We start from the raw sequence: 57,671 nt of genomic DNA on the forward strand, positions 1-57,671 counted from the left end.
AGCCACTTGGAACCCCTCCAGGGCCGTCGGGGTTGGCGACGACCGGACAAAACGTGACCGTACGCCAACGCGGCCGACCTCGTAGAACTCTCTCACAAACTACGCTGGAGGAATGTCGGATGCTCAACAGGGTCTGCGGAGTGGCCAGGCCCCCCTCGCCGTACGAATGCGCCCGAAAACCCTGGACGAGGTGGCCGGCCAGCGTCATCTGCTCACCCCGGGGTCGCCCCTGGTCAGTCTGGCCAGCGACAAGACCGGGGAGCGCGGCAGCGTATCGGTCATTCTCTGGGGACCGCCCGGAACCGGCAAGACCACGCTCGCGCAGGCGATCGCGCACAGTTCCGGACGTCGTTTCGTCGAACTCTCTGCCGTGACGGCCGGCGTGCGCGACGTGCGGCAGGTGATGGAAGACGCCCGAACCAACCGCGACCTCTACGGTCTCGCGACGGTGCTGTTTCTCGATGAGATCCACCGATTCTCCAAGGCCCAGCAAGACACGCTACTGCCAGGGGTCGAGAACGGCGTCGTCATCCTGGTCGCCGCGACGACCGAAAATCCGTCGTTCTCGATCATTTCGCCCCTGCTGTCTCGTTCTCTGCTGCTCACCCTCGAAGTTCTCAGCGACGACGACCTTGGCATCGTCGTCGATCGTGCCGTCACGGATGCGCGCGGGTTGGCCGACCGGTTCGAACTCGAGTCAGAGGCCCGCGGCGCGATCATTCGCCTGGCCTCCGGGGATGCGCGGCGGGCCCTGACGGCGCTGGAAGCGGCATCCGTTTCGGCGGAATCGACGCTCGAACCCGGCGCAACCGGCAAGCCCGTCATCACGACCGACATCGTCTCGCTCGCCGTTGATCGTGCGCTGCTGCGCTATGACCGCAATGGCGACGAGCACTACGACGTGATCAGCGCGTTCATCAAATCGGTGCGCGGCAGTGACGTCGACGCCGCGCTGCACTATCTGGCGCGCATGATCGAGGCCGGCGAAGACCCGCGCTACATCTGTCGCCGCATCATCGTCCTCGCCTCCGAAGACATCGGCATGGCCGACCCGCAATCGCTCCTCATCGCTGTCGCCGCCGCCGATGCCGTCGCGCTGATCGGCATGCCTGAGGGGCGGATCCCGCTCGCCCAGGCCGTTGTGCACCTCGCGACCGCCCCCAAGTCGAACGCGGCCTACATGGCGCTCGATGCTGCCATAGCGGATGTCCGCGCCGGCAAGATGGGCCGCGTGCCCAAGGGCATGCGCGACGCGCACTACCCGGGCGCCAAACGACTCGGCCACGGCAAGGGCTACGTCTACCCGCACAATGACCCGCTCGGAGTGGTCACTCAGCAATACCCCCCAACGGAGCTGAAATCCACCCGCTATTACGAGCCGACCGAGCACGGCCACGAGCGCGATATCTCCGCCCGCCTCCTAAAAATCCGCCGCATAGTCCGCAACGAATAGATTCGTGACTCAGCTCTGAACTTGCGGCGGCGGGGGGATTCTCCGCGGGGTTGCGAGTTTCGCGGAGTGTCCTGCGCACCCGCGATGTTTGAGCGAGGAGCGGATGATCCCTCGACGACGCCCGCCTCGGGAACGCGAGGCGAAGCATCCGCTCTGTGCTAACCTTGACTCTGCCTACAACTGCTTTCGGCATGCGGCTGCGTCCGTTTCCAGTTTGGAGGGGTTTCGTTCTGTAGCCGAACGTCCCATGGCACCCAATCCTCTGATCTCCCATGACGTTTGTGCTGTAGAAACACGCACTCGCCCTGGTATCCCTGTTATTGAGTCCGATTGAAAGGAAACCGTGTCTACCAAGTCACGTACCCGCAGTAAAACTCGCCTCTCGCGCGCCCTGGGCATTGCCCTCACGCCGAAGGCAGCCCGCTTCCTTGAGAAGCGCCCCTATGCACCCGGTGAGCACGGCCGCACCAAGCGCAAGACCGATTCGGACTATGCCGTTCGTCTGCGCGAAAAGCAGCGCTTACGCGCCCAGTACGGCATCCGCGAAGCCCAGCTCAAGATTGCCTTCGAGCAGGCTCGTCGTCGTCAGGGACTGACCGGTGAGAACCTCGTAGAGATCCTCGAGACGCGTCTCGACGCCCTCCTCGTGCGTTCGGCCATCGCCCGCACCACCGCTCAGGCTCGCCAGATGATCGTGCACCGTCACATCCTCGTCGACGGAGAGCTCGTCGACCGGCCCTCCTTCCGCGTGAAGCCGGGCCAGCTCATGCACGTCAAGGCTCGCAGCGAGGGCATGGAGCCCTTCCAGGTTGCAGCAGCCGGCGGCCACGTCGACCTGCTTCCCAAGCTCCCGCCGTACCTCGAGGTAGAGCTCGACAAGCTCCAGGCCCGCCTCGTGCGCGCCCCGAAGCGCATCGAGATCCCCGTGACCTGTGAAGTTCAGCTCGTCGTGGAGTACTACGCAGCTCGCTAGTCCAACCGGTACGCTGAAGGGCGGATCACCTCAGGGTGATCCGCCCTTTTTTGTATACCCGGGCTCCGCAGGGGCCCCTCGAACTGAGTGGAGTCACCGTGTCAGGTGGAGATATTGCCGGCCTCATCGCCGCCGGCGTGTTCGCGATTCTGGTCGCTGTCATCGCTATTCCCTTGGTCAAACTGGGCCGCGTGTTCGATGAGACCACGGCCGCCATCCATGAACTCAGCGAGGGAATCACCCCGATGCTGACCGAGACGACCGAGACCATCCGTTCTACCAACCAGCAACTGGCCAGGGTCGACACCATCACGAGCAACGTAGCGGATGTCACCGGCAACGTCTCGGCGCTGGTCGCGTTGTTCGCGGCCACGGTCGGCGGGCCGCTGATCAAGCTCGCCGGTTTCTCAGCCGGCGTCCGGGCGGCCTTTCGCGCCGGGCGGCCGCGGCCTCGGCGTAATCGGGGTTGACCGGCTACTCTGGAGACGGCGCTGATATTCTCGCGCCCGACTTATCGATAGCTACGGCTAGACCAGATTCAGGGAGAAGTGCCATGAAGAACGTCATCTGGTTGGTCATCGGCGTGGCCGCGGGCTTCGTGGTGGCCCACGAGGTCAACAAGACCCAGCAGGGCAAGCAGTTCTTCACGGAACTTGACACCAAGGCCCGCGAGTTCGGCGAGGCCATCTCGGAGGGCTACCGCCAGCGCGAGGCCGAGCTGCACGCCGCGCTCGGCGACGTCGCCGCTGATGCCGCGGGTGACGCGCCGGCGGCCAGCGCGCCGTAGGCATCCGCTCGACTCAGGCATACCGTTTCACCGCACCACCACATTCATGCACGACAAAAGCTACGGACACCATGCAGACTGCTGACATTCGCGGGCGCTGGCTCGACTTCTTCGCCGATCGTGGACACACCGTTGTGCCGTCCGCGTCACTGGTGAGCGACGACCCCACCCTTCTCTTCACCGTGGCCGGCATGGTGCCGTTCGTGCCGTACCTCACCGGGCTCGTTCCGGCGCCGTACCCGCGCGCCACGAGTGTGCAAAAATGTATCCGTACCAACGACATCGAAGAGGTCGGAAAGACCCCGCGGCACGGCACTTTCTTTCAGATGAACGGCAACTTCAGCTTTGGCGATTACTTCAAGGAAGAAGCCATCGGCTTCGCCTGGGAGCTGCTGACCACGCCGGAGAACCAGGGCGGTTACGGCTTTCGCGAAAGCGACCTGTGGGTCACCATCTACCTCGACGACGACGAGGCCTACCGCTACTGGCGGGCCATTGGCGTGCCGGACAATCGCATCCAGCGCCTCGGTATGGAATCCAACTACTGGTCCACGGGCCAGCCAGGCCCGGCCGGCCCCTGTTCGGAGATCTTCTTCGATCGCGGCCCCGCCTACGGCGCCGACGGCGGCCCGGCCACTGACGACGACCGGTACGTCGAAATCTGGAACCTCGTCTTTATGCAGTACCTGCGCGGCGAAAGCACCGGCAAGAGCGATTTCAAGATTCTCGGCGACCTGCCGAGGAAGAACATCGACACCGGCATGGGCTTGGAACGCGTTGCGTTCCTCAAACAGGGCGTCGAGAACATGTATGAGATCGACCAGGTTCGCCCGGTGCTCGATCGTGCCGCGGCCCTGTCTGGCCGCCGTTACGGCGCCGACCACGACGACGACGTGCGCATGCGCATCGTCGCCGACCACGTACGCTCCTCCCTCATGCTGATGAGCGACGGCGTCATGCCGTCCAACGAGGGCCGCGGCTATATCCTCCGCCGCCTGCTGCGTCGCAGCGTGCGCGCCATGCGCCTGCTCGGCGTCGACACGGTGAGCCTGCCCGAACTGCTGCCTGCCTCCCGCGACGCGATGAGCGCAGCCTACCCCGAGGTCAAGAGCGACTTCGGGCGCATCAGCCAGGCCGCGTTTGCCGAGGAAGAAACCTTCTTGCGCACCCTCGCGAGCGGTAGCGCCGTGCTCGACCTGGCCGTGGCGAAGACTAAGAAGGCCAACAAGACTGAGCTCGCCGGCCCGACTGCGTTCCTGCTGCACGACACCTACGGGTTCCCGATCGAGATCACCCTCGAGATCGCCGAAGAAGCCGGCCTCAACGTCAATCGGGACGCCTTCGACGTGCTCATGACCAAGCAGCGCACCATGGCCAAGGCCGACGCGAAGTCCAAGAAGACAACTCTGGCCGACCTCGGTGTTTACAGCGCCTTCCGCGCCCTCGGTGAGACGGTTTTCACCGGGTATGACGACCTGCAGAATGAGTCGAGCGTGCTCGGCCTCATCGTGGACGGTGAGTCCGTCACGAGCGCGGTTGCCGGTGAAACCGCCGAAGTCATCCTCGCCGAGACGGCCCTCTGGGCCGAATCCGGCGGGCAGGAAGCGGATGCCGGCCTCATCGTTGGTCCCGGCTACGAGCTCAAGGTGCTCGACGTGCAAAAGCCGGTCAAGGGTCTGATCAGCCACAAGGTGCTCGTGCAGTCCGGCGAGGTCGGTGTCGGCGACAGCGCCACAAGCGTGGTCGACGAGAGTTGGCGTCGCGGCGCCCGCCAGGCGCACTCCGGTACCCACGTTCTGCATGCCGCCCTGCGCCAGGTTCTCGGCCCGAACGCGCACCAGTCCGGCTCGTACAACAAAGCCGGGTTCTTTCGCCTCGACTTCTCCTGGAACCAGGCGTTGTCACTGGCGACCCGAACCGAGATCGAAGAAATCTCCAACAACGCCATCCGCGACAACCTGCCGGTGACCACGCGAGAATTGCCCCTCGCCGAGGCGAAGGCGCTCGGTGCCATGGCACTGTTCGGCGAAAAGTACGGCGATGTCGTGCGCGTCGTCGACATCGGCGGCCCCTGGTCGCGCGAACTCTGCGCCGGCACCCACGTCTCCAGCAGTGCCGAGATCGGCATGATCAACCTGATCAGCGAGGCCTCGGTCGGTTCGGCGAACCGCCGCGTCGAATCCCTCGTCGGACTGGAAGCGTTCCGTGATCTCGCCGCCGAACGCACCCTCGTGTCGCAGCTCACTTCGAGCCTGAAGATGCCGCGCGACCAGCTGCCCGAGCGCATCAGCGACCTCGTGACGAGCCTCAGGGCGGCCGAGAAGAAGATCGCCGCCTTCGAAGCCCGCGCGCTGACCGACCGAGTGCCCGCACTGTTGGCAACGGCTCGCCGGGTCGGCGCAGTGACCGTTGTTGCCGAAGACCTCGGTGTGCTCGGTTCTCCCGACGACGTTCGGATGCTGGCCCTGGCCACGCGGGAACGTCTCGGTACCGACGCGGTCGTCGTGGCGCTCTCGGCGATCGCCGCCGACAAGCCTGTCGTGATCGTCGCCACCAACCAGGCCGCTCGCGATGCTGGGCACAAGGCCGGTGCCCTCGCCAAGACTGTTGCCGGAATTCTCGGCGGCGGTGGTGGTGGCAAGGACGACCTGGCCCAGGGCGGCGGCCCCAACGGCGACGCCATCCCGGCTGCGCTGCAGGCCGTCGTCGCCGCGATCAGCCGCTAACGATGCGCTCCGGAGTTCGGGTCGGCGTCGACGTCGGGAAGGTGCGCATCGGGCTGGCCCGCAGTGATAACCACGGCATGCTCGCCACACCGGTCGAAACCGTCGCCCGCGACCAGGCCGGTCTGACCGATCTCGCGCGCATTCGCGCCGTAGTGCAGGAGTTTGACGCCGTCGAGGTCATCGTGGGCCTGCCGCTGGCCCTGTCGGGAAACGTGACCGCTTCAACCGACGACGCGATCGATTTCGCCGACCGGCTCGCCCGAACCTTCAAGGTGCCGGTGCGCCTGGTCGACGAGCGACTCTCTACCGTGTCAGCACAGTCGGCGCTGCGGGCATCCGGTCGCTCAGCCAAAACGCAAAGGCCAGTGATTGATCAGGTGGCCGCGACTATCATTCTGCAACACGCGCTCGACAGTGAGCGTGCCTCGGGGCGGCCGCCAGGGTCGCCCGTCGAACCGACCGAGAGGCCGTAACCGTGCCGAGTTCCACCCCGGAAGAGCCGCTACCGAGCCGCCGTCAGTTGCGCGCGCAACAGGCCGCGGCGGAGCAGGCAGCCGCGCAGCAGCCAGCAACCGAACAGGTGGTCGCTGGCGAGATTCAGGCCGTACCGCCCGGTGCCGCCGTCGCCCCGGAGGCACCGCTACTCTGGCGACTTTCCCGCGAAGCAGTCGTGCCCGCGGGCGCCGCCACCGACTTCCTGACGGCGAACGAGAGCAATGATTCCGGCCGCGATCGTGCTCAGCGTCGTTCGCTGCTCGCTGACGAACCGCCGCGAGAAAAGCGCAGTCATAAGGGTGCCTGGGGCTGCCTGATCATCTTCGTTGTGCTGGCAGCCCTCGTGGCCGGAGCGTACCTCTTTCTCCAGGGACCCATCTCGCAAATCATCGCGGCCACGCAGGGGCCCGCCGATTTCAACGCCGAGGAAGCCGCCACCGGTAAGGACATCATCGTGATGATCCACGACGGTGACGGCGGCTCGGAGATTACCAATACCCTCGTCGACCAGGGCGTGGTGAAAAGCTTCGACGCGTTCTACGCGATTCTGCTGCAGACCAAACCCGAACCCGTCTTCCAGCCCGGCGCCTATCAGCTGAAAACGAAAATGGTGGCGAGCACGGCCCTCGACGCCCTGCTCGACGACGGCACGAGGCTGAGCGAGACCGTGGTGGTGCCCGAGGGCACCGCAACCGTCGACGTCTTGCAGTCGATCTCCGAGGGAACCGATATTCCCCTCGCCGATCTGCAAGCCGCAGCAGCGAACGTCGCCTCGTTCGGGCTCCCCCCCGAAGCAACCACCCTCGAAGGATTCCTCTTTCCCGCCACGTACACGTTCTCGCCGGGCGACACAGCACAGGTGGCCCTTCAGGTGATGGTGAACCGGCAGTTCGAGGCCCTCGACACGGCTGGGGTCGCGGTCGCAGACCGTTGGTCGACCATCGTGTTCGCCTCACTCATTCAGCGAGAGGCGGGCCTGCGCGACGACTACTACAAGGTGTCGCGGGCCTTCCTCAACCGGCTGGACCCGACCCAGTGGGAAAGCGGCCTGCTGCAGTCCGACGCGACCGTCGCCTACGGCACCGGAAACACCCATCTCGTCACCACGACCAACGCCGAACGCGCAGATGCCGGCAATCTCTACAACACGTATGTGCATCCCGGCATGGTCGTCGGCCCCATCTCGAACCCGGGCGACCTCGCCATTGACGCCGCCCTGCACCCGGTTGACGGTCCCTGGTTGTTCTTCGTGACCGTCAACCTCGATACCGGCGAGACGGTGTTCTCCACCACCGTGGCAGAACACGACGCCGCGGTCGTCGTTTGGCAGAACTGGATGAGGGAGCACCCCGAATATGGATAGCCTCAGCTCGAACCGCCTTGCGGTGCTTGGTTCGCCGATCAAGCATTCCCGTTCGCCGCTGCTGCACCGGGCCGCCTACCGTCAGTTGGGCCTCGATTGGTCTTACGATGCGGTCGAGGTGAAGACCGGCTCCCTGGCCATGTTCCTGAGCAAAGTCGGGCCGGAATGGCGCGGTCTGTCACTGACTATGCCGCTCAAGCAGGAGGTTCTGCCGTTCATCGACGACTGCGATCGGGTGGCCCAGCTGACCGGATCGGTCAACACCGTGCTGCTGCGCCGGGTCGAGGGACGCGGCACGCTGAGTGGCTACAACACGGACGTTGCGGGGCTGGTGCGTGCCCTTGCCGAGAGTGGAGTCACCCACGCGGCGCACGTGACCCTGCTCGGAGCCGGCGCGACAGCGGCATCCGCTCTGATGGCGGCAGCCGAACTCGGCGCTGAATTCGTCACGGTCCTCATGCGGGATGCGGTCAAGGCGCAGCCGCTGATCGAGCTCGGCCGGACACTTGGCGTGGTCGTTGACCTGCAGGATTTCGGCGGCGTCACCCGGGTCGACAGCGACGTCGTGATCAGCACTCTGCCCGGGGGGACCGTGCTCCCGACGCCGCTGCCGCTCGAACTGCGTGAACGGGCCGTCTTGTTCGACGTCGCCTATTCACCGTGGCCGAGCGGAGTCGCCTCGTCCTGGCAGGCCGCTGGGGGCACGGTGCTGAACGGGCTCGGGATGCTTCTGCACCAGGCCCTAATCCAGGTACGGGTGTTCGTCACCGCCGACCCGTTTGAACCGTTACCCGACGAGCCGGCAGTGCTGGCGGCCATGCGCGGCGCGCTGACCCGCGACCCTGGTCCCAGCGACGCCGACCCCCACCTTGTTGTGGAAAGATAGGAAGCATGCTTCGTTGGCTCACTGCCGGAGAATCTCACGGCCCCGAACTCATCGCCATTGTTGAGGGTTTGCCCGCTGGAATCCCGGTCACCCTTGATTCGATCCGTCTCGATCTGGCGCGCCGCAAGCTCGGCTACGGCCGCGGCGCCCGCATGAAATTTGAAGAGGACGAGCTCACCCTCTCGGGTGGAGTGCGCCACGGCGTCACCCTCGGCGGACCGGTCGCGCTGCGCATCGGCAACTCGGAATGGCCCAAATGGGTCGATGTGATGAGCGCCGCACCGGTAGATCCGGCCACGCTCGCCCGCGGCCGCGGCGCGCCCCTGACCCGGCCCCGGCCCGGACATGCTGACCTGGCCGGCATGCAGAAGTACGGCTTCGATGAAGCCCGCCCGGTGCTGGAGCGCGCGAGCGCCCGCGAGACCGCCGCTCGGGTGGCGCTCGGCGCCGTCGCGCGGTCGTTCTTGAACGAGCTGGGAATCCAGCTGGTCAGCCACACCATCGCCATCGGCCCGGTGCGGGTGCCCGACGGCACGCCGTTGCCGCAGCCGGGCGACGTCGATGCCCTCGACGCCGACCCGCTGCGCTGTTTCGACGCCGCGACATCCGCTTTGATGGTGGCTGAAGTGGATGCCGCGCATCAGGACGGCGACACCCTCGGCGGCGTGGTCGAGGTGCTCGCCTACAACCTTCCCCCCGGCCTCGGCTCCTTCGTGCACTGGGACCGACGCCTGGATTCCCAGCTCGCCGCTGCCCTCATGGGCATTCAGGCGATCAAGGGCGTCGAGGTCGGCGACGGCTTCGAAACCACCCGCCGCCGCGGCTCGGCCGCCCACGACGAACTCGTGCAGGCGGATGGCGCCATTCAGCGCGTCAGCGACAAGGCTGGCGGCACAGAGGGCGGCATGAGCACCGGCACGGTGTTGCGCGTTCGCGCCGGCATGAAGCCGATCGCCACGATTCCCCGGGCACTGCGCACGGTCGACGTCGCCACGGGAGAACCGGCACCGGCTCATCATCAACGCTCCGACGTCTGTGCGGTTCCGGCAGCCGGCGTTGTCGCCGAGGCCATGGTGGCGCTCGTGCTCGCGAACTCGGTTCTGGAGAAGTTCGGCGGTGACTCGATCGGCGAGACCCGGCGCAACCTCGAGTCCTACCTGGCCAACATTCCGGCCAACGTGCGCACGGGCGCGTCGAGCGACGCAACGCTGTGACGACTCTTCGGCTGTTTCGATGCTGACCCAGCGCAACTCGTTGCTGCCGATCGTTTTCATCGGGCCGATGGCCGCCGGAAAAACCAAGATCGGTCGCCGGGTGGCCCGCGGCCTGAACGTACCCTTCATCGACACCGATAAACGCATCGTGGAGAGCTACGGTCCGATTCCGGAGATTTTCGCTCGCGAGGGCGAAGAGTATTTTCGCATCATCGAGCGTGAAGCTGTGGACTGGGCGCTCGGCGAACCGGCCATCGTGTCGCTCGGCGGTGGAGCAGTGCTGAACGTCGACACCCAGGCGGATCTCGACGACGCGACAGTCGTCTACCTGAGCGTTACCCGTGCTGCCGTGCAGGCACGCCTCGGCGGTAGCAAAAGGCCGCTCCTGACCGGTGGTATCGCCGACTGGGAACGCATCTACAACCTGCGCCGCCCCACCTATGAGGCCCTCGCGACGATTCACCTGGACACCTCCAACCGACCGATCAGCGGCATTGCCGACGAAATCGTGAATTGGGTACAAGAAAGAAATGATGAGTGAGATTTCAATGATGACCGAACAGAGCCGCACCACAGTGATCACCGTAACCGGCGTTGACAGCTATCCGGTCAGTGTGGGGCGTGGCCTCGTCACTACCGTCGCCGATCAGCTGGGCAGCGGCGTCAACAAGGTTCTCATCGTGCACACCTCCACCGTCGGGGCCCGGGCTGTCGCCCTGCGCGACAACCTGCTCGAGACCTATTCCGAAGTGCTGCTCGCTGAGATTCCCGACGCCGAGGCTGCCAAGCGGGTCGAGGTCGCCGCGTTCTGCTGGGGCGTCATGGGCCAATCCGACTTCAGCCGCACCGATGCCGTAATCAGCCTCGGCGGCGGCGCCGTCACTGACCTCGCCGGCTTCGTCGCGGCCACCTGGCTGCGCGGCGTGAAACTCATTCAAATTCCCACGAGCGTGCTCGGTATGGTCGACGCGGCCATCGGCGGCAAGAACGGCATCAACACCGCCGAGGGCAAGAACCTCGTCGGCACCTTCTATGCGCCCGCCGCCGTGCTCTGCGACCTCGACCTGCTCGATGCCCTGCCGAAGAATGAGATCCTCGCCGGCTTCGCCGAGATCGTGAAGGCCGGGTTCATTCAGGTTCCCGAGATTCTCGACATCATCGAAGCGGATGTCGACCGCGCCACCGACCCGACCACCCCCGAATTTCGCCGCCTGATCGAACTGTCGATCGCCATGAAGGCACGAATCGTGGGGGAGGACTTCAAGGAGGCCGGCCTGCGCGAGATCCTCAACTACGGGCACACTCTCGGGCACGCGGTCGAGCACGCCGAACGGTACGGCTGGCGCCACGGTGCTGCCGTCGCGGTCGGCATGATGTTCGCGGCCGAGCTCGCCGCTCTGAGCGGCCGTCTCTCGGTCGAGATCGTCGACCGGCACCGCAACATCCTCGAATCTCTGACCCTGCCGACCGGCTACCCGGTGGGCCGCTGGCCCACCCTGCTCGCCACGATGCAGCGCGACAAGAAGACCCGCAGCGGCATGCTGCGCTTTGTCGTGCTCGACGACGTGGGCAAGCCCACCATTCTCGAGGGCCCCGACGCGTCGCTGCTGTTCAGCGCGTACCAGGCCATAGGTCAGTAGATACCGCGTCAGGCGGGACTGCGGGCCGGGGCGAGCGGGACTGCGGCATCCGCTTCAACCGTCTCGGCGGAGTCAGCCGGAGCGGCGAATGGGGTCATCGTGGTCATCAGCTCGGAGCGGATGAGAAAGCGCACGCCGCGCGGAGCCTCGGCACTGAACCCGCTGCCACGGCCCGGCACGACGTCGACGGTGAGGAAGGTGTGGCTCCAATAGTTGAACTGCTCGGCCGACATCCAGAAGTCGAGCGGCTGAGCGGGCCCACCGGCCGGGGCCAGGTCGAACTGGCCGAGGCGTACGTCCTGGTCGCTGGTGATGAACTCCCCGGCCATGAACAGCATGGGCGAACTGCCGTCGCAGCATCCGCCGGACTGATGGAACATGAGCGGACCGTGCTCCTCCCACAGGCTGCGGAGCAGATCGACCGCGACCGGGGTGAGCTCGACGCGGGGGACGGTTTCACCGGCGATCGTGACCGACGCGGTTATCGTAGGTGTCGACATTGACGGACCTTTCTACAGAAGAAACGATGAAAAAGGGGCTGCCTACGACGTTACGTCGTTGGCAGCCCCCGGGCCAGACCTACAGTGAACTCATCCGCTGGTACCGAGGTGCGGTTTAGAAGAAGCCGAGCTTGTTCTCTGAGTAGGACACCAGCAGATTCTTGGTCTGCTGGTAGTGCCCGAGCGCGAGCTTGTTGTTCTCGCGGCCGATTCCCGAGCTCTTGTAACCGCCGAACGCGGCGCCAGCCGGGTAGGCGTGATAGTTGTTCACCCAGACACGGCCGGCCTGGATGTCGCGACCCGCCCGGTACGCGACGTTGCCGTTGCGTGACCAGACACCGGCGCCGAGACCATAGATGGTGTCGTTGGCGATCGAGATGGCGTCGTCGTAGTCGGTGAAGCTCGTCACGGCGAGCACCGGTCCGAAGATCTCCTCCTGGAACAGACGCATCTTGTTGTGGCCCTCGAAGATGGTCGGCTGCACGTAGTAGCCGTCGGTGAGGTCGCCGCCGAGGTCGGCACGTTCGCCGCCGAGGGCGAGCTTGGCACCCTCCTTGGTGCCGATGTCGATGTAGGAGAGGATCTTCTCGAGCTGGTCGTTGCTGGCCTGCGCGCCCATCTGGGTGTCGGTGTCGAGCGGGTTGCCCTGGATGATCTTCTTGGCCCGGGTGACGGCGTCGCCGAGGAAGCTGTCGTAGATCGGCTTCTGCAACAGCGCGCGGCTCGGTGCCGTGCAGACCTCGCCCTGATTGAAGGCGAAGAGCACGAAGCCTTCCTGCGCCTTGTCGTAGAAGGCGTCCTTCTCCTGGGCTACGTCGCTGAAGAAGATATTCGGGCTCTTGCCGCCCAACTCAACGGTCGAGGGGATGATGTTGGCCGACGCGTACTGCAATATGAGACGGCCGGTCGTGGTCTCACCGGTGAAGGCGATCTTGCGGATGCGGTTGCTCGAGGCGAGCGGCTTGCCCGCTTCGAGGCCGAAGCCGTTGACGACGTTGACCACCCCAGGGGGGAGGATGTCGCCGATGAGCTCCATCAGCACCAGGATCGAGACCGGGGTCTGCTCGGCGGGCTTCAGCACGATCGCGTTGCCGGCGGCGAGAGCGGGGGCGAGCTTCCAGACGGCCATCAGAATGGGGAAGTTCCACGGGATGATCTGGCCGACGACGCCGAGCGGCTCGTGGAACTGGTACGAGACGGTGTCGCCGTCGAGCTGGGCGTGGTCGCCGTCCTGGGCGCGGATCGCCGAGGCGAAGTAGCGGAAGTGGTCGGCGGCGAGGGGAATATCGGCGTTGATCGTCTCGCGGACGGCCTTGCCGTTGTCCCAGGTCTCCGCGACGGCGAGCATTTCGGTGTTGGCGTCGATCAGGTCGGCGATCTTGTTGAGCACGGCAGCGCGCTCGGTGGGGCTGGTCTTGCCCCAGGCCGGTGCGGCCTTGTGGGCGGCGTCGAGGGCCAGTTCGATGTCTTCAGCGGTGCCGCGAGCGACTTCGGCGAACGGCTTGCCGGTGACGGGGGTGATGTCCTCGAAGTACTGGCCCTTGACCGGGGCGACCCATTCGCCGCCGATCCAGTTCTCGTACCGAGACTTGAAGGTAACTTTGGAGCCGGGTGTTCCTGGGACTGAATAGACGGTCATGTCACTCCTATTTCGACGACGATGTCGGTCCGCGTTCTGCGGTGTTCCCAGAGTAGGAGTGCCAACGTTGCAAAAGGTTGCGAGGCTCCGCCGGTCGCGGCCACACGCAAACGCGCGACGAAGCGACCAGCGGATGCCCGGCATCCGCTCTAGAAGAAGCCCAGCGCGTTCTCGGAGTACGACACGAGCAGGTTCTTGGTCTGCTGGTAGTGGCCGAGACCGGACTCGGAGTCGTTGGCGATGGAGATGGCATCGGCGTAGTCCTCGAAGCTGGTCACGGCGAGCACCGGGCCGAAGATCTCTTCCTGGAAGATGCGCGGACCGGCGACACGTCGTCGAAATATTCGCCCGCAACGGGCGGCGTCCACGCTCCGTCGCTCCAGTTCTCGTAGCGTGGCTTGAAGGTGACGTGGCTTCCGGGTGTTCCGGGCGCTGCGTAAATGGTCATGTGATTCCTTGGGCGATAGCTCTATCTACTGCGTCGTCGACTGCTGTGCGACGACCGTGTCAGATGAGGCCGCGTGAACACGTCAGAGTGACGGGCCGCGACTCGTGCCTTCAACGCTAAAAGCGAGCGCGTTGCGTTACCGTTGCGAAGTAGTGCGCAGGGCGCCCAGCTCGTCGTCGATGCGCTTCAACCGAGCGACGACCGTGGCGCGTTTGGGGGAGCGGGCCGGCAGCAGCTCCAGGCAGGCACGCCAGACCTCGGAGTCGTAGGTGGCTTCCTCTGACCGGGCATATTCGAGGAGCAGGTCGACCGAGGCATCGGTCAGCATCGCCTCACGCAGGCGGGCGCTGACCTCGGTGCGAATGTCGATGATCCCGGGGGAGAACGAGTTGGGCAGAACCGGTCCGCGGTAGGCGGCGAGGGCCACCCGGTGGGCGCCGCGTTCCAGGAATGCCAGCACCCGTTGGGCGTCCAGCTCCACCGGGAACTGCAGCCGGTAGGGACGAGATCCGATGACGACCGGCGGGCTGACCTGCTCCAAGACCTTCCGTACCCGCACCATCTCGGCGCGCAGGGTATCGACGCTGTTATTCTGGTCGCTGCCGGTCTGGTCGCTGAGCAGAAAAGCCAGTCGGTCGGCGGAGAGTCCTTCGCGGTGCCAGGCGAGCAGGGTGAGAATTTCGGCGTGCCGCGGGCTGACATCGATGGCCATTCCGCCGCTCTCGAGGTGGCCGTAGTCGCTGCCGAGCACGCCGAACCCCACGGGCACCAGGTTGCGGCCCGGGGCCAGGAGCAGGGCGATGCTGGAGCGGCGGGGGGCGCGCGCATCCGTTCGGTCGGACGCAATCGTGCGGTGGCCGTCGAGGCGCTGGATGCGTAGTTCCGCCTCCATGGCGGCGACGGCGGCCTCGACGAGGGGGAGTGTCTGCGGCGCGACCGCCTGGTCGCCGCCCGTGATGTCGATCACGCCGAGGATCTTGCCGGTGTCCGGGTCGTGAATGGGCACGGCGGTGCAACTCCACGGGTGGGCGAGGGCGTTGAAGTGTTCGGCCCGCCGAATCTGAATGCCCCGGTCGAGGGCGAGGGCGGTGCCGGGGGCGCTGGTTCCGACCCGTTGCTCCGACCAGTCGGCCCCCTCGACGAACAGCATTTCCTCGACCTGGCGGCGCAGCACCCGGTCCCCGTCGATCCAGAGCAGTCGGCCGGACTCATCACCGATCGCCACCAGCAACTCGGCGTCGAGGGCGTGGCGAATGAGCAGGTTGTGCACGACCGGCAACACCGCGGCAAGCGGATGCTGGTTGCGGAGGTCCCGTAGTTCGACGTCGGTCAGTGCCCGCTCGGGTGCCACGCTGCCGGGGTCGAGGCTGAGCGAGAGCGAACGTTGCCAGGAATCCTGCACGAGCTTGCGAACGCCGGTCTGGAAGACCCGGTCTGTGACGGCAGATTCGTGGGCCCGTTCCAGGGCGACCAGGCTTTCCCGCGCGGGGCCGGAGGGAACCGACGACGTACTCTTCAAGCCGTGTCCCATCAGCGTTCCTTCCGATCAGCATTGGTCGGGCGACGAGGCCGCGGCCACCGTAGGAATTTCATTCTAAGGGTACCGTCCGGGCGATCGGCCAGAGTGCGGGGCATCCTCTTATCATTCGTTGAGCTTCTGCTGCCCGATGTAGTCATCAAAGTCTCCGTAAAACCGTACAGAAGCCGAACAGTTGCACGAGGAGGCAACATATGAGCCGAACTTCCGCGGTTAATCGTTCGGTGACCGACCGGAGCTACCGCGTCACTAAACTGGCCGCCGAGTTCGACCTGACAACATTCGATTGCGGCGAGCCGGCTTACAATCAGTGGCTGAGCGAGCATGCCCGCACGGCCGTCGAATCAGGTTGCGCGCTGGCATCGGTGAGCGCGTCGTCGGCTACTACGCGATCTGTCCCACCATGGTCGTGCGGTCTGACCTGCCCAGGCCGTTTCAGCGAGGTGTTCTGCGTTGGGCGCCCGCGTGGCTGCTTGCCAGGCAGGCCATGGACCAGTCCCTTCGCAGGGATGTAACCCATAAGTGGGGAGCCCAGCTTCTGCGCGAGGCGCTCCGGAGCATCATCGACAGCCCACGACGGTGGTGGTCAGATAATCGTGGTCGATGCCGACAACGCGGGTCTGGTCAGTTGGTACTCCCGCCAGGCACGGCCCAGCGGGGTTGGCCGGCCGCCTCCTTGCAAGACACGAAGAAGCCCTGATGCTTGCACTGCGCCTGCGGCGAGGCTTCCCGCGACACGCAGCAGATCATCCCAGTGGGTGGTGATCAGGTCGGTGTTGATCTGATTTCGGGCAGGGCCATTCGAAGGACCGTAGTTCGCAGTTCGGTCGGTGCGCCAGAAGCGGACCGAACCGATGTCTGCGAGGCGGGGGTTGAATTGGTATCCGAGGAGACGGAATAGCCCGTACACGTGGTCGGAGTAGCCGGCAGTGTCGGTCATCAACTCGGTGGGTTGGAGCGTTGTTTGCTGCTCGAGGAGACCGTCGAGGATGTAGAGACTGTCGCGGAGCGTGCCGGGGACGACGATGGCGTGAAAGCCGGAAAATTGGTGGGAGACGAAGTTGAGGAGGTGATTCCTCTGCCGGCGCCGAAATATCGAGGGTTGGACCCGGCGTTCAGGGTTCGGACGGGGACGACAAACCGGAGCCCGTCGGCTGAGGCGAGATGTGGGAAAATTCGGTGAGGAAACTGGATCAGCCGGCGACGTCGAGGAGTAGTTCGGGCAGATCTCTGCGAGGCAGACGTTCTTGGGTGAGGGTGTGAAGTGTTGTCAGGCTGGGTGGTTCGTCGAGCTTGTCGAGCGCAGTCAAAATGGGGCGGTCTCGCCGCCAGTAGACACCGTCTTTATCGGCTTTGTTGCGAGTCCTCCGGGTTGTGAGCGTCGACGAGTTCTTGTGCCATGGTGCTTGCTTCGCGCACGAGAGCAGCGTCGCGTCCGACTTTCGCTGCTGTGATGGCGGCGTCGTAGAGCAAGACCAGTCGGGATACTGCTGTGGACGTAGTGTCTGCACCGATGAGGATGGCCAGGTGTGCGCGAACGACGGCGCGGTAGCGTTGGGCGACTGTGCGTACTGCCGCGCATTCCGGTAGTTCAATCACGGCGTTGGTGAATGGGCAGCCGTAGAACGTGTTTACTTCAACTGAGCGGGCGAGGGCCTCAAATAGGGCTGAGATCCGATCCCGGCGTGGCGAAAGCGGATTGTCCAGAGCGTGAGCGTTTCCAATCCAGCCGTCTAGTTCCTGTTCCAGGTAGGCCACGACAAGAGCTTCTTTGTTGGCGAAGTTGTTATAGAGGCTGGCTTTGGCGACGCCCGCGTTACGCACAACGAGATCGATTCCCGTTGCATTGATGCCGTGTTCGTGGAATAGGTGGCCTGCCGACGCGAGTAGGCGCGCCTTGGCGCTCACTATCGGGGTGATGGTCGACGAATGCATGCCTTGATATTACCAGACTGATCGGTATACTCAGTAGTGGCCAGATCGGTCTAACTAGGAGGTAAATATTTATGTCTGATTCCAAGATCGCCGTCGTCATTTATGAGCCCATCGGCTCCGACAGTTCACGCGTCTATCGCGGTCTCAAGACTGCCCTAGAATTTAAGGACGCCGGTGATGACGTCGTCGTCGTTTTCGACGGGTCGGGCGTTGAATCCCTCGCCGCCATCTCAGACCCCAAGCACAAGATGAATCCCCTCGCCGTCGCCCTGCACGACAACATCCGGGGCGCCTGTGCATTCTGCGTCGCATCCCACGGGGTTACCGACGCTGTCGACGCTGGCGGGTGGCCGCTGTTGGCTGAGTACAAGGGCGAAGCAAGTATCCGTTCTCTCGTGGTCGAGGGCTACCAGATCCTCAACTTCTAAGCACCACGTCCAACCTTTCACTTTTATATGAATTGGAGTTTTCATGGCCCTGATAGTTCTTCTTGACCTTCGCCTGAAATCGGAAGCCGTTCTCGCTGCGCCGGCCATGCTGCGAGACATCCTTACTGGGACCCGAGCATTTAAGGGGTGTCTGGGTGTTGACGTGTTGCTTGATTGCGACGATCCCGCCCACATGATTTTGCTGGAGCGGTGGGCGTCGGCTGACGCTGACGCGGCCTATCGTCAGTGGCGCGCGGGCGCTGGTGCGACCGAACTGGGCTCATTGCTAGCCAGCGCCCCGCAGGTCTCAGTGTTTGAGACTGCCAGCGACATCTGACTGAGCACTACGGCGCACACCCGAGGTCATGTTCACGTCCTCGGGTGCGCGCTGTGCGTGTGTTCCCGGTTATAGAACCGCGCCGGGTAAGCCGCCTGCACTTGGTGCAGCTGCGGGTCAGCCACACACACACCATGCAGGGAGCAGGCCATGTATCAAGCAGTCTGAAATGAGGTCGCGCTGGCAGAGTTGGATGAGACCATCCGGGTTGACACCACCGTTATATCGGTGGTTCCAGCTACCACGTGAACCGCCTTGGGCCAACGTACAGGTTTATCCGTTCGTGAGTTGGTCCCGGCGCCGGCGCCAGGTATTTTAGGCTGCGAGCTTTTTGAGGTACCGTGCCAGGGCGCGTGGAGCCGAACGAGGGGCCTCGGCCTCGACGAGCGCGTTGTAGTTCGTGTTGGTATTCACGTCGTAAGTGAGCACTCGACCGTCTTCGGCCTCGATGAACTCGATACCGCAGACTTCCAACCCGTTCCGCCGCGCAAACTCGAGGTATTTGTCGATGATTGAGTGGTCGAAGTCATCGCGCACACTGAACAGTTGCTGACCGGCTACGGGTGCGATGGTGGCGCCGGGAGGCATGATCAACTCGCGCGTGATCGGGTCGATGGCGCAGGCATCCGCTGGGCAGAGTTGGAAGCCGCCCCGCGCGGTATCGGCCTTGACCGCGTAGATGAACTCTCCGCCGACGATCTCGACCCGGGTGATGAAGGGTTCCTTGGCCTGGATGTATTCCTGTATGAGTGTGATGCCGTCCTGCGGCTCCTCGAACTCGTCGGAGGCAACATACTCGGCGAGCTCGTCCTGGCTGTCGAACTTGCGCACCCCCAAGCCCTTACCGCCTTGATTGTGCTTGGTCATGAACGGGGCGGCAAAGCCCTGCGCTGCGGCGAGAATTTGCTCACGGCCCACCGCCGCTACGGTGCGCGGGGTGTTAATTCCGGCGGCCTTGAGCGCGACCAACTGCTCGACCTTACTCATCTCAAGCTCGAGCACGCGCCGGCCATTCACCGTGCGGCGGCCGTGGGCCTCGAGCCAGGCCAGTACGGCGCGCGCGTAGTCTTTCGACATTCCGTGGTCGCGGGTGTGAGCGGATGCGCTGATGCGCGACCAGAAGATTCCCTCCGGCGGCACCGAATCCAGGTCGAGAACCCCGTCGGTGAGCAGCCATTCCTTTACCTCCATACCCTCTGCGTCAAACGCCCGGGCGAACGGTGGAAACCACTCGGGGTTCTCGTGCAGGGCATAGATCGTGGGCAGGCTGGAAGTCATGAAAATCCTTTCGGTTGCACTGAAGATAAGAGGGTGATGTCGCGCACTATTCCGCGCGGCCTAACGGCGACTTCCATTAGGGAATGAGGATCCCGTTGCCGGGACCCATCGGCAGGTCGAAGAAGTAGAACACACTCAGCACCCCCACCCAGGCGAGCCAGAACGTAACCGCGAAGGGCAGCATACGGGCGATCATAGTGCCGAGCCCCGCCTGCGGCTCGTACTTGCGCAGCATCGTGAGTAGCACGATCATGTACGGGTTGAGCGGTGTCAGCACCTGGGTGGCCGAATCTCCCACCCGGAAGGCGCCCTGGATAAACGCGGGTTCGTAGCCAAGGAGCACGAACAGCGGCACGAAAACGGCGGCCATCAGCGTCCACATCGCCGAGCCTGAAATGATGAAGAGGTTCAGTAGCGAGGCGAGCAGCACGAAGCTAACCACGGCCGGAAATCCGGTGAGACCGATGGACTCAAGGCCGCTGGCTCCCGCCACGGCAAGCCAACTTCCGATTCCGGAAAAATTGAACAGGGCAATGAACTGGCCGAGGATGAACGCGAGCACGAGGAATCCGCTCATGTCCTTGATAGCTTGCCCCATCACGCGGGGCACGTCACTGCCCCTGGCGATGGTACCGGTGATCTTGCCGTATACCAGACCCGGTATCACGAACATGGCGAAGACGATGAACACGATCGAACTCAGCAGGGGCGAGCGCGGCAGGAACTCGCCGTCTTCGCCTCGCCACGGAGATTCCGGCAGGAGCACGCCGACCAGAATCACCGCAGCGACCACGGTACCAGCCACGAACGACCAGAACAGGCCACGGTTCTCGGCGTCCGTGAGCCGGGCGTTCATCGCGGCGGGAACCAACACGGCGTCGTCGTCGTCGACGATCTCCTGGCGCGCAATCCCCTGCCGACCCAGACGCGGTTCCAGAATCTTGTCGATAATGAAGCCGGCGACGGCGATGAGCACGAGCGAGGAAACCACATTGAAGAAATAGTTCGACACCGGGGTAACGGCGGAACCGGCGTTGGGCAGGTTCTGCGTGACAGACGTGGTGATTCCGGCGAACAGCGCGTCGAGGCTCGTCACGAACAGCGAGGTCGAATAGCCGGCGCCCACGGCGGCGAACCCGCCGAGCAGCCCAGCCACCGGGTGCCGCCCGGCTGCCTTGAATACCAGGGCGGCCAGCGGGGGGATGACCACGAAGGCCGCATCAGACATGATCGATCCAACGACCCCCACGAACGCCACGGCATAGGGCAGTGACCAGCGCGGCGCCGATCCGAAGGTCTTGCGGATCAGCGCCGCGAGCAGGCCCGACTTCTCGGCCACACCGACCGCGAGCAGGATGGGCAGCACCGTCGCGAGCGGCGGGAATCCCAGGTAGTTGACCCCGATATTCTGGGTGAACCAGGTGAGCCCCTCCGCAGTGAAGAAGCCCTTGACCACCGTGACTTCGTCGGTTCCGGGCAGTTGCACCGTGACATTCGCCCATGCCATCGCGGTCGACGCGACCGCCGTGATGCCAAAGAGCAGGAGGAAGAGCATGAACGGGTCTGGCAGTTTGTTGCCGACGCGTTCGATTCCGCCGAGAAAACGATCGATCAGGGCGCTACGCCGGGTGAGGGACGGTTGTGAAGACATGGGGCCTACCTTGCTTCGGGTCGATCGGTGAATGAGGAATCAGTCGAAGAAGTGCGGCACGTCGATCGCACCGCCCTGCTCCGCGAACTCCTCGGCCACGCTCTGGCGCAGCTCGGCGTCGCAGAGAAAATCGAGGGCGGTGAGCGCGAGCCCGCAGGCTCCGTCAAGGGCACCGCCCTCGGCGGCATCCGTTGCTGAGGCCGCCGCGAATTCTCGGGTGTGCAGGGCAACGTCTGGTGCCGCGATCTTGATCAGTGGGTGGATACCGGGGATGCGATGGCTGACATTGCCGAAGTCGGTCGACGCTGCGATGGTTTCCGACACCACGCCGAGCGGCAGCGGCTGGCGGCCGCGGCGCTGTTGGGCGGCGACCCACCGTTCGGTGAGCGCGTCGTTTGTTCGCACCGGCAGGGTGGGGGCGTGTTCGTCCCAGTCGACCTCGACGCTGGTTCCGGTCATCAAGGCCGCGCCTCGGGCGATGCCGTTCAACCGTTCGCTGAGGTCCTTGAGGGTCTCGGCGAATTTAGAGCGGGCGTAGAGCTCGAGCACCGCCCGCTCAGGAATTATGCTCGGCCGAGTTCCCCCCTCGCTGATCACGGCGTGCACGCGGTCCACCGGCGGCAGCTGCTGACGCAGCAGGCCAACGGCCTGATACGCCAGGGTTGCCGCGTCGAGGGCGTTGCGTCCCATAAAAGGTTGAGCGGATGCGTGCGCCGCGACGCCCGTAAACGTCACGGTGAGCACCCGCCGGCCGAGCCACACCTGGTCGGCGAGGTCGTAGCCGTAGGGGTGCACCATGATCGCGGCGTCGAGGCCGTCGAAGGCACCGTGCCTGGCCATGACCTCCTTGCCGGAGAAGCCTTCCTCAGCGGGGGTGCCGAGCAATACCACCCGGCCCGTGAATGCGTCGGGATTCTCAGTGAGTGTGTTCGATAGCGCGAGGAAAGCACCGACTCCGGCGGCGGCGATCACATTGTGGCCGCAGCCGTGCCCGACGTCAGGCAAAGCATCGTATTCGCTGAGAATCGCGATGGCCGGGCCGTCGCCCGACCCGATCTCGGCGCGAATTGCGGTATCAACCCCGTTCACGCCGAGCTGTGCGGCTATCCCGTGGCGACCGAGCAGCTCCACCAAATAGGCGGCGCTTCGATGCTCCTGAAAGGCGGTCTCCGGGTCGGCGTGCAGACTGTGAACGACGTGTCTCAGATCCTCGGCAAGCGCCTCGGCGTGGGCTTCGACGACCCGTACCAGTTCTTCCGGGGCCCCGGCGAACCGCGACGGCACCGCCACAGAGGTCTGCATCCTCCGCGCAGTGTCGGCCTGAAGCTTCTGAAGATACGTGGTCGTCGGCACTATCGAATGGCTCATACATCCACACTAGACAGGGTGATTATCTCGTGGCGCCGTCCTGACCAACGCCGTCATCTAGAACGGGTGCTGGGTCAGCATCGCACGTGGTGGAAGCACAGACAGCATGAAGGAATAAGCGCGAGCGGCCCAGTCATGACTGGGCCTGGTCTTCTGCATCGGCGGAGACCTCGACGATCCGCTTGATCGCGGCGAGGGTTTTGGGGATGCCATCGAGGGCCTGCTGGGTGCGGTCGGCGATCTGAGCGTTCGCCTCGTCGCCGAACTTCTCCTCGAACATGGCGATCCCGTCCGGCAGGAACTCCCAAGACTCGGTGAGTCTCGTCCCGGTCTCCGCAGCGGCGAAGCTGAAGCCCCAGCGCACGAAGCTGCCGCCCACCACCCAGGCGAACTCGCGACCGCGCTCTGCCGTCACCACCTCGGACCGGGTCTGCCAGGTCCGCTGCGGGAGCTCGTTGCGCCCGGTAAACCAGGCACCAACCCGACCAGCCTCGGCCTCGTCGTCCCACCAGCACGACTTACAGACCGGACTCCACTCGCCGGTGCGGGTGATGTCGGAGAGAAGGTCGTAGAGAAACGTAGCCGATGCGTCGACGAGGATGGATTCTTGGTGGCTGAGGGTGCTTGTCTCACTCATGCATTTACCCTAACGACGGGGGTCACTTCTTCTGCCGCCGGCTGCCGCCGTGCCAGTCTTCTTGTTTTCCGACTGTGTCTCTGTCGATTCCGAACGCGGCTAGCTGTGGCCGTTCGCGTAGGCTCCGTTTAAGTTCGGCAAAACCCGGGAAGCGGGCCAGAGCGACTACGTGGTCCCACAACTCGACCGCCGAGTCCTCGTGTGGCAGTCGGCTGATCACCGGCCCGAAGAAGGCCACACCGGCGGGCGGCTCGAAGTGGATGATGGGCGTGCCCACGTCTTTTCCCGTCAGCGAGAGTGCCTCGTCCGTCTCCTGCTGGATCTCCCCGTCCCATGATTCGTCGTCGAGAGCGTCCGCCAGCTCGAGTGGCAGGCCCGCCTCGGCGAGGATCGGTTCCGCGAACTCACGCGTCCCGCGGAGCTCAGGCAGGTCGACCTCGGCCTGGTGGTTGGCCGGGCTGGGGGCGGTGTCGAAGATGTGGGTCCCGAAGGCGGCGTACAGCGGTGCCATCGCCTCGCGGCCGTGCTCCGCTCGCGCTCGGGCGGCTACCCGCAGGAGCCGGAGTCCGGCGGTGTGGCCAGCTTCGTACTCGGGAGGGAAGTGCGCGTCGTAGTCGACCTTGGCGTTGATTAGGCGCAACGAGATGAACCGCCAGTCCACGGTGTAGTCGCGCTGCGCCTGCACCTGGCGCACCCATTTGCTGGTCATCCAGGCGAAGGGGCAGACCGGGTCGAAGTAGAAGTTAATGTCGGCGTCCATGCGTCCACCCTAGGTCAGTGCCACAAACACGACCGAGATGGACCGGGCGAGGTGGGCTCGAGGAGCGCCCTCGCACTGATCAGAGCGTGCGCCGGATCAGGACGGTGGCGAGCTGTTCCGGCGTGCCCACGGCGCCCCGCACACCCTTCACAATCTTGAGCGGACGTTTTCGTTCCGTTACTACGCAGAACCCTAGTCCTGTGGCTCGCGCGAAAGACCGATCCTCGCCCGGTACCTTTATCGCCCGATGCGGTCGAGCAGATTCAGTGATTGGCCAAGCTTGGCGATGAGGGGCTCCTCTCCGAAGCAGAATACGAAGCAAAACGCGCCGAACTTCTCGGCCGAATCTGACTGCCGGCACAGGTACGTCCATGTGCGGTGCCTGTCCCTGAGGTGAGAACCTCACGGACACGGTGGTGTGGGCCGCTCACCGGCTCGAGGCGTACTGACCTGCGGCGGGAATCGAGCCCCTGCTGACACGGTCGCCGGAAGATATTCACAGCCGAGTGAGTTCAGCAATTTTCTGGGGATAACCTTTCGCCCCGGCAACTGTGATTCATTCTGGGCCCATGACACTGTCAATGAAAATTGAAGACTCCCCGCCCGTGTTCACCCTGGAGCAGGCCAGAGCCCGGGTTTTCGACCTGATCGGCCACGCGATCCAGCCGCAGATCTGGCTCATGGTGCTCGACGTCCACGGGCAGCAGCTCTCGCTGCTGATTCCGATCGACGGAATTCCGGTACGTCCGGAACCGGGTTCCGTTCGCCCATTCGCCGTGCGGATCAACGAGATCGTGGCACGGGACGCTCCGGGAGGCAGCCTGATCGTGACGCTGGAACGGCCGGGATCGGCGGCCCTCACCGCCCCCGACCAAGCCTGGGCGATGGAACTGACCGAGTCCTTCGGCAAGCTCATGCGCATCTCCGGCCTGTTCGTGGCACACGATGACGGCATCGCAATTCTTGCTCCCTGAGGGCGGCCCGCTGGCACGGGTACCACGGCCTAGGCTGAGTGGATGAGTACAGTGCTGGTTCTGAACGGTCCGAACCTCGGGCGCCTCGGCAGTCGCGAGCCCGATGTCTACGGGTCGGCGAACCTGGACGACCTGCGCGAGCTGCTCGTCGCATCCGCTCGCGAAGGCGTGAGCATCGATCTGCGGCAGACCGACGACGAGGCCGAACTCATTCACTGGCTGTACGAAGCCGTCGACGAGCGGATGCCGGTGATCCTGAATCCGGCAGCGTTCACGCACTACAGCTATGCGCTGCGGGATGCTGCGTCCCTGGTCACCAAGGCGGGCCTGCTGCTGATCGAGGTGCACATCTCCAACCCGCACGCTCGCGAGACGTTTCGTCACACGAGCGTCGTGAGCGCCATTGCGACCGGTGTCATCGCCGGTCTCGGCTTCGACTCCTACCGGCTGGCACTGGACTTCGTCACCGCACCGTGACGCTCCGGCACCGGATTGCCTTTGGAGCCTGAGGCTAGGGCACGTAGACTCGATAAGGTGCCATTTGCACCCGCGTACCTTATCAATTGAACGGAACACCCCTCCCATGGCTTCTACCGCTGATATCAGAAACGGCGTCGTACTCAACATGGATGGCCAGCTTTGGGCCGTCGTCGAGTTTCAGCACGTCAAGCCGGGCAAGGGTGGCGCCTTCGTTCGCACCAAGATGAAGAACGTCGTCTCCGGTAAAACCGTTGACCGTACCTTCAACGCCGGCGCCAAGATCGAGACCGAAAACGTCGATCGTCGCGACTTTCAGTACCTTTATAACGATGGCGACGCCTACGTCTTCATGGACGTCGCCGACTACGACCAGATCACCGTGTCCGCCGCTGTTGTCGGCGATGCGAGCAACTTCATGCTCGAAAACCAGGCGGTGACCGTGGCGCTGCACAACGGCAACCCGCTGTATGTCGAGCTGCCGGCATCCGTCACCCTGGAAATCACCTACACCGAGCCGGGCCTGCAGGGCGACCGCTCGACCGGCGGCACCAAGCCCGCCACCGTCGAGACCGGCTACCAAATTCAGGTTCCGCTGTTCCTCGAACAGGGCACCAAAGTCAAGGTCGACACCCGCACCGGCGACTACCTTGGTCGCGTCAACGAATGAGCGCACGTACCAAGGCTCGCAAGCGCGCCATTGACATTCTGTACGCGGCCGATGTGCGTCAGATCAGCATTCCGGAGTCGCTGGCAACGGAGGCTGAGCGTGCAGCGAGCGAGCCGGCTCGACTGGCCTCGTGGCTCTACGCCCGTGAGCTCGTCGACGGCGTCGTCGACCACCGGGAAGAGATCGACGAACTGATCGAGACCTACTCGCAAGGCTGGTCGCTTGCGCGCATGCCCAACATCGATCGCGCCATTCTGCGCATCGGCATCTGGGAGATTCTCTACAACGATGCCGTACCGCACGCCGTCGCCATCGATGAAGCCGTCGAAGCCGCCAAGATTCTCTCAACGGATGACTCGGCCGGCTTTGTGAACGGACTGCTCGGCAAGATCGCCCAAACCGCACCGTCGGCCTGACGACCCAACAGACTCGGCTCCTGCCGGGTTCGACTCGAAGCCAGCGAAGGACACGCACATGGATAACACCGGAACAGACGCTCCCCGCGATCAGCCGAATCCGACGAATCCGTATCAACCCGTGCCGCCGACGGGCGTGCCAGCCGGGCCGTTCGTGCCCCCGCCGTTCGTGAGTGCACCGAAGACCAACACCCTGGCCATCGTGTCGTTCGTGTCGTCGTTCTTCATCGGCCTTGTGGCCATCATCACGGGACACATTGCGCTCGGGCAGATTCGCGCGCGGGGCGAGCTGGGCCGTGGCTTCGCCCTGGCCGGTCTCATCATCGGATACTTCATGGTCGCCGTGACAAGCGTTCTGCTGGTGTTGTTGATCGTCTTTGCCTCCGCTATCGGGGCGTTCCTGGTCGCCGTTGACTCCAATTCCAGCTCCTTCGATGGGGGCTCGCCCACGTCGTCGGCGGCTCCCGAGTCGCCCGCGCCGCTGCCGACCGGTCAGCTCGGCGCCGCAAACTTCGACGCTGGTTATCTCGAATTCGGCACCGGCGCGGTCATCATCGACGAGTACGTCGACCCCATGTGCCCGTTCTGTGCCCAGTTCGAGCAGACCAACGGGGAACTTCTCGCTGCTGGAGTGGCGAGCGGCGACATCACGCTTCGAGTGCACTCACTCACCTTTCTCGACTCGCGGTCACAGGGCACGAACTACTCCAGCCGCGCCTCAGCCGCACTGACCTGCCAGGCCACCCTGAACCCCGACGAGACCCTCGCCTTTCTGTCGGCTCTGTTTGCCAACCAGCCCTCCGAACAGACCGCCGGGCGCAGCAATAGCCAACTCGCCGACCTCGCGCCAGGCTCGATCAGCATCGCTGACTGCCTCGAATCCGGGGATTACGAGGGCTGGTCCCAGCAGAACACCGAGGCCGCGCTGACCAAGATCGATGGAGCCGACATTCCGTCGGTTGCCGGCACGCCCACCGTGCTCGTCGACGGCGTGCACTACACCGGCAGCAACACCGACCTGGCCGAATTCCAGGCCTTCGTCGCCGCTGCCTTCTAGCGCGGTGCACCGGAAGTCGTTGGTGCGCCCACAAGGGCGTGCCAACGACTAAGCTGAACCTATTCAGACATCCTTTAATGATCCGTCCTGTGAGACGGGGAAGGAGGTCGGCATTTGGCGCACATTGTGCTCACTCAGGCTGACATCACCCGCGCGTTGACTCGAATTTCCCACGAGATTCTGGAGTCCAATCGGGGCCCGGAAAACCTCGTCATCCTCGGTATCCCGACACGCGGGGTTATTCTCGCTCGCCGCATTGCCGAGATCATCCAGAGCATCGAACCCGCGGCAACGGCCGTGCGAGTCGGATCGCTTGATGTCACGCTCTACCGCGACGACCTCGCCCACGGCCGCACCCGCACGCCGTCCCGAACCGAAGTGCCCGGCAGCATCAACGGTGCCACCGTCGTCCTGGTCGACGATGTGCTGTACTCGGGCCGCACCATCCGCAGCGCCCTCGACGCGCTCGGTGATCACGGCCGCCCCACCATCGTGCGTCTGGCGGTTCTCGTCGATCGTGGCCACCGCGAGCTGCCAATTCGGGCCGACTTCGTGGGTCGCAACCTGCCGACGGCCGCCGACGAGCGCATCAACGTGCACCTCGAAGAGATCGACGGCGACGAATTCGTCTCGATCGACGGCGGGAGCAACCGATGAGGCACCTGCTGTCTACCAAGGACCTTTCCCGGGACGAAGCGATCAACCTGCTCGACATTGCCGAAGACATGGCGGATGTCGCCCAGCGGGAGGTCAAGAAACTCCCGACTCTGCGTGGCAAGACCGTCGTCAACCTGTTCTTCGAGGACTCCACCCGCACCCGCATCTCCTTTGAAGCCGCCGCAAAGCGCCTGAGCGCCGACGTGATCAACTTCAGCGCCAAGGGATCGAGCGTGTCGAAGGGTGAAAACCTGAAGGACACCGCGCAAACCCTCGCCGCGATCGGTGCCGACGGAGTCGTCATCCGCCACCCGGCCTCCGGCGGCCCGGCGGTACTCGCCGCGAGCGGCTGGATCGACGCCGGCATCATCAACGCCGGCGACGGCACCCACGAGCATCCCACCCAGGCCCTGCTCGACGCGTTCACCATTCGCCGCCGCAATCATGGCCCGGCCTCGCGCGGCAAGGGCCTCGACGGGGTGACTGTCACCATCGTGGGCGACGTGCTGCACTCCCGGGTCGCCCGCTCCAACCTGTGGCTCCTCACCACCCTCGGCGCCGAGGTCACCTTCGTGGCCCCGCCCACCCTCCTGCCGAGCGACACCTCGCTCTGGCCTGCCCGGTTCAGCTTCGACCTCGACGACGCGATCGACGCCGGCCCCGACGTGGTCATGATGCTGCGCATCCAGACCGAACGGATGAGCGCGGCCTTCTTCCCAAGCAGCCGCGAGTACTCCCGGGTGTGGGGCCTCGACGACGCGCGATTCGGTCGGCTCGGTCCGGCTAGCATTGTTATGCACCCGGGCCCGATGAATCGTGGTTTGGAGATCTCTTCGGCGGCGGCCGACTCCGCTAATTCCACCGTGCTCGAACAGGTCACGAACGGTGTCTCCGTGCGGATGGCCGCACTCTACTTGCTCTTATCCGGTGACCGGAAGGAATCAAAGAATGTCGATTGACGGTTTGCAACAGCGCTGGCTGATTCGCGGGGCGACCCTGCCGGACGGCACGGGCACGGATATCCGTCTTGATGGTGCACGCATCGTCGAGCTGGGGTCCGGCCTCTCCCCGAGCGGCGCGAGCGTGATCGACGCCGACGGGCTCATCGCGCTGCCCGGTCTGGTCGACCTGCACGCCCACCTGCGCGAACCCGGCTACGAGCACAGCGAAACCGTGCTGAGCGGCAGCCGCGCTGCCGCCCGCGGCGGCTTCACGAGCGTGTTCGCCATGGCCAACACCCTGCCGGCACAGGACACCGCCGGGGTGGTCGAGCAGGTGCTCGCCCTCGGCGAAACCGCCGGCTACGTCGACGTGCAGCCGATCGGCGCCGTCACCGTGGGCCTGGCCGGCAAACAACTCGCCGAACTCGGCGCCATGGCCTCCAGTCGCGCCCGCGTGCGGGTGTTCTCCGACGACGGCTTCTGCGTCTCTGACCCGCTGCTCATGCGTCGCGCCCTCGAATACGTGAAGGCGTTCGACGGCGTCATCGCCCAGCACTCGCAGGAACCGCGCCTCACCGAAAAAGCCCAGATGAACGAGGGCGCCCTCTCCGGCGAACTCGGCCTGGTCGGCTGGCCGGCCGTCGCCGAAGAGTCGATCATCGCCCGCGACGTTCTGCTGGCCGAACACGTCGGGTCACGCCTGCACGTCTGCCACGTCTCCACGGCCGGCTCGGTCGACGTGATCCGCTGGGCCAAGGCCCGCGGCATCAACGTGAGCGCCGAGGTCACGCCGCACCACCTGCTGCTCACCGAAGATCTCGTGCGCGGCTACGACGCCCGGTTCAAGGTGAACCCTCCGCTGCGCAGCCGCGAAGACGTCGAAGCCCTGCGCGCCGGACTCGCCGACGGCACCATCGACATCGTCGCCACCGACCACGCCCCGCACCCCGCCGAAAGCAAGGACTGCGAGTGGGACGCCGCCGCCAACGGCATGATCGGGCTGGAATCAGCGCTGTCGGTCGTGCACGCCGCTGTCGTCGCGACCGGGCTGCTCGACTGGGTCGACATCGAACGTGTGCTCTCCCGTGCGCCCGCTCACATCGGGCGCGTCACTGGTCAGGGCAACCCGATCGCGGTCGGGTCGCCGGCCGAACTGACCCTGTACGACGCTGCGGCCACCCGAGTGTTCGGCCGCGCCGACCTCGCCGGCACGAGTACAAACTCCCCGTACCTGTCAATGACCCTGCCGGGCGAGGTGCGCGCAACGTTCCACCGCGGCTACGCCACGGTGCTCGATGGAGCAGTGCGCAGCAGCCTCGAGATAGCCGGTCACGCGAGCGGAGTACTCACTCATGGATAGGTCCATCCCCGCCATCATCACAGCGCTCGTCCTGCTCGGCGTCCTCGTGCTCATGTGGCGCAGCTGGCGAAAGCGCAGCCGGCGAGACGCCGGGCTCAGTGCCGGCTACCCGATGCCAGGCAGCGCCGCAGTCGAGCTGGCCAGGGCCGAGGCCTACTACGTGGCGACCACGCCCCGCGACGCACCGCTCGAACGCCTCGCCATCCGTGGCCTGGGCTTTCGCGCCCGCGCCGCCCTGACCGTGTCCGAGACCGGCGTGGTGCTGGATCTCGACGGCAACCAGCCGGTGTTCGTCTCGGCCGCAGCCATCGACGCGATCGGCGCCGCCCAGGTCGCCATCGACCGTGCCGTCGAAACTGACGGACTCGTTCGTCTGAGCTGGCGACTAAACTCGGCCGCCAGCACCGACGACCGCCGTGCCGTCGACAGCTTCTTTCGCATCATCGATCCGAATGATCGCGCTCGCCTCGTCGACTCGATCCGAACCATTACCGCCGCGCGCACAGATCCGGCCCATCAAGACGAAAGTGAGGCCTGACGTGCCCGACTCCACCGCACCAGACCAGGCAGATTCCACCGAATCAGCCGAACAGGCAACCCCCGAGCAGTCCGTCTCGGGCGTGGCCGGATCGGGCCAGCCCGCAGCATCCGTTGCGCTGAACGCCACCTTCTCCGTGACGGACAAGCCCGGCCCAGCCGTACTCGTGCTCGAAGACGGTCGCCGCTTCGTGGGCCGCAGCTACGGCAGTGAGGGGCAGACTCTCGGCGAGATCGTCTTCGCCACCGGCATGACCGGCTACCAGGAGACCCTGACCGACCCGTCCTACGCCGGGCAGATCGTGCTCATGACCGCCCCGCACATCGGCAACACCGGCATGAATGATGAGGACATGGAGTCCCGTCAGATCTGGGTGGCCGGCTTCATCGTGCGGGAACCCGCGCGTATCGCCTCTAATTTTCGCGCCACTCGCACCCTCGACGATGATCTCGAAGAGCAGGGCGTGGTCGGGATCAGCGGTATCGACACCCGGGCGATCACCCGTCACATCCGCTCCGCGGGTGCCATGAGGAGCGGTATCTTTTCCGGTGATCTGTTCGGCCTGTCCGAGAGCGAACAGCTCGAACGGGTGCGCTCGGGCGCGGCCATGCGCGGCCGCAACCTGTCGCTCGAGGTCTCGACCGTCGAACCCTTCTCCATCCCCGCCGTCGGAGAACGCATCGGCTCCGTCGCGGTGCTCGATCTCGGCGTGAAGACCAGCACGCTCACCTACCTGGCCGAGCGGGGCTTCGAAGTGCTCGTGCTGCCGCAGTCGGTGACCGCAGAGCACGTTTTGTCGCTGAAGCCCTCAGCCCTGTTCTTCTCGAACGGACCCGGCGACCCGGCCGCCTCCGACGCCCACGTCACCCTGCTGCAGGAGGTGCTGCGCGCGGGCATCCCATACTTCGGCATCTGCTTCGGCAACCAGCTGCTCGGCCGCGCGCTCGGCTTTCGCACCTACAAGTTGCCGTTCGGCCACCGGGGAATCAACCAGCCGGTGCTCGACAAGACCACTGGGCGGGTCGAGATCACCTCGCAGAACCACGGTTTCGCCGTCGACATGCCCATCGAGGGCATCCACGACTCCCGCGCCGGCTTCGGACGGGTTGAAGTGAGCCACTACAGCCTCAACGACCAGGTCGTCGAAGGCATCCGCTGCCTCGACATCAACGCCTTCTCGGTGCAGTACCACCCGGAGGCCGCCGCCGGCCCGCACGACGCCAACCACCTTTTCGATCGATTCAGAGACGTTGTGCTGGCTTCGCAGAGCGCCAATGCAGGAGAAACCAAATAATGCCCAAGCGCGACGATATCAACAGCGTTCTTGTCATCGGCAGCGGCCCGATCGTCATCGGCCAGGCCTGCGAGTTCGACTATTCCGGCACCCAGGCCTGCCGCGTTCTGCGCGAGGAAGGCGTACGCGTCATCCTGGTCAACTCGAACCCGGCCACCATCATGACCGACCCCGATTTTGCCGATGCCACCTACATCGAACCGATCACCGCCGAGATTCTTGAGACGATCATCGCGAAGGAACGACCGGATGCGATTTTGCCCACCCTGGGTGGGCAGACCGCCCTCAACGCGGCCATCCAGCTGCACGAGCGCGGAATCCTTCAGAAGTACAACGTGGAGCTGATCGGCGCGAGCTTCGACGCTATCAACAAGGGCGAAGACCGCATGATCTTCAAGCAGCTCGTGCTCGACGCTGGCGCCGACGTGGCCCGCTCGTATATTGCCCGCACCGTCGAGGAAGCGATCGGCTACGCCGATGACCTCGGCTACCCGCTCGTTGTACGCCCCTCCTTCACCATGGGCGGCCTCGGAAGCGGCTTCGCTTACACCGAGGTGGAACTGCGCCGCATCGTCACTGACGGCCTGCACCACAGCCCGACCACCGAGGTGCTGCTCGAAGAATCCATTTTGGGCTGGAAAGAGTACGAACTCGAGATGATGCGCGACACGGCCGACAACACGGTCGTCGTCTGTTCCATCGAAAACGTCGACCCGGTCGGCGTGCACACCGGCGACTCGATCACCGTCGCCCCGGCGCTCACCCTGACCGACCGTGAATTCCAGCACCTGCGCGACATCTCGATCGACATCATCCGCGCCGTCGGCGTCGACACCGGCGGCTGCAACATCCAGTTCGCGATCAACCCGGTCGATGGCCGCGTCATCGTGATCGAGATGAACCCGCGGGTGTCGCGTTCCTCCGCCCTGGCCAGCAAGGCGACCGGCTTCCCGATCGCCAAGATCGCCGCCAAACTAGCCATCGGCTACCGCCTGGATGAGATCCCCAACGACATCACCGGAGTCACCCCGGCGAGCTTCGAACCCACGCTCGACTACGTCGTGGTGAAGGTTCCGCGGTTTGCGTTCGAGAAGTTCCCGGCCGCTGACCAGCGGCTGACCACGACCATGAAGTCGGTCGGCGAGGCGATGGCCATCGGTCGCAGTTTCGCCTCCGCCCTGCAGAAGGCACTGCGCTCGCTCGAAAAGCGCGGCTCGAGCTTTCACTGGGGCGCGGAGGCCCGCTCTGTCGAGGAACTGCTCGCCGCCGCCGAGATTCCCACCGACGGCCGCATCGTCACCGTGCAGCAGGCCCTGCGCCGCGGCGCGACAATCGACGAGGTCTTTGCTGCGACCAAGATCGACCCGTGGTTCATCGACCAGATCGTGCTGCTCAACGAGATCGCCGAGCAGGTCAAAGCCGCCGACCGACTCGACCGCGACGTCATGATCCTCGCCAAGGACCACGGCTTCTCCGACGCGCAGATCGGCGAACTGCGCGGCTTTGGCGAAGCGGATGTGCGCACGGTGCGGCACATTCTCGGTGTGCGCCCCGTGTTCAAGACCGTCGACACCTGCGCGGGGGAGTTCCCGGCCCTCACGCCGTACCACTACTCGAGCTATGACACCGAGACCGAGGTTGTCGCCAGCGACCGCCGCAAGGTCGTTATCCTCGGGTCCGGACCGAACCGCATCGGGCAAGGCGTCGAATTCGACTACTCCTGTGTACACGCCTCCTTCGCCCTGTCGGACGCCGGATATGAGACCATCATGATCAACTGCAACCCGGAGACGGTCTCCACCGACTACGACACCAGCGACCGACTGTACTTCGAACCGCTCACCCTTGAAGACGTGCTCGAGGTCATCTACGCCGAAAGCCAGAGCGGCGAACTCGTCGGCGTGGTCGTGCAGCTCGGCGGCCAGACCGCGCTGAGCCTGGCCCGCGGGCTCGAGGCGGCCGGCATCCCCATTCTTGGCACCACGCCCGACGCCATCGACCTGGCTGAAGAGCGCGGCCTGTTCTCGGAGATCCTCGACGACGCCGGCTTGCTCGCCCCCCGCAACGGAACAGCGATCGACTTTGCCGGCGCCGTGGTGGTGGCCGAAGAAATCGGCTACCCGGTGCTCGTTCGCCCGAGCTACGTGCTCGGCGGACGCGGCATGGAGATCGTCTACGATTCCCCATCGCTGGCGGACTACTTTCAGCGCATGGCCGGACAGGGAATCATCGGGGCGGGGCATCCGCTTCTGGTCGACCGTTTTCTCGACGATGCCATCGAGATCGACGTCGACGCCATCTACGACGGCCACGAACTGTACATCGGCGGCGTCATGGAGCACATCGAAGAAGCCGGCATCCACTCCGGCGACTCGAGCTGCACCCTGCCGCCGGTCACCCTCGGGCGCGCCGAAATCGACCGTGTGCGCGAAGCGACCCTCGGCATCGCCCGCGGTATCGGCGTGAAAGGCCTGCTCAACGTGCAGTTCGCCATCGGCGCCGGAGTGCTCTACGTGCTGGAAGCCAACCCGCGCGCCTCGCGCACGGTGCCTTTCGTCGCGAAGGCACTGGGCATCACCCTCGCCAAGGCCGCCGCGCTCATCATGGTCGGCACGACCATCGCCGAGCTGAAGGCGGAGGGCAAGCTGCCGCTCATCGACGGCTCCCGCGTGCCGATCGAAGCGCCGGTCGCCGTGAAGGAAGCCGTGCTGCCGTTCAACCGGTTCCGCACCCCCGAGGGCCTCGTGGTCGACTCCATCCTCGGCCCGGAGATGCGTTCCACCGGCGAGGTCATGGGCATCGACCGCGACTTCCCGCGGGCGTTCGCCAAAAGCCAGCTCGCCGCCTACGGCGGAATCCCGCTCTCCGGCACCGTGTTCGTGTCGGTCTCCGACCGCGACAAGCGAGCGATCATCCTGCCGATGCTGCGCCTGCAGCAGCTTGGCTACGAGATCACCGCAACCATCGGCACCGCCGAGGTGTTGCAGCGAAACGGCATCCGTGCCCGCGTCGTGACCAAGTTCAGTGAGAAAACCGGCGAGGACGACGTCTCCATCGTCGAGCTCATTCGCCGCGAAGAGATCCAGATCGTCATCAACACCCCCGGGGGCAGCACGGCCCGCGCCGACGGCTACGAGATTCGTGCCGCCGCAGTGGCCGGCGACCTGCCGCTGTTCACCACGATCGCCGAACTCAGCGCCGCAGTAGCCTCGATCGACTCGATTCGCGACGGGTTCGAGGTGACCTCGCTTCAGGAATACGCCACGGCCCGAACCGCTCTGCTGTGAACAGCGGCCGTGCTGTGAGCCCGGTTTCCTTTGGTGACCGGCTCGAGCGGATGTTTGCCACTTACGGCCAGCTCTGCGTGGGCATCGACCCGCATTCCTGGTTGCTCGGTGAGTGGAACCTGCCCGACACCGCGGCCGGCGTCGAATCGTTCGGTCGTGCCGTCGTCGCGGCTGCGGCCGGCCGGGTGGGTATCGTCAAACCGCAGGTCGCCTTCTTCGAACGCTTTGGTTCGGCGGGCTTCCTGGCGCTCGAACGCGTGCTGGCCGACGCCCGGTCGGCCGGCCTGCTCGTGATCGGCGACGCCAAACGCGGCGACCTCGGTACGAGCGTCGAAGCCTACGCGCAGGCCTGGTTCACGCCCGGTTCCCCGCTCGAAGTGGATGCCCTCACCCTCGCCGCGTACATGGGTGTCGGTTCGCTCGACTCACCATTCACCCTCGCCGCATCGAACGGCAAGGGTGTGTTTCTGCTGGCCGCGACCTCCAACCCCGAGGCCGCGGACGTTCAGCGTGCCATCGTGGCCGACGGTCCGTTCCAGGGATCGAGCGTCGCCCGGGCCATTCTCGACGACGTGGGAGCGCGGAACGCGCGGGCCGGCCCTAGTGCGGCATCCGCTGGTCTGGCGACCGGTCTCGGGTCGATCGGCGTCGTGCTCGGAGCCACTCTCGACCTGGCCGCCTTCGGCATCGACGTGCAGCGGGCGCCGACCGAATTTCGAACTCCCGTGCTCGCACCCGGTTTTGGTCACCAGGGAGGGAATATTATGGATCTGACCTTGATATATGGTGAATACGCCGGAGGGGTTATCGTGAGTGAATCGCGCAGCGTGCTCTCGGCCGGACCCCACCGGATCGAAGAAGCCATTGAGCGCCGAGTAACCGAAGTAGGTGCCGTTCGTGGCTGAAAACCGTCCCACCCCGCCCGAAGTCGACCGGGTGGCTGCGTCGCGCGCCGCCGTCGCTGCCAGGCGAGCCCGCGCCAAGGTCAAAGCCGAGGTTGCTTCGGGCGAACGAACCGCCCTCGAGGTGCTCGCCACCGCGATCAAGGACCCGATCGGGGTCGAGGGGCGGCTGCGAGTGACCGAGCTGCTCGTGAGCATTCCGGCCATCGGTGTGACCAAGATGCAGCGCATCATCCATCGGCTCGAAATCTCGCCGTCTAAGCGGCTCGGCGGCCTGGGCCGGCACCAGCGCGACCGGCTGCGGGACTTTCTCTCCGAACGACCTGCCCTGCGGCACAGCACTGCCGACTCCAAACTCATCGTCCTGGCCGGCCCCACCGCGGTCGGCAAGGGCACCGTTGCCGGCTACATTCGCAAGAATTACCCCGACGTGCTGCTCTCCGTCTCGGCGACGACGCGGGCGCCGCGCCCCGGCGAAACCGAAGGGGTCAGCTACTACTTCGTCTCCGACGACGAATTCGACCGCATGATTGCGGCCGACGAACTGCTCGAATGGGCCACAGTGCACAACGCCTACCGCTACGGCACTCCCCGCGGCCCGGTCGATGCCGCCATCACCGCCGGCAACAGCGTGCTGCTCGAGATCGATCTGCAGGGCGCTCGCGCCGTTCGCCGTGCCATGCCGGAAGCCCGTCTGGTGTTTCTACTGCCGCCGAGCTGGGACGAACTGGTGCGTCGTCTGATCGGCCGGGGCACCGAAGACGCGGCGGAACAGGCCCGCCGTCTGGAGACCGCGAAGCTGGAATTGGCCGCCCAGGGGGAGTTCGATTACCGCGTGATCAACCACGATGTCGCCGACGCCGCCCGCGAGGTCGTAGACTTGATGGAGATCCGCGCTGCATCCAGCATGCCGTAGCGCCCGCATCTGCTGATTTGCGCGTCTCAGGGCGCGTATCCATCTCGCATGTACCGTTCAACAACAGATTCGCACGCCGCCTCAGGCCGTGCTCTATTAGGAGTGTGACACCAATGGCGAACAAGCCCACTGGCATCATTGACCCGCCCATCGACGACCTGCTCTCCAAGGTCGACTCGAAGTATGCCCTCGTGATTTTCGCGTCCAAGCGGGCGCGTCAGATCAACGACTACTACGCCGACCTGCACGAAGGCAGCCTGTTCGACAACGTCGGACCGCTCGTCGACTCGACCGTCGAAGACAAGCCGCTCTCGGTAGCCCTGCGCGAGATCAACGACGACAAGCTCGTCTCCCGCCCCATCGTCGAGGCCTAGAGCACTCACCACTAAGCGCGCAGGATGAAGACACCTCGCACGATTGTCGTCGGTATCACCGGCGGCATCGCAGCGTACAAGGCCGTCAACATCGTGCGCGCTTTCGTGTTGAACGGCGACTCGGTGCACGTGATCGCCACCCCGGCCGCGCTGCGCTTCGTCGGCAAGCCCACCCTGGAGGCGATCTCCCGCAATCCGGTGCACACCGACCTCTATGAGGGAGTCGCCGAGGTGCGCCATGTCGCCATCGGCCAGGGTGCCGACCTCATCGTCGTCGCTCCCGCGACGGCCAACAGCATCGCCAAAATCGCCGCCGGCCTCGCCGACGACCTGCTCGGTAACACCATCCTGGCCAGCACCGCGCCGCTCGTGATCGCACCGGCCATGCACACCGAGATGTGGAATAACCCCGCCACGGTCGCGAATGTGGCCGTGCTGCGCTCGCGCGGTATCACCATCGTGGGCCCCGGCGTCGGTCGGCTCACCGGCACCGACTCCGGCGCGGGCCGCATGGAAGAGCCGGACACCATCGTCGCGGTGGCGCTGGCCGTGCTCGACCGGGCGATGCCTGCTGGTGAGGCTGCGGCATCCGCTGTGCCGGATCTCGCCGGTCGCCGAGTACTGATCAGCGCCGGCGGCACGCGGGAACCGCTCGACCCGGTGCGGTTCCTCGGCAACCGCTCGAGCGGTAAGCAGGGCGTCGCGCTTGCCCAGGCGGCCCTGGCCCGCGGGGCCTTGGTCACCCTGGTCGCCGCCAACCTCGAGGTGGCCGTTCCGACCAGCATCACGACCGTTCTCGTGGGCAGTGCCCTTGAGATGCACGAGGCCATGACGCGCGCCGCCGGAACGGCCGACGTCATCATCATGGCCGCCGCGGTCGCCGATTATCGGCCCCGGTCCGTGCAGGTCGGCAAGATCAAAAAGGAAGACGTGGGGGACACCCTCACGCTGGAACTGGTCAAGAACCCCGACATTCTGGCCGAGCTCTCTACTGCCAGCCGGCCGGGTCAACTGATCATCGGCTTTGCCGCCGAAACCGAAACGGATGCCGACCGGCTGCTGGCCCTCGGTCGCGACAAAATCACCCGAAAGGGCTGCGATTACCTGGTCGTGAACCGGGTGGGGCAGGACGCCGGTTTCGGCACGGAACGTAACACCGTGACGGTGCTCGATCGCCACGGAGTTATAGTGAATGAGGTCTCCGGCAGCAAGATGTCGGTGGCCAATTGCATACTTGACCTGATCGGTTAGCCTCAGCTGCGACCGGCATTCAACTTCTACAGAGACGGGCCAGATGAGCGATCTTCGCCTCTTCACCTCGGAATCAGTCACCGAGGGTCACCCCGATAAGATCTGCGACCAGATCTCCGACAGTATCCTCGATGCTCTCCTCACGGACGACCCGCACAGCCGCGTCGCTGTTGAGACCCTCGTCACCACCGGCCTCGTGCACGTAGCCGGCGAGGTCAGCACTGAGGCGTACGTCGAGATTCCGTCGATCGTGCGCAAGTGCATCACCGACATCGGCTACGATTCCTCCGACGTCTGGTTTGACGGCCGATCCTGCGGCGTCGAAATCTCCATCGGCGGCCAGTCGCCCGACATCGCTCAGGGCGTCGACAACGCCTTCGAAACGCGTGAGCAGTCCAGCCTCGACGACTTCGACCGGCAGGGCGCGGGCGACCAGGGCATCATGTTCGGGTACGCCACCCGCGAGACGCCCGAACTCATGCCGATCCCGATCTGGATCGCGCACCGCCTGGCCGAGCGCCTCGCCTTCGTGCGCAAGAGCGGCGAACTCGACTACCTACGCCCCGACGGCAAGACCCAGGTCACCATCGGCTACGACGGCATCATTCCCCGCACCGTCGAAACCGTCGTGGTATCGACGCAGCACGCGCCGTCCGTGACCACACAGCGGCTGCGCGCCGAGGTTGAAGAACTTGTTATTCGCCCGGTGCTCGAGCGCATCGACCTTGACTCCTCCGCGCTGGCAACGCTCATCAACCCCACCGGCCGCTTTGAAATCGGGGGCCCGCAGGGTGACGCCGGCCTCACCGGGCGCAAGATCATCATTGACACCTACGGCGGATCGAGCCGCCACGGCGGCGGTGCGTTCAGCGGCAAGGACCCGTCTAAGGTCGACCGTTCGGCCGCGTACGCCATGCGCTGGGTTGCCAAGAACGCTGTTGCGGCGGGCCTGGCCGAACGCCTCGAGGTGCAGGTCGCGTACGCGATCGGCAAGGCGTCCCCGGTCGGTCTGTACGTGGAGACTTTCGGCACCGGGGTGCTGCCCGACCGGGAGATCACGGCGGCGATCCGGGACGTGTTCGACCTGCGTCCGGCAGCGATCATCCACTCACTCGACCTGCTGCGGCCCATCTACGCGCAGACCGCCACCTACGGTCACTTCGGCCGGGAGCTGCCCGACTTCACCTGGGAGCGGCTCGACAAGGTCGACGACCTGCGAAGCGCCGCCGGCCTCTGAAACCGGCACAGTCATGACGCACACCGGCCTCGTCGCACGGGTGCTGATCGATTCCCCCCTGCCGCAACTGGACCACCTGTTCGACTACGGCATACCCGCCGAACTGGTCGGGCAGGTGGCCGCTGGCGTGCGCGTGAAGGTGCCGTTTCGTTCCGGCGGTCGCGTCGTCGACGCCTACGTGATCGAGGTATTCGATCCGCGCGCCCCGCGAGGGGTTGTCGATTTTGAAGCGGATGGCGCCTACCGCGGCGCCCTCAGTGAGCTCGACTCGGTCGTGTCCACGGCCGTCGTGCTCACGCCTGACGTCTGGAAACTGGCCCGCCGCCTAGCGGATCGGGCGGCGGGGAACGCGAGCGACATCATCCGTCTCGCTGTTCCGCCCCGCCAGGTGCGAGTCGAAAAGGCCTGGTTGGCCGCGATGTCTGCGCCCGTCGAGACCGCCATTCCGGCACCGTCACCCGTCCTTATCGCCCTGGCCAACCCGGCTTTCGTCGGCTACCCGACCGGCCGCCTCGACACCGCCATCGTGGAGCGCCACCGGGTCGCCGTCGCTGCGATCCCCGAACTCACCCAGCTCGAGGACGGCACTTCCATCGGACGCTGGGCGAAAACTCTCGCCGAACTCGCCGTCGCCACCCTCGGCACCGGGCAGAGCGCCATTCTGTGCGTTCCCGACTTTCGCGACCAGGACCAGGTGCAGGCCGCCCTCGCCCAGCTTGCCCCCGACCTTCCGCTGAGCCGGGTCGACGCCCGCCAGCCCAACCCCGACCGGTACCGTGCCTTCCTGGCCTGCCTCGAATCCGCGCCGCGAATCATCCTCGGCAACCGGTCTGCCGTGTATGCCCCGGCGCACGACCTCGGCCTGATCGCTCTCTGGGACGACGGCGACCCGCTCTACACCGAGCCGCTCAGCCCCTACGTCAACACTCGCGACGCCGCCCTCGTGCGCCAGCAGGACGCCGACTGCGCCCTCGTGCTGCTCGGCCACTCCCGCAGTGTCGAGACCCAGCGCCTGGTTGAGCTCGGCTACGTCAGCGAGGTGAGTCCCGCCGCCGACCGGCACCCGCGCATCATTCCGACCGATTTTCAGTCCGAGCCCGATCAGCAGGCTCGTGCGGCCCGCATCCCCTCGGCCGCCTGGCAGGCCGCCCGCGAAGCGCTCCAACACGGCCCCGTTCTGGTGCAGGTCGCCAGCCCCGGATACGCGCCCATGCTCGCGTGCCAGAGCTGCAAGAAGGCCGCCCGTTGCACGCACTGCCAGGGACCGCTCGGCCTCAAATCGGCTTCCGCCGTGCCGTCCTGCCGGTGGTGCGGCGCCCTGGCCGCCGGCTGGACCTGCCTGCACTGCGAGGGCACCAAACTGCGCGTCGTCACGCTCGGTACCGGCCGCACCGCCGAAGAACTCGGCCGCGCCTTCCCGGGGGCGCGAGTGATCGTCGCCGACGGCGAGCACACCGTGCAGACCATCGGCCCGCAGCCGGCCCTCATCATCGCCACCCGCGGCGCCGAACCGGTGCCGACCGGCGGCTACCGGGCCATCCTCATTCTCGACGGCGAACGCATGCTGGCCCGCGAATCCCTTCGCGTCGGTGAAGACTGCCTTCGCTGGTGGGCCAACGCCGCCGCCCTCGCCGCACCCGGCGCGCCCGTACTGCTCACCGGAGTCGGCGGCGCCCTGGCCCGGGCACTCAACTCCTGGCGGCCCGACACGTTCGCCGCGAGCGAGCTGGCCGACCGTCGTCAGCTGCGCTTTCCGCCGGCGGTGCGGGTTGCGTCCGTGACGGGAACCGCCGCTGACGTCGATGCTGCCCTGGCCGATCTGGCTGCGGTCGCCGGCCTCGACGTGCTCGGTCCGGTGGACACCGAGCCGCTCTTGGTGCGGGCGGTCGTGCGGTTCGGCTACGCCCGAGGCGATGAGGTCGCCCACGCGCTCAAGGCGGCGGTCGTGCGCAACGCGGCCAGGCGTCGCAAGCCGAAGTCCGGCTCGTTCCCACCGGCACCTACACTTAGAGTTCGATTCGACGACCCGGAGCTGCTCTAAATGAAACTCGTCTTTGCTGGCACGCCCGAGGTCGCCGTCCCCAGCCTCACTGTCCTGGCCGGGACCGATCATGAGATCGTCTCCGTGATCACCCGAGCGGATGCCCCCCTCGGCCGCAAACGCACCCTTACCCCGTCGCCGGTCGCGCAGGCTGCGACCGAACGGGGCTACCCGATGCTGAAGACCAACCGGCTCGATGCGGAGGCGACCGATATCATCAGCGCCCTGCAGCCCGACCTCGGCGTCATCGTCGCCTACGGCGGAATCGTGCGCGAGCCGCTGCTCTCCGTTCCCCGCCTCGGCTGGATCAATCTGCACTTCTCAATCCTGCCGCGCTGGCGCGGTGCATCGCCGGTGCAGCGTGCCGTCCTGGCCGGCGATGAACTCACCGGTGCTGCCGTGTTCCAGCTCGTGCCCGAACTCGACGCCGGTGCCGTGTTCGGCAGCTTCTCCCGCCCCGTCGGAGTACATTCCACATCGGGAATACTTCTGGAGGAACTGAGCCATAGCGGAGCGGACCTGCTGCTGCGAGTCGTCGACGAGCTCGCCGCCGGCACCGCCGTTGCCGTCCCGCAGACCGGTGAGGTGACTCTCGCGCCCAAACTGGTGCGGGAGGACGCGCGTATCGATTTCGGCTGGCCGGCAGCGTCCGTCTACAGTCACATTCGTGGTGTGACACCCGAACCGGGCGCGTTCACCACCGTGAACGGCGCCGTTCTGAAACTTCTCGAGGTCGCGCCGAGCGCCCTCGAACCTCATCTGCCTGCCGGAACCATTTTGCAGCTCGATAAAACAGTGCTCGTGGGCACGCAGACCGAACCGCTGGTTCTGCTGCGCGTGCAACCGGCCGGAAAGACAGCAATGACAGCAAACGACTGGTGGCGCGGAGTGGGAGCAGAATCGGTGACGGTTTCATGAGCGATGATCGCGCGCGTATGGATCGGGCCGGCACGACGCCGGCCCGCTCTCGCCAGGCCCCGGCCGACTACGTGCAGCCGGCCCGCCGCATCGCCTACGAGGTGATAGCCGCCGTTCGCGAGTCCGACGCCTACGCCAACCTGCTGCTGCCGACCCGCATTCAGCGCGCCGCCCTGGGCACAGCGGATGCCGCCCTCGCGACCGAGCTCACCTACGGCACCCTGCGCATGCAGGGGTTCTACGATCGCGTCATTGCCCTCGCCGCGAACCGGCCGGTGAGCGCCATCGACCCCGCCATTCTCGACGTGCTGCGTCTCGGCGCCCACCAGCTGCTCGCCACCCGCGTCGCGACCCACGCCGCGGTCAACGAATCCGTCTCGCTCGCCAAACAGGTCGGCTCCCGCTCCGCGACCGGCTTCACCAACGGGGTGCTGCGCACCATCGCCCGGTCGAGTGCCGAGGAATGGCGCGAGCGCGTGCTCGAAGGGGCGGTCAACGTCGACGACCGGCTCGCCGCCGAATACTCGCACCCGGCCTGGATCGTGCGCGCCTTCCGCCAGGCGCTCAAAGCTGAAGGCCACGAAGACGAGCTCGCCGACCTGCTCGCTGCCGACAACATGGCCGCCAAGGTCAATATGGTCGCACTGCCCGGCCTCGCCACCGACGCCGACCGTGAACGACTGGGCCTCGCCGACGAATTCTCTCCGGTCGGTTTCGTGCTGGATTCCGGAGACCCGTACCACTTGGTGACCGCCACGGAGGGTCGCGTTCGGGTGCAAGATGAAGGATCGCAGATCGCTGCCTTGGCGCTCAGCCGGGCCAAGCCGATCGTTGCGGGGGAGCGTTGGCTCGACCTGTGCGCCGGCCCCGGTGGAAAGGCCGCCCTGCTCGCCTCCGAGGCGCGCGCCGGGGGAGCCGAACTCGTGGCGAACGAGCTCGTTCCCGCGCGGGCAACGCTCGTGCGCACTGCCCTGCAGGCTCTGCCGGAGACCGTTCCGGTCTGGGAGATCGACGGCACCACCATCGGTCAGACTCATGCCGACACGTTCGATCGCATCCTGCTCGATGCCCCCTGCACCGGCCTCGGTGCACTGCGCCGCCGACCGGAGGCCCGCTGGCGCAAGCAGCCCAAGGACGTCGCCGACTTGGCCGGCCTGCAGTCCGGGCTCCTCGACGCGGCTCTGCTCGCGCTCAAGCCCGGCGGCATCCTGGCCTATGTCACCTGCTCGCCGCACACCGCCGAGACCCGGGCGATCGTTGCCCTCGCCGTGCGCAAGGCCGGCGGCAGCGTGACCGCGCTCGACACCGCCGCCGTCGTGCAGTCCTTCAGCGCCGCCAACCTCGACCTGCCCGCCGACACCGGAAGCGTGCAGCTCTGGCCGCATCGCCATGGCACCGACGCGATGTTCATCACCCTGCTGCAGCGCGCCTCCTAGCCCCACGTCTTTTGGGCTCGTTGCGTCCAGCGGATGAGCACCCCCGAAACGGGTGCGCGCTAGGCCCGTTACCGTATCGGCCACTCAGATCGTGCGCGGTCACGCCCGTGGGTGCGCCCCCAGCCATCGGGCGCCGCGATTGCCGCACAGTCCTAGCCCGATCGCACACTCGATAAGCTGAGTGGATGGCTACCCGCATCAATCCGAGCATCCTCGCCGCCGACTTCGCCAATTTCGAGAGCGAGCTGGGTCGCATCCGCTCGGCCGATCTGGTGCACGTCGACATCATGGACAACCACTTCGTGCCGAACCTCACGTTCGGACTCGGTATGGTGCAACGCCTGCAGCAGGTCTCGCCGCTGCCGCTCGACATCCACCTGATGATCGACGACCCCGAGCGTTGGGCGCCCGGCTACGCCGAGGCCGGCGCCTACTCGGTCACCTTTCATGCCGAGGCCACGACAGAACCGGTCGCGCTGGCGAGAAAATTGCGCGAGATCGGCGCCCGCGCCGGTCTCGCGCTGAAGCCCGGCACCGATGTGACGCCCTACCTCGACCTGCTCCCCGAATTCGACCAGGTGCTCGTCATGACCGTCGAGCCCGGTTTCGGTGGCCAGAGGTTCATGCACGAAACCATGCCGAAGCTTGCCCAGCTGCGAACAACGGTGCAGAACAGCGGCCTCGACGTCTGGCTGCAGGTCGACGGCGGCATCACCGCGCAGACCATCGAGATCGCAGCCGCGGCCGGCGCCGACACCTTCGTGGCCGGTTCCAGCGTGTTCGGGGCCGAGAATCCGGCCGCCCAGATCGCCCTGCTGCGCCAGAGCGCGGCCAGCCACCGTCACGGTGCGGGTAACCTAGAGTCGTGAAAACATTTGATGACCTTTTCGTAGAACTGAGCGACAAGGCCGCCACCCGTCCAGAGGGCTCCGGTACCGTACGCGAACTCGACGCCGGCGTGCACGCCATTGGCAAGAAAATTGTTGAGGAAGCCGCCGAAGTCTGGATGGCCGCCGAGTTTCAGAGCGACGACGAAACCTCCGCTGAGATCTCCCAGTTGCTGTACCACCTGCAGGTCATGATGATCGCCAAAGGGCTCTCTCCGGCCGACATCTACCGACATCTGTGACCCGCGCCAGCGCACCAGCTGGCTCGAAATCAGTGAATAGTCGCGTGATCCAAAACCGAGAAAGTACCCCCATGCTGAGAATTGCCGTGCCCAACAAGGGCTCGTTGTCTGAAACCGCCGCGCAGATGCTCACCGAAGCCGGCTACACCGGCCGTCGCGACCCGCGCGACCTCGTTACCGCCGACCCCCGCAACGGGGTCGAGTTCTTCTACCTGCGCCCCCGTGACATCGCCACCTACGTGGGATCCGGCGCCCTCGACGTCGGTATCACCGGCCGCGACCTGCTGCTCGACTCGCACTCCAAAGCCGTGGAGATCGCCAGTCTCGACTTCGGCGATTCCACCTTTCGTTTCGCCGGTCCGGCTGGCCGCTTCACCGAGCTGAAGCACCTCCACGGTCTGCGTGTCGCCACGAGCTACCCCGGCCTGGTTGAACGCTTCCTCGCCACCCACTCAGTGACCGTCGACCTCGTGGAACTCGATGGCGCCGTCGAATCGGCCGTTCAGCTCGGCGTAGCGGATGCCGTCGCCGATGTCGTCTCCACCGGCACGACCCTCCGCAAGGCGGGCCTCGAAATCTTCGGACCGGTCATTCTCGAGTCCACCGCTGTCTTGATCAGCTCCACCAACGACAAGGCCGGCATCGATACCCTGTTGCGCCGCCTGCAGGGCGTACTCGTGGCCCGCCAGTATGTGCTGCTGGACTACGACATTCCGGTCGCCCTGCTCGACGCTGCGGCAGCGCTTGCTCCGGGCATCGAATCGCCGACGGTGTCCTCGCTGCACGACCCGGAGTGGGCCGCCGTGCGCGTCATGATCGCCCGCCTCGACATGAACAACGTGATGGATGCCCTCTACGCCCTCGGCGCCCGGGCCATTCTGGTCACCACCATTCACAACGCCCGCCTCTAAGAACCCCGCGAGAGGATAACCAGCATGACCCTGAGTGTGCGCGTCATTCCCTGCCTCGACGTGGCCAACGGTCGTGTCGTCAAGGGTGTTAACTTTCAGAACCTGCGCGATGCCGGCGACCCGGTCGAACTCGCGCGCCGGTACTACGAGCAGGGCGCTGACGAGCTCACCTTTCTCGATGTCACGGCCACGGTCGACAACCGCGCGACCACCTACGACGTGGTGCGAGCCACGGCCGAGCAGGTGTTCATTCCGCTCACCGTCGGCGGCGGTATTCGCAGCGTCGAAGACGTCTCGCGCCTGCAGGCGAGCGGTGCCGATAAGGTCGGCGTCAACAGCGCCGCGATCGCCCGACCGGCCCTGATCAATGAGATCGCCGACCGGTTCGGCGCCCAGGTACTCGTGTTGAGCCTCGATGTGAAGCGCTCCCATCGCACCGAGAGCGGCTTCATCGTCACCACCCACGGCGGTCGCACCGAGACCGACCTGGATGCCGTGGCCTGGGCTCGGCAGGCGATCGAGCTGGGTGCGGGGGAGCTCCTGGTCAACTCGATCGACGCCGACGGCACCAAGGCCGGCTTCGACACCGAACTGATCGCGCTCATGCGGGCCAACAGTCGGGTTCCGGTGATCGCCTCCGGTGGCGCCGGCCGGGTCGAAGACTTTCCCCCCGCTATCCGCGCCGGCGCGGACGCCGTGCTGGCGGCATCCGTTTTTCACAATGCACAACTGACCGTAGGCGACGTGAAGCGCGAGCTGTCCGACGCCGGAATGCTGGTGCGCTGATGAGCGCCGAACTCACTACCCAGCTTGACGCCGCCGTCTTCAACGAATCCGGCTTGCTGCCCGCCGTCATTCAGCAGTGGGACACCCACGAGGTGCTCATGCTCGGCTGGATGAACCGCGAGGCGCTGCGCCGCACCCTCACCGAAGGGCGCGTCACCTTCTGGTCGCGCAGCCGGCAGGAATTCTGGCGAAAGGGCGACACGTCGGGCCACGCCCAGTACGTACACTCGGCCGCCTTCGATTGCGACAATGACACCCTGCTCGTGCAGGTCGACCAGGTTGGGGCGGCCTGCCACACCGGCTCGCGCACCTGTTTCGACGGGCGCGACCTCGGTGCCAGCTCCATGGAAAGGCCCACGGAATGACAGCCACCACCCCGGCCGCAACGGGCGCCCGCACCGCCGGCTCCACAACCCGGGGCCAGTTCGATGCCCTCCGTGACGCGCATCGGGTCATCCCGGTGATTCGGGAGCTCTTCGCCGACGGTGAGACCCCGGTCGGCATATACCGCAAGCTGGCCAACGGTCTGCCGGGCAGTTTTCTGCTCGAGTCCGCCGAACAGGGCGGCATCTGGTCGCGCTTCTCCTTCGTGGGGGTGTCGTCGTTCGGCGTGCTCACCCAGGAGGGCGACAACACCCGGTGGATCGACTACGGCCTCTCCGCCGACCGGGCCTTGGGCTCCGCCGCAGAGCTGGGCCCGCTGGCAGCCCTGGCCTATCTGTTCGACCGCTGGCAGACGCCGCGGTTGCCCGAACACCCGCCGCTGACCGGTGGCCTCGTCGGTTTCATCGGGTGGGAGGCGATCCGTCAGATTGAACGCCTGCCGCATCAGCCGCCGGCCGACTACGACGTACCCGGCCAGTCCTTCAGCTTCGTCGCCGACCTCGTCGTACTCGACCACAAGTACGGCACCGTGCAGCTCATCGCCAACGTCCTGAACGACGGCACCGACACGCCAGACACACTGTGGGCGGATGCGACGGCTCGCTTGGATTCCCTGCAAAAGCGCCTCGCCGCCCCCGGGGAAGCCTGGCTAGCCGAGGTCGACCTGCAGGCACCGAGCGCGCCGAGCAATCGCACCACGCGCGAAGACTTTCTCGCCGCCGTCAACATCGGCAAGCAGCACATCGTCGATGGCGATGTTTTTCAGGTCGTCATCTCCCAGCGCTTCGACCAGGTCTGCACCGCGCACCCAATCGACGTCTACCGGGTGCTGCGCAGCCTCAATCCGAGCCCGTACATGTACCTGCTGAGCCTGGAAACACCGAGCGGAGACCCGTACTGGATCGTTGGGTCCTCACCCGAAGCCCTCGTCAAGGTTCAAGACCAACGTGTCTTCACCCATCCGATCGCCGGCTCGAAGCCGCGCGGCACCACACCGGATGCCGACGCCGACTACGCGATCGAACTCGCCGGTGACCCCAAGGAACGTGCAGAGCACCTCATGCTCGTCGACCTGGCCCGCAACGACCTGCTCAAGGTCTGCACGGCCGGATCCGTTGAAGTGACCGAGTTCATGCGCATCGAACGCTTCAGTCACATCATGCACCTGGTCTCCTCGGTCGAGGGCAACCTGGTGCCCGGCAAAACCGCGATCGACGTCTTCCGCGCCACGTTCCCGGCTGGAACCTTGTCGGGCGCTCCGAAACCGCGGGCTCTGGAGATCATCGACGCCCTCGAACCGGCCCAGCGCGGCGTGTATGGGGGAGTGGTCGGCTACTTCGGCTTTGCTGGTGACGCCGACCTCGCCATCGCCATTCGCACCGCGACGATCAAGGACGGCATCGCCCGCGTGCAGGCGGGTGGCGGCGTCGTCACCGATTCCGACCCGGCCTCCGAGTACCAGGAATCCCAGAACAAGGCCGCCGCACCATTGCGTGCGGTCGCCGTGGCCAACGCGATGCGGAGGGTTTTCTAATGGTGCCCGATACCCCGACAGAAACAGCCAAACGGATGTCGCCCCGTCGGCTCAAACTCATTCTCATCCTCACCATTCTGGGTGCGAGCGCACTGGCATTGCTGGCGTGGACCCAGGTCTGGGTCCACGCGGAAGTGGGACTTCCCGACGCTGGCACCCAGGTGCTGCAGATCGACGGAGCCATCGCCGCGCCGGCGCTGACGGCACTCGCGCTCTGCGGTTTCGCCCTGGCCGGTGCCCTCACCATTGCCGGTCGGCTCATTCGCATCGTGCTCGGCGCCCTCGAGGTATTGCTCGGGGTGTCGGTGTTTCTCGCCGCGTTCCTCGCGGTCGACGACCCATCGCGAGCCAGTGCCGCTGCGGTCACCGCAGCGACGGGCATCGCCGGACATGAATCCATTCAGCTGAGCGTGCTCGGCACAGTTGTCACGCCGTGGCCATACGTCGCCATGGCGGCGGCGGTACTCATGGCCGCCACCGGGGTGATCGTGATCCTGACCAGCGCGCGCTGGCCTGGCCCGACCCGCAAGTACCAGGCCGTGCGTTTTGAATCGGTCGCCTCAGCCGACGGTTCCGTGCCGGCTGCGCCCTTCGCCGGCGACTCGCCGCCCGCACCGACCGCCGCGAGCGACTCGGTCGGCGACTGGGACGATCTCAGTCGCGGTGAAGACCCGACCGCTCGCTGAAGGCGGGCCGTCGCTCCGCTAGACTTGACCCGCTGGTCAACGCACACAGTGTTAACGTATTTACGAGGAGAACCATGAGCATCGATCTGTCAGATCCCGGACACGGCCACTCCCCGGCGGCCTGGACCGCGGTCATCATCATGCTGGCCGCTTTCACCATCGGCACCACAGCCTTCTTCTTCGAGCTGGTCTGGCTGGTCTGGGCGTCCTTCGGGCTGCTCATCGCCGGCGTCATCGTCGGCTACGTACTCAGCAAGGTCGGCTACGGCGTCAATGCCACGTCGCCCGGCCACTGACCGGCTGCAAAGAGACCTGGTGCTTCAAGAACTTCTCGCCGGCTCGGTATCCGATGCCGAACAACGCCTCCTGACTCGCCCGCTGGCGACCGTCGAGACGGCGGCGCGCGCCCACGCGCCCGCACTCGACGCGCTGGCGGCCTTGGCCCCGGCTGATCGCGTCAAGATTCTCGCGGAAATCAAGCGGGCCAGCCCCAGCCGCGGTTCCCTGGCGGCCATCACCGACCCGGCAGCACTTGCTGTCTCCTATGAGACCGGCGGGGCGAGCGCTATCAGCGTGCTAACCGAGGGTCGCCGCTTTCACGGCTCACTGACCGACCTCGAACAGGTGCGGGCTGCGGTGAGCATTCCTATCCTCCGCAAGGACTTCATCGGAACCCCGTATCAGGTGTTCGAAGCGCGCGCAGCCGGCGCCGACCTCGTGCTGCTGATCGTGGCCGCGCTCGATCAGGCCACCCTCGTCTCCCTCCACGAACTCATTCGTGAGCTCGGCATGACCGCCCTGGTCGAAACGCACAGCGGCGACGAAGTAAGCCGCGCACTCGACATCGGTGCGAGCCTGGTCGGGGTCAACGCCCGCAACCTGTCCACTTTTGAACTCGACCAGAACCTCTTCGAGACTCTGGCCGACAAAATTCCGTCCGGCGTCATCCGAGTCGCCGAATCCGCCGTCAAGACTGCCGCCGACGTCGCGCACTACCGTGCAGCCGGCGCCGACGTCGTCTTGGTCGGCGAAGCGCTCGTCACGAGCGACCCCATCCGAACCCTCTCCGAGTTTTTGGCGGTTTAAATGTCTTTGCGAAAAGAATCCTTGCGTGCGCAGTCCGGCCCGTATTTCGGCGGCTTCGGCGGCCGGTTCGTGCCCGAATCCCTCGTGGCGGCGCTCGATGAACTCACGGCGGAATACGAACTCGCCAAGAACGATCCCGCCTTCGCCGCGGCCCTGATGGAGTTGCACGTCAACTACGCCGGTCGCCCCTCGATCATTACCGAGGTTCCGCGCTTCGCCGAGTACGCCGGCGGCGCCCGCATCATCCTCAAACGCGAAGATCTCAATCACACCGGCTCGCACAAGATCAACAACGCCCTGGGCCAGGCCCTGCTCACCAAGCGCATCGGCAAGACCCGCGTCATCGCGGAAACCGGAGCCGGCCAGCACGGCGTGGCCACGGCCACCGTCGCCGCCCTCTTCGGGCTGGAGTGCGTCGTCTACATGGGCGAGGTCGACACCGAACGCCAGGCCCTCAACGTGGCCCGGATGCGCCTGCTCGGTGCCGAGGTCGTTCCGGTCAAGACCGGCTCGCGCACCCTGAAGGATGCCATCAACGACGCCATGCGCGACTGGGTCACCAACGTTGAGACCACCAACTATATTTTCGGAACCGTGGCCGGCCCGCATCCGTTCCCCGCCATGGTGCGTGACTTTCAGAAGATCATCGGTGAAGAAGCCCGTCAGCAGGTGCTCGACCTGACCGGCAGCCTGCCGGATGCTGTCACAGCCTGTGTCGGCGGCGGCTCCAACGCCATGGGCATCTTTCATGCCTTCCTCGACGACCCGGATGTCGCCCTGTTCGGCTATGAGGCGGCCGGCGACGGCATTGACACGCCGCGGCACGCTGCCACCATCACCAAGGGGCGTCCCGGAGTACTGCACGGCGCCCGCAGCATGCTGCTGCAGGACGAAGACGGCCAAACCATCGATTCCCACTCTATCTCGGCCGGCCTCGACTATCCGGGGGTCGGACCGGAGCACGCCTGGCTTGCGAGCATCGGCCGGGCCACCTACCTGCCGATCAGCGACGACGAGGCGATGAGCGCCCTGCGCCTGCTCAGCCGCACCGAGGGCATCATCCCCGCGATCGAGTCGTCGCACGCCCTCGCCGGCACCCTCGAACTCGGCCGTGCGCTCGGCCCTGAAGCGACCATCCTGGTCAACCTCAGCGGTCGCGGCGACAAAGACATGGAAACAGCGGGCCGGTACTTCGATCTGCTCGACGAAGGCGCTGACCAGTCATGACCACCCCCGTTTTTCGACATGGAACGACGAGCGGCATCGTGAGCTCGGTCGAACAGACCATTGCCCGCCGCCGGACCGAGGGCGGGGGAGCCCTCATCGGCTACCTGCCGGTTGGTTTCCCCACCCTGAACGAGAGCATCGACGCGGCGGTGGCCCTCGTCGCCAACGGCGTCGACATCATCGAACTCGGCCTGCCCTACTCCGACCCCGTGATGGATGGCCCGGTCATTCAGGCGGCAACCCAGCAGGCACTGGCCAACGGGTTCAAACTCCGCCACGGTTTTGAAGCGATCAGGGCCATCACCGAGCAGGTCGACGCGCCCGTTCTGGTAATGACCTACTGGAACCCGGTCGTTCAGTACGGAGCTGAGCGTTTCGCCGATGACCTCCGGGCCGCCGGGGGCGCGGGTCTGATCACCCCCGACCTCATTCCCGATGAAGCCGCCGACTGGATGGCCGCGAGCGAGCGCACCGGACTCGACCGGGTGTTCCTGGCCGCGCCGTCCTCGTCCGATGCCCGCCTGGTGCAGGCGATCGAAGCCAGCCGCGGATTTGTCTATACCGTCTCAACGATGGGTACCACCGGTGCTCGCGCGGGCGTCGATGCCGCCGCTCGTATCCTGGTGGAACGCCTGCGCGCCGCCGGCTGCACGAGCGCCTGCGTCGGCCTCGGCATCTCCACCCCCGAGCAGGTCCGTGAGATTCTCGGCTACGCCGACGGCGCCATCGTCGGCTCTGCGCTCGTGAAAGCGCTCACCGACGGGGGAGTACCCGCCGTTGCCCGCCTGGCGCTCGAACTCGCCGCCGGCGCGAACGATATTCGCCCGCCGTCGCCGCCCCGGTAAATTGTCACTTCGGTAGATCCAGGCGCGTTCTACGCTAAATTGTTCGAGGCGATCGATTCGCCCCAGGTGGCGTGAGTCACGATGAAAGGTAGTACCCAGGTGTCTTTGAGTCTTCTGAGCACGAGCATCCCGAGCCCCGCGTGGAGCTTCTTTGACCTCGGTCCGTTCCGCATTCACGCCTACGCGCTGTGCATCCTCGCCGGAATCATCCTCGCGACGGTCATCACGTCGCGCCGCCTCACCAAGCGCGGCGCCGAGCCGGGAGTCGTACTCGACATCATCCTCTGGGCCGTGCCGCTCGGCATCGTCGGTGCGCGTATCTACCACGTGCTCACCCACCCGGGCGACTACTTCTTCGAGGGAGCCGATCTGCTCCGCACCCTGTATATCTGGGAGGGCGGCAACGCGATCTTCGGCTCCCTGATCGGTGGTGCCGTCGGTGCCTGGATCGGCTGCCGCCTGGCCGGTATCCGCTTTTGGACCTTCGCCGACGCCGTCGCACCCGCGCTGCTCGTCGCCCAGGCGACCGGCCGGCTCGGCAACTGGTTCAACCACGAACTTTTCGGGCTGCCGACGACCCTGCCGTGGGGCCTGGAAATTGACCCAAGCAACCCGGCATTCCCGGTGGGGCTGCCGGACGGCACGCTGTTCCACCCGACTTTTCTCTACGAAATCATTTGGAACCTGCTCGGTGTTGCCGTCATCCTCTATCTGGAACGCAAGTTTCGGCTGCGCTTCGGGCAAACCCTGGGTGCCTACCTCATCTGGTATGGACTGGGTCGCAGCTTTTTTGAATCGATTCGCATTGACCCGAGCGAGATTTACTTCGGAATCCGCACTAACGTCTGGGCGGCCATGGCGGCCATTGCCGTCGGTCTGATCATTATTCTGGTGCAGCGTCACCGTCACCCCGGCCTCGAGCCCAGCGCCTATGTGCCCGGTCGGGAATGGATTGGTCCGGACGCTGGGGTAGAATTTGAGGACAGCGATTCGGATGATCTTGATCAAAGCTCCGCGGATCAGAGCGATGATGCCGATGAACGCACCGAATCACCCGAGGCTCCAGCCACAAGCACGAGCGCTTCGCGTCTGTAGAGTTCGTTCGCTGACATCCAGCCAACACACACGTAGCGCCGCCCGAATGCGGGCCTGACCCGAACCGGGCAAGCGTTATGGTTTTCCGCACACATCTCCTTCGGGCCAGCGTCGTCCCTTACTGCCAGTCATTTCGTGAGGACGGTCTCAATGGCGCAGAAACCTCTCTACTCCCGCTTCAGCAGCATGCCCGAAGCATCCGGTTTGTACGATCCGGCGGCCGAACGCGACGCGTGCGGCCTGGCCATGGTGGCGACCCTGCGAGGAACCGCCGGGCACGACATCATCACGCAGGCCCTCGACGCCCTGCGTAACCTGGAACACCGCGGGGCCGTCGGCTCCGACGCCGGAACCGGTGACGGTGCCGGCATCATCACCCAGATACCGGATGCCTTCCTGCGTGCCGTCACGGATATCGCGCTTCCCCCGGTGGGGCAGTACGCCGTCGGCAACGTTTTTCTGCCAACCGATCCGACCGCTCGCACCGCCATCAAACGCGCCATCAGCCTGATCGCGGACGAGGAAAGCCTCAGCATCCTCGGCTGGCGTGAGGTTCCGGTACACCCGGAAGACCTCGGCAGCCAGGCCCGCGCGAACATGCCCGCCATCCAACAGCTGTTCGTGCAGAGCACTCGCACCACCGAAGCCGGCGCTCCGTTCTCCGACATCGCGCTGGATCGGCAGACCTTTCGGCTGCGCAAGCGCGCCGAACGCGAGCTCGAGATCTACTTCGTGTCGCTGTCCTGCCGCACCCTGGTCTACAAAGGCATGGTCACGACCCTGCAGCTCGAACCGTTCTACCCCGATCTGTCCGACGAACGTTTCGTCTCAACGCTCGCCCTCGTGCACTCGCGTTACTCCACGAACACGTTCCCGTCCTGGCCGCTCGCCCAGCCGTTCCGAATGATCGCCCACAACGGTGAGATCAACACGGTGCAGGGAAACCGCAACTGGATGCGCGCGCGTCAGTCCCAGCTCGAGTCTGAGCTGCTCGGCGACCTCGCCCCCCTGCTGCCGATTGTCACCCCTGGCGCCAGCGACTCTGCCTCGTTCGATGAGGTCGTCGAACTGCTCAGCCTGTCCGGGCGGTCGCTGCCCCACGCCATCATGATGATGGTGCCGGAGGCCTGGGAAAACCAGACCGACCTCGACGACGAACGTCGCGACTTCTACGAGTACCACTCGATGCTCATGGAACCGTGGGACGGCCCCGCCGCGATCGTCTTCACCGACGGATCCCTCGTCGGCGCCACCCTCGACCGTAACGGCCTGCGCCCCGGACGCTACCTGATCACCGACGACGGCCTCGTCGTGCTCGCGAGCGAAATCGGCGTACTCGGAATCGACCCGGCCCGGGTCGTGCGCAAGGGCCGCCTGCGCCCTGGCCAGATGTTTTTAGTCGACACCAAGGCCGGCCGCATCATCGACGACCGGGAGATCAAGGCCGAACTGTCGGCCAGTGAGCCGTGGGGCGAATGGCTCCAAAAAGGTCGCATCAACCTCAAGGATCTGCCGGAGCGGGAGCACATCGTGCACCCGCCGGCATCCGTTGTGCGTCGCCAGCGCACCTTCGGCTATACCGAAGAAGAGGTGCGCATTCTGCTCACCCCGATGGCGCGCACCGGAGCCGAACCGCTCGGCGCCATGGGCAGCGACACGCCCATCGCGGTGCTGAGCGACCGCCCGCGCCTCATGTTCGACTACTTCACTCAGCAGTTCGCGCAGGTCACCAACCCGCCGCTCGACTCGATTCGTGAAGAAGTCGTCACAAGCCTCAAGCTCGGTCTCGGCCCGGAACGCAACCTGCTCTCCGCCGGTCCGGAGCATGCCCGCCAGGTCGTTTTGGACTTCCCGGTCATCGACAACGACGAATTGGCGAAGATCCAGCACATCGACCCGGCCGTCGGCAGCCGTACCACCACGACCATTCGTGGCCTGTACCGCTTTGAAGAGGGCCCAGACGCCCTGGCCAAGCGACTCGCCGCGATCTGCGCCCTGGTCGATGAGGCCATCGAGGCCGGCGCCCTGTTCATCGTGCTGAGCGACCGCGACTCCAACAAGGACCTCGCCCCGATCCCCTCGCTGCTCATGATCGCCGCAGTGCACCACCACCTCATTCGCACCGAAAACCGCATGAAGGTCGGCATCGTGGTCGAGGCCGGCGACGTGCGCGAAGTGCACCACATTGCCCTGCTCATGGGCTACGGCGCATCAGCCGTGAACCCCTACCTCGCCATGGAAACCTGCGAAGACCTCGTGCGAAGCGGCATCATCACCAACGTCACGCCCGAAAAGGCCGTGCGCAACGTGATCAAGGCCCTCGGCAAGGGAGTGCTCAAAATCATGTCGAAGATGGGCATCTCCACCGTGTCCTCCTACGCCGGCGCCCAGACCTTCGAAGCCGTCGGCCTATCCCAGTCCTTCGTCGACCAGTACTTCACCGGTACCACGAGCAAGCTCGGCGGCGTCGGCATCGACGTGATCGGTGTCGAAAACCTGTCGCGTCACGCCTCCGCGTACCCAATGGATGCTGCGGTGACCGCGCACGAGCGCCTCGCGACCGGCGGCGAATACCAGTGGCGCCGCGATGGTGCCCCGCATCTGTTCAACCCGGAGACCATCTTCCGGCTGCAGCACGCCACTCGCACCAAGCGCTACGACATCTTTCGCGAGTACACGAAAATGGTCGACGACCAGGCCGAATCGCTCATGACCCTGCGCGGTATGTTCACGCTCAGCCCGGGCCAGCGCACTCCGGTGCCGCTCGACGAGGTCGAATCGGTGTCTCAGATCGTCAAACGGTTCTCGACCGGCGCGATGAGCTACGGTTCCATTTCGCAGGAGGCGCACGAGACTCTCGCGATCGCCATGAACCGTCTGGGCGGCAAGTCCAATACCGGTGAGGGCGGCGAAGACCTCGACCGTCTGCTCGACCCGGCCCGGCGCAGCGCCGTCAAGCAGGTCGCCTCGGGCCGGTTCGGTGTGACGAGCATGTACCTGACCCACGCCGACGACATCCAGATCAAACTCGCCCAGGGTGCCAAGCCCGGCGAGGGCGGTCAGCTGCCTCCCACCAAGGTGTACCCGTGGATCGCCCGCACCCGGCACGCCACGGCCGGCGTCGGCCTCATCTCGCCGCCGCCGCACCACGACATCTACTCGATCGAAGACTTGAAGCAGCTCATCT

At 65.5% G+C, this 57,671-nt stretch carries 54 protein-coding genes and 3 pseudogenes (2 of these 57 running past the window's edge); 45 read left to right on the forward strand and 12 right to left on the reverse strand.

All coding sequences use genetic code 11. The features are described from left to right. Positions 1-6 carry the 5' portion of a peptidylprolyl isomerase gene (locus tag E3T35_RS00990; RefSeq protein ID WP_134344038.1) on the reverse strand. 795 nt of this gene lie to the left of the window's left edge, so 6 of the gene's 801 nt are visible here — the first part of the coding sequence; the start codon lies at positions 4-6; its stop codon lies beyond the left edge, outside the window. 106 nt (positions 7-112) lie between these two features. Between E3T35_RS00990 and E3T35_RS00995 the strand changes: the two genes are divergently transcribed. From E3T35_RS00995 to aroB, 11 genes are all read left to right on the forward strand, one after another. Next, on the forward strand, positions 113-1,453 hold the full coding sequence (locus E3T35_RS00995) for a replication-associated recombination protein A (RefSeq protein ID WP_134344037.1): 1,341 nt from the start codon (positions 113-115) through the stop codon (positions 1,451-1,453). A gap of 343 nt (positions 1,454-1,796) precedes the next feature. After that, positions 1,797-2,426 carry a 30S ribosomal protein S4 gene (gene rpsD, locus E3T35_RS01000; protein ID WP_092107727.1) on the forward strand — a complete coding sequence of 210 codons (630 nt, stop codon included), beginning with the start codon at positions 1,797-1,799 and terminating at the stop codon, positions 2,424-2,426. Between the two features lie 98 nt (positions 2,427-2,524). Continuing rightward, entirely contained in the window at positions 2,525-2,896 is a 372-nt protein-coding gene (locus tag E3T35_RS01005) for a DUF948 domain-containing protein (RefSeq protein WP_104090539.1), read from the forward strand. An 83-nt stretch (positions 2,897-2,979) separates the two neighbouring features. After that, positions 2,980-3,213 (forward strand): hypothetical protein, encoded by a 234-nt coding sequence (locus tag E3T35_RS01010; protein WP_092340039.1) that lies wholly within the window; start codon positions 2,980-2,982, stop codon positions 3,211-3,213. Positions 3,214-3,284: 71 nt separating this feature from the next. Next, on the forward strand, positions 3,285-5,939 hold the full coding sequence (gene alaS / locus E3T35_RS01015) for an alanine--tRNA ligase (RefSeq protein ID WP_134377640.1): 2,655 nt from the start codon (positions 3,285-3,287) through the stop codon (positions 5,937-5,939). Positions 5,940-5,941: 2 nt separating this feature from the next. Next, entirely contained in the window at positions 5,942-6,412 is a 471-nt protein-coding gene (gene ruvX / locus E3T35_RS01020) for a Holliday junction resolvase RuvX (protein ID WP_092340041.1), read from the forward strand. Positions 6,413-6,414: 2 nt separating this feature from the next. Beyond that, positions 6,415-7,797: an endolytic transglycosylase MltG gene (gene mltG, locus E3T35_RS01025; RefSeq protein ID WP_241988681.1), complete on the forward strand. Its 1,383-nt coding sequence runs from the start codon at positions 6,415-6,417 to the stop codon at positions 7,795-7,797. After that, entirely contained in the window at positions 7,790-8,683 is an 894-nt protein-coding gene (locus E3T35_RS01030) for a shikimate dehydrogenase (protein WP_134344035.1), read from the forward strand. Before mltG ends, E3T35_RS01030 begins: the two co-directional genes overlap by 8 nt. 5 nt (positions 8,684-8,688) lie before the next feature. Next, positions 8,689-9,897, forward strand: a complete 1,209-nt coding sequence (gene aroC / locus E3T35_RS01035) for a chorismate synthase (protein ID WP_134377641.1) — start codon at positions 8,689-8,691, stop codon at positions 9,895-9,897. 19 nt (positions 9,898-9,916) lie between these two features. Further along, complete coding sequence (locus E3T35_RS01040) at positions 9,917-10,438, forward strand: shikimate kinase (protein WP_174777067.1); 522 nt, start codon at positions 9,917-9,919, stop codon at positions 10,436-10,438. After that, complete coding sequence (aroB, locus tag E3T35_RS01045; protein WP_370449282.1) at positions 10,431-11,537, forward strand: 3-dehydroquinate synthase; 1,107 nt, start codon at positions 10,431-10,433, stop codon at positions 11,535-11,537. Before E3T35_RS01040 ends, aroB begins: the two co-directional genes overlap by 8 nt. A 104-nt stretch (positions 11,538-11,641) precedes the next feature. On the opposite strand, the pseudogene E3T35_RS01050 reads toward aroB, so the two are convergent. The 6 genes and pseudogenes from E3T35_RS01050 to E3T35_RS01075 form a co-directional block, all read right to left on the reverse strand. Further along, positions 11,642-12,037: pseudogene (locus E3T35_RS01050) on the reverse strand (DUF779 domain-containing protein); the annotation flags it as partial. 115 nt (positions 12,038-12,152) lie between these two features. Further along, on the reverse strand, positions 12,153-13,676 hold the full coding sequence (locus tag E3T35_RS01055; RefSeq protein WP_092340045.1) for an aldehyde dehydrogenase family protein: 1,524 nt from the start codon (positions 13,674-13,676) through the stop codon (positions 12,153-12,155). Between the two features lie 149 nt (positions 13,677-13,825). Continuing rightward, positions 13,826-13,993 (reverse strand): annotated as a pseudogene (locus tag E3T35_RS01060) (aldehyde dehydrogenase family protein); the annotation flags it as partial. A 267-nt stretch (positions 13,994-14,260) separates the two neighbouring features. Beyond that, complete coding sequence (locus E3T35_RS01065) at positions 14,261-15,655, reverse strand: GAF domain-containing protein (RefSeq protein ID WP_134377642.1); 1,395 nt, start codon at positions 15,653-15,655, stop codon at positions 14,261-14,263. 598 nt (positions 15,656-16,253) lie between these two features. After that, positions 16,254-16,825: pseudogene (locus tag E3T35_RS01070) on the reverse strand (Tn3 family transposase); the annotation flags it as partial. A gap of 180 nt (positions 16,826-17,005) precedes the next feature. After that, entirely contained in the window at positions 17,006-17,596 is a 591-nt protein-coding gene (locus tag E3T35_RS01075) for a TetR/AcrR family transcriptional regulator (protein WP_134377644.1), read from the reverse strand. Between the two features lie 71 nt (positions 17,597-17,667). On the opposite strand from E3T35_RS01075, the gene E3T35_RS01080 reads away from it, so the two are divergent. Beyond that, positions 17,668-18,024 (forward strand): DsrE family protein, encoded by a 357-nt coding sequence (locus E3T35_RS01080; RefSeq protein ID WP_092340050.1) that lies wholly within the window; start codon positions 17,668-17,670, stop codon positions 18,022-18,024. A gap of 43 nt (positions 18,025-18,067) precedes the next feature. Beyond that, complete coding sequence (locus E3T35_RS01085) at positions 18,068-18,361, forward strand: putative quinol monooxygenase (RefSeq protein ID WP_134377645.1); 294 nt, start codon at positions 18,068-18,070, stop codon at positions 18,359-18,361. A 315-nt stretch (positions 18,362-18,676) separates the two neighbouring features. On the opposite strand, the gene E3T35_RS01090 is transcribed toward E3T35_RS01085, so the two are convergent. The 5 genes from E3T35_RS01090 to E3T35_RS01110 all read right to left on the reverse strand — a co-directional run bounded on the left by E3T35_RS01090 (position 18,677) and on the right by E3T35_RS01110 (position 24,055). Further along, complete coding sequence (locus E3T35_RS01090) at positions 18,677-19,639, reverse strand: RimK family alpha-L-glutamate ligase (protein WP_134377646.1); 963 nt, start codon at positions 19,637-19,639, stop codon at positions 18,677-18,679. Positions 19,640-19,715: 76 nt separating this feature from the next. Next, positions 19,716-21,290 (reverse strand): AbgT family transporter, encoded by a 1,575-nt coding sequence (locus tag E3T35_RS01095; protein ID WP_134377647.1) that lies wholly within the window; start codon positions 21,288-21,290, stop codon positions 19,716-19,718. A 39-nt stretch (positions 21,291-21,329) separates the two neighbouring features. Then, positions 21,330-22,658: a M20 family metallopeptidase gene (locus tag E3T35_RS01100; RefSeq protein WP_134377648.1), complete on the reverse strand. Its 1,329-nt coding sequence runs from the start codon at positions 22,656-22,658 to the stop codon at positions 21,330-21,332. 133 nt (positions 22,659-22,791) lie between these two features. Then, positions 22,792-23,295 carry an SRPBCC family protein gene (locus E3T35_RS01105; protein ID WP_134377649.1) on the reverse strand — a complete coding sequence of 168 codons (504 nt, stop codon included), beginning with the start codon at positions 23,293-23,295 and terminating at the stop codon, positions 22,792-22,794. A gap of 22 nt (positions 23,296-23,317) precedes the next feature. Further along, positions 23,318-24,055, reverse strand: coding sequence for a hypothetical protein (locus tag E3T35_RS01110; protein ID WP_134377650.1), 738 nt, complete (start codon positions 24,053-24,055; stop codon positions 23,318-23,320). A 581-nt stretch (positions 24,056-24,636) separates the two neighbouring features. Here E3T35_RS01110 and E3T35_RS01115 point away from each other — a divergent pair. From E3T35_RS01115 to gltB, 32 genes are all read left to right on the forward strand, one after another. Continuing rightward, positions 24,637-25,029 carry a hypothetical protein gene (locus E3T35_RS01115; RefSeq protein WP_104090388.1) on the forward strand — a complete coding sequence of 131 codons (393 nt, stop codon included), beginning with the start codon at positions 24,637-24,639 and terminating at the stop codon, positions 25,027-25,029. A 42-nt stretch (positions 25,030-25,071) separates the two neighbouring features. Continuing rightward, on the forward strand, positions 25,072-25,506 hold the full coding sequence (locus tag E3T35_RS01120) for a type II 3-dehydroquinate dehydratase (protein ID WP_092340058.1): 435 nt from the start codon (positions 25,072-25,074) through the stop codon (positions 25,504-25,506). 106 nt (positions 25,507-25,612) lie between these two features. Then, positions 25,613-26,176 (forward strand): elongation factor P, encoded by a 564-nt coding sequence (efp, locus tag E3T35_RS01125; protein WP_092107753.1) that lies wholly within the window; start codon positions 25,613-25,615, stop codon positions 26,174-26,176. Next, entirely contained in the window at positions 26,173-26,592 is a 420-nt protein-coding gene (nusB, locus tag E3T35_RS01130) for a transcription antitermination factor NusB (RefSeq protein ID WP_092107754.1), read from the forward strand. Before efp ends, nusB begins: the two co-directional genes overlap by 4 nt. A 58-nt stretch (positions 26,593-26,650) precedes the next feature. Then, positions 26,651-27,649: a thioredoxin domain-containing protein gene (locus tag E3T35_RS01135; RefSeq protein ID WP_134377651.1), complete on the forward strand. Its 999-nt coding sequence runs from the start codon at positions 26,651-26,653 to the stop codon at positions 27,647-27,649. Positions 27,650-27,763: 114 nt separating this feature from the next. Further along, on the forward strand, positions 27,764-28,306 hold the full coding sequence (pyrR, locus tag E3T35_RS01140) for a bifunctional pyr operon transcriptional regulator/uracil phosphoribosyltransferase PyrR (protein ID WP_134377652.1): 543 nt from the start codon (positions 27,764-27,766) through the stop codon (positions 28,304-28,306). After that, the gene (locus tag E3T35_RS01145) at positions 28,303-29,265 is read left to right on the forward strand and encodes an aspartate carbamoyltransferase catalytic subunit (protein ID WP_134377653.1); all 963 of its coding nucleotides are present in this window, start codon (positions 28,303-28,305) and stop codon (positions 29,263-29,265) included. The genes pyrR and E3T35_RS01145 overlap by 4 nt, the downstream gene beginning before the upstream one ends. Further along, positions 29,255-30,607 (forward strand): dihydroorotase, encoded by a 1,353-nt coding sequence (locus tag E3T35_RS01150; protein ID WP_092340063.1) that lies wholly within the window; start codon positions 29,255-29,257, stop codon positions 30,605-30,607. The genes E3T35_RS01145 and E3T35_RS01150 overlap by 11 nt, the downstream gene beginning before the upstream one ends. Next, positions 30,600-31,145: a hypothetical protein gene (locus E3T35_RS01155; RefSeq protein ID WP_134344023.1), complete on the forward strand. Its 546-nt coding sequence runs from the start codon at positions 30,600-30,602 to the stop codon at positions 31,143-31,145. The genes E3T35_RS01150 and E3T35_RS01155 overlap by 8 nt, the downstream gene beginning before the upstream one ends. Positions 31,146-31,281: 136 nt before the next feature. Then, complete coding sequence (gene carA, locus E3T35_RS01160) at positions 31,282-32,439, forward strand: glutamine-hydrolyzing carbamoyl-phosphate synthase small subunit (RefSeq protein WP_134377755.1); 1,158 nt, start codon at positions 31,282-31,284, stop codon at positions 32,437-32,439. Next, complete coding sequence (gene carB, locus E3T35_RS01165) at positions 32,439-35,726, forward strand: carbamoyl-phosphate synthase large subunit (RefSeq protein ID WP_134377654.1); 3,288 nt, start codon at positions 32,439-32,441, stop codon at positions 35,724-35,726. The genes carA and carB overlap by 1 nt, the downstream gene beginning before the upstream one ends. A 14-nt stretch (positions 35,727-35,740) precedes the next feature. Then, entirely contained in the window at positions 35,741-36,631 is an 891-nt protein-coding gene (gene pyrF, locus E3T35_RS01170) for an orotidine-5'-phosphate decarboxylase (RefSeq protein WP_255577875.1), read from the forward strand. Continuing rightward, a complete protein-coding gene (gmk, locus tag E3T35_RS01175) occupies positions 36,624-37,544 on the forward strand; it encodes a guanylate kinase (protein WP_134377656.1) in 921 nt (306 codons plus the stop codon). The genes pyrF and gmk overlap by 8 nt, the downstream gene beginning before the upstream one ends. A gap of 113 nt (positions 37,545-37,657) precedes the next feature. Beyond that, positions 37,658-37,918: a DNA-directed RNA polymerase subunit omega gene (gene rpoZ, locus E3T35_RS01180; protein ID WP_092107764.1), complete on the forward strand. Its 261-nt coding sequence runs from the start codon at positions 37,658-37,660 to the stop codon at positions 37,916-37,918. Positions 37,919-37,942: 24 nt separating this feature from the next. After that, complete coding sequence (gene coaBC, locus E3T35_RS01185; RefSeq protein WP_134377657.1) at positions 37,943-39,169, forward strand: bifunctional phosphopantothenoylcysteine decarboxylase/phosphopantothenate--cysteine ligase CoaBC; 1,227 nt, start codon at positions 37,943-37,945, stop codon at positions 39,167-39,169. 43 nt (positions 39,170-39,212) lie between these two features. After that, positions 39,213-40,406, forward strand: coding sequence for a methionine adenosyltransferase (metK, locus tag E3T35_RS01190; RefSeq protein WP_134377658.1), 1,194 nt, complete (start codon positions 39,213-39,215; stop codon positions 40,404-40,406). 13 nt (positions 40,407-40,419) lie between these two features. After that, the gene (locus tag E3T35_RS01195; protein ID WP_134377659.1) at positions 40,420-42,447 is read left to right on the forward strand and encodes a primosomal protein N'; all 2,028 of its coding nucleotides are present in this window, start codon (positions 40,420-40,422) and stop codon (positions 42,445-42,447) included. After that, on the forward strand, positions 42,448-43,365 hold the full coding sequence (gene fmt, locus E3T35_RS01200; RefSeq protein ID WP_134377660.1) for a methionyl-tRNA formyltransferase: 918 nt from the start codon (positions 42,448-42,450) through the stop codon (positions 43,363-43,365). After that, entirely contained in the window at positions 43,362-44,801 is a 1,440-nt protein-coding gene (locus E3T35_RS01205) for an RsmB/NOP family class I SAM-dependent RNA methyltransferase (RefSeq protein ID WP_134377661.1), read from the forward strand. Before fmt ends, E3T35_RS01205 begins: the two co-directional genes overlap by 4 nt. Positions 44,802-44,986: 185 nt before the next feature. Continuing rightward, positions 44,987-45,670 (forward strand): ribulose-phosphate 3-epimerase, encoded by a 684-nt coding sequence (rpe, locus tag E3T35_RS01210; protein WP_092340072.1) that lies wholly within the window; start codon positions 44,987-44,989, stop codon positions 45,668-45,670. Then, entirely contained in the window at positions 45,667-45,930 is a 264-nt protein-coding gene (locus E3T35_RS01215) for a phosphoribosyl-ATP diphosphatase (RefSeq protein WP_092340073.1), read from the forward strand. The genes rpe and E3T35_RS01215 overlap by 4 nt, the downstream gene beginning before the upstream one ends. A 71-nt stretch (positions 45,931-46,001) precedes the next feature. After that, on the forward strand, positions 46,002-46,841 hold the full coding sequence (hisG, locus tag E3T35_RS01220) for an ATP phosphoribosyltransferase (protein ID WP_092340074.1): 840 nt from the start codon (positions 46,002-46,004) through the stop codon (positions 46,839-46,841). A gap of 24 nt (positions 46,842-46,865) precedes the next feature. Next, complete coding sequence (gene hisF / locus E3T35_RS01225) at positions 46,866-47,627, forward strand: imidazole glycerol phosphate synthase subunit HisF (protein ID WP_104090381.1); 762 nt, start codon at positions 46,866-46,868, stop codon at positions 47,625-47,627. Beyond that, positions 47,627-47,992: a phosphoribosyl-AMP cyclohydrolase gene (gene hisI, locus E3T35_RS01230; RefSeq protein ID WP_104090379.1), complete on the forward strand. Its 366-nt coding sequence runs from the start codon at positions 47,627-47,629 to the stop codon at positions 47,990-47,992. Before hisF ends, hisI begins: the two co-directional genes overlap by 1 nt. Continuing rightward, on the forward strand, positions 47,989-49,545 hold the full coding sequence (locus E3T35_RS01235; RefSeq protein WP_134344013.1) for an anthranilate synthase component I: 1,557 nt from the start codon (positions 47,989-47,991) through the stop codon (positions 49,543-49,545). Before hisI ends, E3T35_RS01235 begins: the two co-directional genes overlap by 4 nt. Beyond that, on the forward strand, positions 49,545-50,231 hold the full coding sequence (locus E3T35_RS01240; RefSeq protein ID WP_134377662.1) for a Trp biosynthesis-associated membrane protein: 687 nt from the start codon (positions 49,545-49,547) through the stop codon (positions 50,229-50,231). The genes E3T35_RS01235 and E3T35_RS01240 overlap by 1 nt, the downstream gene beginning before the upstream one ends. Before the next feature lie 74 nt (positions 50,232-50,305). Beyond that, positions 50,306-50,527, forward strand: a complete 222-nt coding sequence (locus E3T35_RS01245) for a DUF6704 family protein (protein ID WP_092340079.1) — start codon at positions 50,306-50,308, stop codon at positions 50,525-50,527. A 19-nt stretch (positions 50,528-50,546) separates the two neighbouring features. Then, on the forward strand, positions 50,547-51,317 hold the full coding sequence (gene trpC, locus E3T35_RS01250) for an indole-3-glycerol phosphate synthase TrpC (RefSeq protein WP_134377663.1): 771 nt from the start codon (positions 50,547-50,549) through the stop codon (positions 51,315-51,317). Then, complete coding sequence (trpB, locus tag E3T35_RS01255; RefSeq protein WP_134344011.1) at positions 51,318-52,544, forward strand: tryptophan synthase subunit beta; 1,227 nt, start codon at positions 51,318-51,320, stop codon at positions 52,542-52,544. Beyond that, positions 52,541-53,389: a tryptophan synthase subunit alpha gene (gene trpA / locus E3T35_RS01260; RefSeq protein WP_134377664.1), complete on the forward strand. Its 849-nt coding sequence runs from the start codon at positions 52,541-52,543 to the stop codon at positions 53,387-53,389. The genes trpB and trpA overlap by 4 nt, the downstream gene beginning before the upstream one ends. 105 nt (positions 53,390-53,494) lie before the next feature. Next, positions 53,495-54,484 (forward strand): prolipoprotein diacylglyceryl transferase, encoded by a 990-nt coding sequence (lgt, locus tag E3T35_RS01265; RefSeq protein ID WP_241988701.1) that lies wholly within the window; start codon positions 53,495-53,497, stop codon positions 54,482-54,484. A 150-nt stretch (positions 54,485-54,634) separates the two neighbouring features. Continuing rightward, on the forward strand, positions 54,635-57,671 hold the 5' portion of the coding sequence (gltB, locus tag E3T35_RS01270) for a glutamate synthase large subunit (protein WP_134344008.1). 1,541 nt of this gene lie beyond the right edge of the window; 3,037 of the gene's 4,578 nt are visible here — the first part of the coding sequence; the start codon lies at positions 54,635-54,637; the stop codon falls past the right edge of the window.

Origin of the sequence: Cryobacterium sp. TMT1-2-2 (assembly GCF_004403505.1) — a bacterium.
Classification (GTDB): domain Bacteria; phylum Actinomycetota; class Actinomycetes; order Actinomycetales; family Microbacteriaceae; genus Cryobacterium; species Cryobacterium flavum.

Bases quoted from the DNA above. Each gene is read 5' to 3' on its own strand.
- aroB (WP_370449282.1), top strand. From the start codon at position 10,431: ATGAGTGAGATTTCAATGATGACCGAACAGAGCCGCACCACAGTGATC.
- E3T35_RS01135 (WP_134377651.1), top strand. From the start codon at position 26,651: ATGGATAACACCGGAACAGACGCTCCCCGCGATCAGCCGAATCCGACG.
- E3T35_RS01245 (WP_092340079.1), top strand. From the start codon at position 50,306: ATGAGCATCGATCTGTCAGATCCCGGACACGGCCACTCCCCGGCGGCC.
- E3T35_RS01065 (WP_134377642.1), bottom strand. From the start codon at position 15,655: ATGGGACACGGCTTGAAGAGTACGTCGTCGGTTCCCTCCGGCCCCGCG.
- E3T35_RS01150 (WP_092340063.1), top strand. From the start codon at position 29,255: ATGTCGATTGACGGTTTGCAACAGCGCTGGCTGATTCGCGGGGCGACC.
- E3T35_RS01105 (WP_134377649.1), bottom strand. From the start codon at position 23,295: ATGAGTGAGACAAGCACCCTCAGCCACCAAGAATCCATCCTCGTCGAC.
- E3T35_RS01100 (WP_134377648.1), bottom strand. From the start codon at position 22,658: ATGAGCCATTCGATAGTGCCGACGACCACGTATCTTCAGAAGCTTCAG.
- E3T35_RS01205 (WP_134377661.1), top strand. From the start codon at position 43,362: ATGAGCGATGATCGCGCGCGTATGGATCGGGCCGGCACGACGCCGGCC.
- alaS (WP_134377640.1), top strand. From the start codon at position 3,285: ATGCAGACTGCTGACATTCGCGGGCGCTGGCTCGACTTCTTCGCCGAT.
- carB (WP_134377654.1), top strand. From the start codon at position 32,439: ATGCCCAAGCGCGACGATATCAACAGCGTTCTTGTCATCGGCAGCGGC.
- hisI (WP_104090379.1), top strand. From the start codon at position 47,627: ATGAGCGCCGAACTCACTACCCAGCTTGACGCCGCCGTCTTCAACGAA.
- E3T35_RS01110 (WP_134377650.1), bottom strand. From the start codon at position 24,055: ATGGACGCCGACATTAACTTCTACTTCGACCCGGTCTGCCCCTTCGCC.
- E3T35_RS01040 (WP_174777067.1), top strand. From the start codon at position 9,917: ATGCTGACCCAGCGCAACTCGTTGCTGCCGATCGTTTTCATCGGGCCG.
- trpA (WP_134377664.1), top strand. From the start codon at position 52,541: ATGACCACCCCCGTTTTTCGACATGGAACGACGAGCGGCATCGTGAGC.
- E3T35_RS01090 (WP_134377646.1), bottom strand. From the start codon at position 19,639: ATGACTTCCAGCCTGCCCACGATCTATGCCCTGCACGAGAACCCCGAG.
- E3T35_RS01030 (WP_134344035.1), top strand. From the start codon at position 7,790: ATGGATAGCCTCAGCTCGAACCGCCTTGCGGTGCTTGGTTCGCCGATC.
- coaBC (WP_134377657.1), top strand. From the start codon at position 37,943: ATGAAGACACCTCGCACGATTGTCGTCGGTATCACCGGCGGCATCGCA.
- fmt (WP_134377660.1), top strand. From the start codon at position 42,448: ATGAAACTCGTCTTTGCTGGCACGCCCGAGGTCGCCGTCCCCAGCCTC.
- E3T35_RS01235 (WP_134344013.1), top strand. From the start codon at position 47,989: ATGACAGCCACCACCCCGGCCGCAACGGGCGCCCGCACCGCCGGCTCC.
- E3T35_RS01055 (WP_092340045.1), bottom strand. From the start codon at position 13,676: ATGACCGTCTATTCAGTCCCAGGAACACCCGGCTCCAAAGTTACCTTC.
- E3T35_RS01145 (WP_134377653.1), top strand. From the start codon at position 28,303: ATGAGGCACCTGCTGTCTACCAAGGACCTTTCCCGGGACGAAGCGATC.
- hisG (WP_092340074.1), top strand. From the start codon at position 46,002: ATGCTGAGAATTGCCGTGCCCAACAAGGGCTCGTTGTCTGAAACCGCC.
- E3T35_RS01155 (WP_134344023.1), top strand. From the start codon at position 30,600: ATGGATAGGTCCATCCCCGCCATCATCACAGCGCTCGTCCTGCTCGGC.
- nusB (WP_092107754.1), top strand. From the start codon at position 26,173: ATGAGCGCACGTACCAAGGCTCGCAAGCGCGCCATTGACATTCTGTAC.
- E3T35_RS01075 (WP_134377644.1), bottom strand. From the start codon at position 17,596: ATGCATTCGTCGACCATCACCCCGATAGTGAGCGCCAAGGCGCGCCTA.
- E3T35_RS01085 (WP_134377645.1), top strand. From the start codon at position 18,068: ATGGCCCTGATAGTTCTTCTTGACCTTCGCCTGAAATCGGAAGCCGTT.
- efp (WP_092107753.1), top strand. From the start codon at position 25,613: ATGGCTTCTACCGCTGATATCAGAAACGGCGTCGTACTCAACATGGAT.
- E3T35_RS01115 (WP_104090388.1), top strand. From the start codon at position 24,637: ATGAAAATTGAAGACTCCCCGCCCGTGTTCACCCTGGAGCAGGCCAGA.
- E3T35_RS01095 (WP_134377647.1), bottom strand. From the start codon at position 21,290: ATGTCTTCACAACCGTCCCTCACCCGGCGTAGCGCCCTGATCGATCGT.
- E3T35_RS01240 (WP_134377662.1), top strand. From the start codon at position 49,545: ATGGTGCCCGATACCCCGACAGAAACAGCCAAACGGATGTCGCCCCGT.
- aroC (WP_134377641.1), top strand. From the start codon at position 8,689: ATGCTTCGTTGGCTCACTGCCGGAGAATCTCACGGCCCCGAACTCATC.
- E3T35_RS01120 (WP_092340058.1), top strand. From the start codon at position 25,072: ATGAGTACAGTGCTGGTTCTGAACGGTCCGAACCTCGGGCGCCTCGGC.
- ruvX (WP_092340041.1), top strand. From the start codon at position 5,942: ATGCGCTCCGGAGTTCGGGTCGGCGTCGACGTCGGGAAGGTGCGCATC.
- metK (WP_134377658.1), top strand. From the start codon at position 39,213: ATGAGCGATCTTCGCCTCTTCACCTCGGAATCAGTCACCGAGGGTCAC.
- E3T35_RS01010 (WP_092340039.1), top strand. From the start codon at position 2,980: ATGAAGAACGTCATCTGGTTGGTCATCGGCGTGGCCGCGGGCTTCGTG.
- hisF (WP_104090381.1), top strand. From the start codon at position 46,866: ATGACCCTGAGTGTGCGCGTCATTCCCTGCCTCGACGTGGCCAACGGT.
- rpe (WP_092340072.1), top strand. From the start codon at position 44,987: ATGGCTACCCGCATCAATCCGAGCATCCTCGCCGCCGACTTCGCCAAT.
- trpB (WP_134344011.1), top strand. From the start codon at position 51,318: ATGTCTTTGCGAAAAGAATCCTTGCGTGCGCAGTCCGGCCCGTATTTC.
- E3T35_RS01195 (WP_134377659.1), top strand. From the start codon at position 40,420: ATGACGCACACCGGCCTCGTCGCACGGGTGCTGATCGATTCCCCCCTG.
- rpoZ (WP_092107764.1), top strand. From the start codon at position 37,658: ATGGCGAACAAGCCCACTGGCATCATTGACCCGCCCATCGACGACCTG.
- E3T35_RS00995 (WP_134344037.1), top strand. From the start codon at position 113: ATGTCGGATGCTCAACAGGGTCTGCGGAGTGGCCAGGCCCCCCTCGCC.
- E3T35_RS01080 (WP_092340050.1), top strand. From the start codon at position 17,668: ATGTCTGATTCCAAGATCGCCGTCGTCATTTATGAGCCCATCGGCTCC.